At 44.2% G+C, this 57,671-nt stretch carries 51 protein-coding genes and 1 tRNA gene (1 of these 52 running past the window's edge); 28 read left to right on the forward strand and 24 right to left on the reverse strand.

Annotated features, from left to right (window positions below; translation table 11 throughout):
• Nucleotides 1-707: 707 nt before the first annotated feature.
• The 3 genes from QT984_RS23095 to QT984_RS23105 all read right to left on the reverse strand — a co-directional run bounded on the left by QT984_RS23095 (nt 708) and on the right by QT984_RS23105 (nt 1,996).
• The gene (locus QT984_RS23095) at nt 708-905 is read right to left on the reverse strand and encodes a hypothetical protein (RefSeq protein WP_006632682.1); all 198 of its coding nucleotides are present in this window, start codon (nt 903-905) and stop codon (nt 708-710) included.
• A 195-nt stretch (nt 906-1,100) separates the two neighbouring features.
• The gene (locus QT984_RS23100) at nt 1,101-1,517 is read right to left on the reverse strand and encodes a tetratricopeptide repeat protein (protein ID WP_333055586.1); all 417 of its coding nucleotides are present in this window, start codon (nt 1,515-1,517) and stop codon (nt 1,101-1,103) included.
• Nucleotides 1,518-1,642: 125 nt separating this feature from the next.
• A complete protein-coding gene (locus QT984_RS23105; protein WP_006632680.1) occupies nt 1,643-1,996 on the reverse strand; it encodes a HesB/IscA family protein in 354 nt (117 codons plus the stop codon).
• Between the two features lie 245 nt (nt 1,997-2,241).
• Here QT984_RS23105 and QT984_RS23110 point away from each other — a divergent pair, with 245 nt between their 5' ends.
• The 10 genes from QT984_RS23110 (at nt 2,242) to QT984_RS23155 (ending at nt 18,024) form a co-directional block, all read left to right on the forward strand.
• The gene (locus tag QT984_RS23110; RefSeq protein WP_333055585.1) at nt 2,242-3,888 is read left to right on the forward strand and encodes a DUF6930 domain-containing protein; all 1,647 of its coding nucleotides are present in this window, start codon (nt 2,242-2,244) and stop codon (nt 3,886-3,888) included.
• A gap of 115 nt (nt 3,889-4,003) precedes the next feature.
• The gene (locus QT984_RS23115; protein WP_333055584.1) at nt 4,004-4,258 is read left to right on the forward strand and encodes a hypothetical protein; all 255 of its coding nucleotides are present in this window, start codon (nt 4,004-4,006) and stop codon (nt 4,256-4,258) included.
• Nucleotides 4,259-4,262: 4 nt separating this feature from the next.
• Complete coding sequence (locus QT984_RS23120) at nt 4,263-4,619, forward strand: type II toxin-antitoxin system PemK/MazF family toxin (RefSeq protein WP_333055583.1); 357 nt, start codon at nt 4,263-4,265, stop codon at nt 4,617-4,619.
• A gap of 62 nt (nt 4,620-4,681) precedes the next feature.
• A complete protein-coding gene (gene zds / locus QT984_RS23125; protein WP_333055582.1) occupies nt 4,682-6,118 on the forward strand; it encodes a 9,9'-di-cis-zeta-carotene desaturase in 1,437 nt (478 codons plus the stop codon).
• 193 nt (nt 6,119-6,311) lie between these two features.
• Entirely contained in the window at nt 6,312-6,758 is a 447-nt protein-coding gene (locus QT984_RS23130) for an SRPBCC family protein (protein ID WP_015175311.1), read from the forward strand.
• Nucleotides 6,759-6,864: 106 nt separating this feature from the next.
• Nucleotides 6,865-8,967, forward strand: a complete 2,103-nt coding sequence (locus tag QT984_RS23135; RefSeq protein ID WP_333375039.1) for a serine/threonine-protein kinase — start codon at nt 6,865-6,867, stop codon at nt 8,965-8,967.
• 86 nt (nt 8,968-9,053) lie between these two features.
• A tRNA-Val gene (locus QT984_RS23140) sits at nt 9,054-9,127 on the forward strand.
• A gap of 266 nt (nt 9,128-9,393) precedes the next feature.
• Nucleotides 9,394-12,738: a helicase-related protein gene (locus QT984_RS23145; protein WP_333312944.1), complete on the forward strand. Its 3,345-nt coding sequence runs from the start codon at nt 9,394-9,396 to the stop codon at nt 12,736-12,738.
• The gene (locus tag QT984_RS23150; RefSeq protein WP_333375041.1) at nt 12,731-16,546 is read left to right on the forward strand and encodes an Eco57I restriction-modification methylase domain-containing protein; all 3,816 of its coding nucleotides are present in this window, start codon (nt 12,731-12,733) and stop codon (nt 16,544-16,546) included. Before QT984_RS23145 ends, QT984_RS23150 begins: the two co-directional genes overlap by 8 nt.
• The gene (locus QT984_RS23155) at nt 16,543-18,024 is read left to right on the forward strand and encodes an AAA family ATPase (protein WP_333055578.1); all 1,482 of its coding nucleotides are present in this window, start codon (nt 16,543-16,545) and stop codon (nt 18,022-18,024) included. Before QT984_RS23150 ends, QT984_RS23155 begins: the two co-directional genes overlap by 4 nt.
• 134 nt (nt 18,025-18,158) lie before the next feature.
• Here QT984_RS23155 and QT984_RS23160 read toward each other — a convergent pair whose 3' ends face one another.
• From QT984_RS23160 to QT984_RS23170, 3 genes are read right to left on the reverse strand one after another with little or no spacing between them, the layout of a single operon-like run.
• Complete coding sequence (locus QT984_RS23160; RefSeq protein WP_333274465.1) at nt 18,159-18,323, reverse strand: hypothetical protein; 165 nt, start codon at nt 18,321-18,323, stop codon at nt 18,159-18,161.
• A gap of 29 nt (nt 18,324-18,352) precedes the next feature.
• Nucleotides 18,353-18,514, reverse strand: coding sequence for a hypothetical protein (locus tag QT984_RS23165; RefSeq protein WP_333055576.1), 162 nt, complete (start codon nt 18,512-18,514; stop codon nt 18,353-18,355).
• A gap of 7 nt (nt 18,515-18,521) precedes the next feature.
• A complete protein-coding gene (locus tag QT984_RS23170; RefSeq protein WP_333375044.1) occupies nt 18,522-19,520 on the reverse strand; it encodes a hypothetical protein in 999 nt (332 codons plus the stop codon).
• A gap of 276 nt (nt 19,521-19,796) precedes the next feature.
• Here QT984_RS23170 and QT984_RS23175 point away from each other — a divergent pair, with 276 nt between their 5' ends.
• The 4 genes from QT984_RS23175 (at nt 19,797) to QT984_RS23190 (ending at nt 22,686) form a co-directional block, all read left to right on the forward strand.
• Entirely contained in the window at nt 19,797-20,039 is a 243-nt protein-coding gene (locus QT984_RS23175; protein WP_293176868.1) for a helix-turn-helix domain-containing protein, read from the forward strand.
• Nucleotides 20,040-20,453: 414 nt separating this feature from the next.
• Nucleotides 20,454-21,770, forward strand: coding sequence for a transposase (locus tag QT984_RS23180; protein WP_333208030.1), 1,317 nt, complete (start codon nt 20,454-20,456; stop codon nt 21,768-21,770).
• Nucleotides 21,771-21,900: 130 nt separating this feature from the next.
• Nucleotides 21,901-22,182 (forward strand): helix-turn-helix transcriptional regulator, encoded by a 282-nt coding sequence (locus QT984_RS23185; RefSeq protein ID WP_333055574.1) that lies wholly within the window; start codon nt 21,901-21,903, stop codon nt 22,180-22,182.
• A gap of 234 nt (nt 22,183-22,416) precedes the next feature.
• Nucleotides 22,417-22,686, forward strand: coding sequence for a helix-turn-helix transcriptional regulator (locus tag QT984_RS23190; RefSeq protein ID WP_333038826.1), 270 nt, complete (start codon nt 22,417-22,419; stop codon nt 22,684-22,686).
• A 123-nt stretch (nt 22,687-22,809) separates the two neighbouring features.
• On the opposite strand, the gene QT984_RS23195 is transcribed toward QT984_RS23190, so the two are convergent.
• The 3 genes from QT984_RS23195 to QT984_RS23205 form a co-directional block, all read right to left on the reverse strand.
• A complete protein-coding gene (locus QT984_RS23195) occupies nt 22,810-23,049 on the reverse strand; it encodes a hypothetical protein (RefSeq protein WP_333208032.1) in 240 nt (79 codons plus the stop codon).
• A gap of 71 nt (nt 23,050-23,120) precedes the next feature.
• Nucleotides 23,121-23,534, reverse strand: a complete 414-nt coding sequence (arfB, locus tag QT984_RS23200; RefSeq protein WP_333208034.1) for an alternative ribosome rescue aminoacyl-tRNA hydrolase ArfB — start codon at nt 23,532-23,534, stop codon at nt 23,121-23,123.
• A 3-nt stretch (nt 23,535-23,537) separates the two neighbouring features.
• Nucleotides 23,538-24,008: a restriction endonuclease gene (locus QT984_RS23205; RefSeq protein ID WP_333055571.1), complete on the reverse strand. Its 471-nt coding sequence runs from the start codon at nt 24,006-24,008 to the stop codon at nt 23,538-23,540.
• A 77-nt stretch (nt 24,009-24,085) separates the two neighbouring features.
• On the opposite strand from QT984_RS23205, the gene QT984_RS23210 reads away from it, so the two are divergent.
• A complete protein-coding gene (locus QT984_RS23210; protein ID WP_333055570.1) occupies nt 24,086-24,283 on the forward strand; it encodes a hypothetical protein in 198 nt (65 codons plus the stop codon).
• Nucleotides 24,267-24,497: a hypothetical protein gene (locus QT984_RS23215; RefSeq protein WP_333055569.1), complete on the forward strand. Its 231-nt coding sequence runs from the start codon at nt 24,267-24,269 to the stop codon at nt 24,495-24,497. Before QT984_RS23210 ends, QT984_RS23215 begins: the two co-directional genes overlap by 17 nt.
• A 103-nt stretch (nt 24,498-24,600) precedes the next feature.
• Here QT984_RS23215 and gnd read toward each other — a convergent pair whose 3' ends face one another.
• A complete protein-coding gene (gene gnd / locus QT984_RS23220; protein WP_333055568.1) occupies nt 24,601-26,055 on the reverse strand; it encodes a decarboxylating NADP(+)-dependent phosphogluconate dehydrogenase in 1,455 nt (484 codons plus the stop codon).
• Nucleotides 26,056-26,348: 293 nt separating this feature from the next.
• Between gnd and QT984_RS23225 the strand changes: the two genes are divergently transcribed.
• Complete coding sequence (locus QT984_RS23225) at nt 26,349-26,771, forward strand: hypothetical protein (protein ID WP_333055567.1); 423 nt, start codon at nt 26,349-26,351, stop codon at nt 26,769-26,771.
• 213 nt (nt 26,772-26,984) lie between these two features.
• On the opposite strand, the gene QT984_RS23230 is transcribed toward QT984_RS23225, so the two are convergent.
• The 7 genes from QT984_RS23230 to QT984_RS23260 form a co-directional block, all read right to left on the reverse strand.
• Nucleotides 26,985-27,581 (reverse strand): Uma2 family endonuclease, encoded by a 597-nt coding sequence (locus tag QT984_RS23230; protein ID WP_333055566.1) that lies wholly within the window; start codon nt 27,579-27,581, stop codon nt 26,985-26,987.
• Nucleotides 27,582-28,055: 474 nt separating this feature from the next.
• Nucleotides 28,056-29,921, reverse strand: coding sequence for an ABC transporter ATP-binding protein (locus tag QT984_RS23235; protein WP_333055565.1), 1,866 nt, complete (start codon nt 29,919-29,921; stop codon nt 28,056-28,058).
• Nucleotides 29,922-29,976: 55 nt separating this feature from the next.
• A complete protein-coding gene (locus QT984_RS23240; RefSeq protein WP_333375047.1) occupies nt 29,977-32,802 on the reverse strand; it encodes a BPTD_3080 family restriction endonuclease in 2,826 nt (941 codons plus the stop codon).
• 171 nt (nt 32,803-32,973) lie between these two features.
• The gene (locus tag QT984_RS23245) at nt 32,974-33,582 is read right to left on the reverse strand and encodes a Uma2 family endonuclease (protein ID WP_333375049.1); all 609 of its coding nucleotides are present in this window, start codon (nt 33,580-33,582) and stop codon (nt 32,974-32,976) included.
• Nucleotides 33,582-33,956, reverse strand: coding sequence for a DUF5615 family PIN-like protein (locus tag QT984_RS23250; protein WP_333375051.1), 375 nt, complete (start codon nt 33,954-33,956; stop codon nt 33,582-33,584). Before QT984_RS23250 ends, QT984_RS23245 begins: the two co-directional genes overlap by 1 nt.
• A complete protein-coding gene (locus tag QT984_RS23255; RefSeq protein ID WP_333055562.1) occupies nt 33,931-34,275 on the reverse strand; it encodes a DUF433 domain-containing protein in 345 nt (114 codons plus the stop codon). The genes QT984_RS23250 and QT984_RS23255 overlap by 26 nt, the downstream gene beginning before the upstream one ends.
• Before the next feature lie 53 nt (nt 34,276-34,328).
• Nucleotides 34,329-36,950 carry a DNA methyltransferase gene (locus tag QT984_RS23260; protein ID WP_333375053.1) on the reverse strand — a complete coding sequence of 874 codons (2,622 nt, stop codon included), beginning with the start codon at nt 36,948-36,950 and terminating at the stop codon, nt 34,329-34,331.
• Nucleotides 36,951-37,224: 274 nt separating this feature from the next.
• On the opposite strand from QT984_RS23260, the gene QT984_RS23265 reads away from it, so the two are divergent.
• Nucleotides 37,225-37,443 carry a hypothetical protein gene (locus tag QT984_RS23265; RefSeq protein WP_333231097.1) on the forward strand — a complete coding sequence of 73 codons (219 nt, stop codon included), beginning with the start codon at nt 37,225-37,227 and terminating at the stop codon, nt 37,441-37,443.
• Between the two features lie 145 nt (nt 37,444-37,588).
• Here QT984_RS23265 and QT984_RS23270 read toward each other — a convergent pair whose 3' ends face one another.
• On the reverse strand, nt 37,589-40,078 hold the full coding sequence (locus QT984_RS23270; protein WP_333375055.1) for a glycoside hydrolase family 31 protein: 2,490 nt from the start codon (nt 40,076-40,078) through the stop codon (nt 37,589-37,591).
• A gap of 158 nt (nt 40,079-40,236) precedes the next feature.
• Between QT984_RS23270 and QT984_RS23275 the strand changes: the two genes are divergently transcribed.
• Together QT984_RS23275 and QT984_RS23280 are read left to right on the forward strand one after the other, a co-directional pair.
• Nucleotides 40,237-40,650, forward strand: a complete 414-nt coding sequence (locus tag QT984_RS23275) for an element excision factor XisH family protein (RefSeq protein ID WP_333102649.1) — start codon at nt 40,237-40,239, stop codon at nt 40,648-40,650.
• Nucleotides 40,638-40,973 carry a XisI protein gene (locus tag QT984_RS23280; RefSeq protein WP_333102648.1) on the forward strand — a complete coding sequence of 112 codons (336 nt, stop codon included), beginning with the start codon at nt 40,638-40,640 and terminating at the stop codon, nt 40,971-40,973. Before QT984_RS23275 ends, QT984_RS23280 begins: the two co-directional genes overlap by 13 nt.
• A gap of 329 nt (nt 40,974-41,302) precedes the next feature.
• Here the strand turns inward: QT984_RS23280 and QT984_RS23285 are convergent, their stop codons facing one another.
• Nucleotides 41,303-41,662 (reverse strand): group 1 truncated hemoglobin, encoded by a 360-nt coding sequence (locus QT984_RS23285; protein WP_333055558.1) that lies wholly within the window; start codon nt 41,660-41,662, stop codon nt 41,303-41,305.
• A 183-nt stretch (nt 41,663-41,845) separates the two neighbouring features.
• Nucleotides 41,846-42,067 (reverse strand): hypothetical protein, encoded by a 222-nt coding sequence (locus QT984_RS23290; RefSeq protein WP_333055557.1) that lies wholly within the window; start codon nt 42,065-42,067, stop codon nt 41,846-41,848.
• 245 nt (nt 42,068-42,312) lie between these two features.
• Between QT984_RS23290 and QT984_RS23295 the strand changes: the two genes are divergently transcribed.
• The 8 genes from QT984_RS23295 to QT984_RS23330 all read left to right on the forward strand — a co-directional run bounded on the left by QT984_RS23295 (nt 42,313) and on the right by QT984_RS23330 (nt 54,398).
• On the forward strand, nt 42,313-42,915 hold the full coding sequence (locus QT984_RS23295) for a 2OG-Fe(II) oxygenase (protein ID WP_333311174.1): 603 nt from the start codon (nt 42,313-42,315) through the stop codon (nt 42,913-42,915).
• A gap of 250 nt (nt 42,916-43,165) precedes the next feature.
• Nucleotides 43,166-44,455, forward strand: a complete 1,290-nt coding sequence (locus QT984_RS23300; RefSeq protein WP_333375057.1) for an AAA family ATPase — start codon at nt 43,166-43,168, stop codon at nt 44,453-44,455.
• Between the two features lie 4 nt (nt 44,456-44,459).
• Nucleotides 44,460-45,116, forward strand: coding sequence for a DUF4276 family protein (locus tag QT984_RS23305; RefSeq protein WP_333055554.1), 657 nt, complete (start codon nt 44,460-44,462; stop codon nt 45,114-45,116).
• 632 nt (nt 45,117-45,748) lie between these two features.
• On the forward strand, nt 45,749-47,023 hold the full coding sequence (locus QT984_RS23310) for an alpha/beta hydrolase (RefSeq protein WP_333055553.1): 1,275 nt from the start codon (nt 45,749-45,751) through the stop codon (nt 47,021-47,023).
• Nucleotides 47,024-47,231: 208 nt separating this feature from the next.
• On the forward strand, nt 47,232-47,363 hold the full coding sequence (locus QT984_RS23315; protein WP_333375059.1) for a hypothetical protein: 132 nt from the start codon (nt 47,232-47,234) through the stop codon (nt 47,361-47,363).
• A 663-nt stretch (nt 47,364-48,026) separates the two neighbouring features.
• Nucleotides 48,027-50,201 (forward strand): glutamine synthetase III, encoded by a 2,175-nt coding sequence (locus QT984_RS23320; protein ID WP_333055552.1) that lies wholly within the window; start codon nt 48,027-48,029, stop codon nt 50,199-50,201.
• Nucleotides 50,202-50,453: 252 nt separating this feature from the next.
• Nucleotides 50,454-51,524, forward strand: a complete 1,071-nt coding sequence (locus tag QT984_RS23325) for a BMP family protein (protein ID WP_333055551.1) — start codon at nt 50,454-50,456, stop codon at nt 51,522-51,524.
• A gap of 42 nt (nt 51,525-51,566) precedes the next feature.
• Nucleotides 51,567-54,398 (forward strand): PAS domain S-box protein, encoded by a 2,832-nt coding sequence (locus QT984_RS23330; RefSeq protein WP_333055550.1) that lies wholly within the window; start codon nt 51,567-51,569, stop codon nt 54,396-54,398.
• A 144-nt stretch (nt 54,399-54,542) separates the two neighbouring features.
• Here the strand turns inward: QT984_RS23330 and QT984_RS23335 are convergent, their stop codons facing one another.
• The 4 genes from QT984_RS23335 to QT984_RS23350 all read right to left on the reverse strand — a co-directional run.
• The gene (locus tag QT984_RS23335; RefSeq protein WP_333208054.1) at nt 54,543-55,952 is read right to left on the reverse strand and encodes a cation:proton antiporter; all 1,410 of its coding nucleotides are present in this window, start codon (nt 55,950-55,952) and stop codon (nt 54,543-54,545) included.
• Between the two features lie 105 nt (nt 55,953-56,057).
• A complete protein-coding gene (gene hisA, locus QT984_RS23340; RefSeq protein WP_333055548.1) occupies nt 56,058-56,831 on the reverse strand; it encodes a 1-(5-phosphoribosyl)-5-[(5-phosphoribosylamino)methylideneamino]imidazole-4-carboxamide isomerase in 774 nt (257 codons plus the stop codon).
• A gap of 131 nt (nt 56,832-56,962) precedes the next feature.
• The gene (locus tag QT984_RS23345) at nt 56,963-57,640 is read right to left on the reverse strand and encodes a TIGR02117 family protein (RefSeq protein ID WP_333055547.1); all 678 of its coding nucleotides are present in this window, start codon (nt 57,638-57,640) and stop codon (nt 56,963-56,965) included.
• Between the two features lie 14 nt (nt 57,641-57,654).
• Nucleotides 57,655-57,671, reverse strand: partial view of a glycoside hydrolase family 10 protein gene (locus tag QT984_RS23350; RefSeq protein WP_333055546.1) — the 3' end only. It continues 1,186 nt past the right edge of the window; only the last 17 of its 1,203 coding nucleotides appear in the window; the start codon falls outside the window, past its right edge; its stop codon occupies nt 57,655-57,657.

Here is a 57,671-nt window from a genome sequence, read left to right on the forward strand (position 1 = left end):
TGCTTTATATTATGCCATCAGCTTAGCCAGACAATTGTCTGAGTATTTATACTGACTGCAAAAGTGGGATGCTCCCAAATGAAACGCACTGCTATGGATAACGATTATATGATTCAAGTTCTCTTTTCTTGTTTTCTTGACCCTACATTAGATTCTTCTGAGTCCTTGTGTCAAGCCTAATTGAGATGCTCTTACCCTGCAATTTGTAATCGGTAATTTGTAATCGGTAATTCTTCCTTCTATCCTTCTAAGGATCGCGAATTAAATAACTTACAATTTTAATTGTTATTGTGGGATGGGCCTGAAAGCCCATCCCACAAACTTTTGGAAGTTATTTAATTCTCATTCCTAAGCTGTTGCGGCCTTAAATTGTGTGTCAAAAAAAAATCAAAGTCTTGTGGGGAGTAGGGGCCCTAGCGTCCCGCCCGCCCAAAAATACAATCTAGATTCGTAACAGCCTATCCCTTAAATCCCGATTCATATCATGTCCGGTGAATCGATCGTGATTGTTGTAGGGGCGGGTTCACCGTGATATTCAACACAAATCCCAAATCCAATAAACCCGCCCCGACCGGATATTATGGTTGAGCGACCTGACATGAGCTCACTGCGCGTTGCCGGACTTTTTTCTTACTAAAAAAGATGCTGCCCTCCATGGAGGGCAGCTACTCAAATAAAGCATCTTAAAGTCTCTCACAACTTCAGAATTAACCTTCAGACATTCCTGATTTATTGGGCAATTGCAAATCATCCGGGTCTACGTAGTGACAAACTGCTTTGTCCATGCAAATCAAGGCCCAACCGGATTTATCGATGCTCATCAACTTGTAAGAAGCTGGCTGAATAAAGAAACCTTTGTGGTTGCGGGTTGCGGGTTTGATGTTAACGTGGCTGTCAGTGCTCATGTTTTTACAACTCCTAGTATTATCGTAGTAAAATCTGAAAACCGCTGAGCGGGTTTGTCAATCGTCTAAGTCTTCAAATACTAGCACTGACTTTCTGAGTTTTCCATAAAGTTATTTATTGATTTATTACGATGTCGTAATAAACCGCAAAGCCACTTTCGTCGATCCCCGCCCCAAATAGACTTGTTTGCGCGGTTACGGCTCCAGAAGCCACTGTTTAACGCGGGCGAGACTCTTCCAGTCGGGTTTTCTACTTAATCCTTCTTCAAAATTTTTTTTAACTTCGTCGAGTAACTCTTCGGAAGCCATCAGAAGTTGCTGAGCCACTTCTACGTGGGGACGCACTCCTTTCTCTTTGAGATCGAGGATCGCTACTGCTAGGTTGATGCGAGCTTGGGGGTCATGAGGGTTCAATTTAACGGCTGTTTTCGCTGCTTTTTGAGCCGAAGATGGTTTATTTTCCAACAGGTAGAGCCACGCGAGGCTAGCCCAAGCATTGCCATTTTTGGGAGCTTTTTCGCACACTTCTTTAAACACGGGGATCAGATTAGCCGGGGCTTCGCCAGCTTGGTAGCGATCGAAACCGTCTTTAAACAATTCTTCAGGGGTCATTCGATTTTAGATTTGGGATTTGAGATTTTAGATTGGAAAGAGCATTGGGTGCCGGACGCCGCAAGGCAGTCCGAGGCATTCTCAGCAATTAGCAATTACCAATCCCCAATGCCCTATTTTCCAATTTATGTAGAAAATGAACTGCCACAACCGCAAGTTTGAGTTGCGTTGGGGTTAGTAAACTGAAAACCGCCCCCGATCATAGCATCGCTGAAGTCGAGAACCAAACCGTAGAGATAAAGAATGCTCTTGCGATCGCAAACTACCTGAAAACCATCGTAGTCGAACACTTCATCGTCGGATTTCACAGTGCTCGGATCTGCGAAATCCATGACGTAAGACATACCAGAGCAGCCGCCCTGGCGCACCCCTACCCGCAAGCAGAGGTCTTTACCTTGTTTCTCTCTCAGAGCTAAAACTTGACGGACAGCAGAGTCCGTCATTTGAATGCCGCGCTTTTCAGAAATGGCTTGAGTCATAATTTGCCGAACTCCTGAGATTGTCTAATGCTAAGAGTGTAATCTTATCCCTCCATTGTACAGGCATTCGCCAGAAGGCATAAGGTTAGATGCTGAAGGCCGAATTTTTAGCTTCTAATTTTTAATTCCCGTGAGGCCTCGTTCCCCAGCTCGATGTCCTCTCCCCCTATAGGGTTTATGATTGATAAGCAGCGGTTGACCGGCTACCGGCACCGCAACAATGCTTCACCCAACGGGCTTACTCTATGGCAGCGCTGAATCGCACTACTCTTCGTCGGCTACAAAACTTACCTCAAATTCCCAGCGTGTGGGAGGGCGATCGCCGACCCTTATCTAATGCTGACTCACACATGATGCTAGATGACGATGACGTTCTAGAAGCTGGTGGCGAGTGCATTCTCTGGGTCGATGGCTCCGAAGGAGTCGTGAGGGCTATGGACATGGTAGGCCCAGATGCCGGCCCAGAGGCGCTCGTCCGGGCCCTGCTACGGGCAATGGAACATCCCCAAAGTCCGGCTCCCGCAGTCCGCCCCCAAAAAATAGTAGTCAAAAACCGAGAAATTCAATTTTATCTGCGGGGCGTACTTCAAGATTTAGGCATTTCTATTGACTACGTGCCGGAATTGCCCCTAATTGACGAAATATTTCGCGGCATGGAAGAGGTCGCCATCAACAGACCTCCTGAGTTGCCACCTCAGTATGCTGAAGTTTTAATGGAAAAAGCTGCTCAAATTTGGCAAGACGCTCCGTGGCGGACTTTGAGGGAACACCAAATTATATCTATTGAAATCAATCAGTGGGATGTCGCCAGCCTCTACGTGTCCGTATTGGGGCAAGGCAGAATGGATTACGGAGTTTTACTGTACCGTTCTCTAGAATCCTTGAAGCGGTTTCGAGAACGAGTCGTCAACGATGAATCTTTTGAAGATTTAGAACAGGCTTTTTTAGGGCAAGACTGTTTGTTTGTTACCTTTGAAAGTGCAGCAGATATTGATGAGGACGACGAGGACGAAATTGATTTAGCCGATTTGCCTCCCTCGGAAATTGAACCAAATTTCGGCAACCTACATCCTTTAGAAGGATTGCGATCGATCCTTTACGAAGAAGAAGCCCTCACGATGTTAGTTGCTCTCGAAGCATTTCATCGCTTTTTCCGCAACGGCCGCCGGAAATTGGGCTCAGACACTTTTCCCACTCTTAGCAGCCGCTACCGCATCCCTGTTCCGCAGCCTGACGGAGAAATTCAACAGGTATCCGTTAAAGTTTCCACGATGCCCGATGTGTCAGACGAATTATTACAGATGCTCGGTGATGACGATGATGACGATGATGACGATGATGAATTTGACAAGCCACTGCTGCGGGACGATTTAGTACCGCAAAATTCATTTTTGAGTCTCGGTGCCGTACCTTGGGAAACGGTAGATTTCCTGCGCCAAAGTGTCCAGTTTCACCAAGGTGCAGAAGTTGATATTAATACCGCCGGAGATGGTTTGCCGGTGGTGATGATCCAAACTTCTCATCCGAAGGCAAAAACTATGATTCAGGATTTGAAAGAAGCTGGAGGTGTGAAGGGGATTGGTTTTAATCCGGGCGAAAATCCTTTTCAGGATGAGCAATTCGACTTGGGTATTTTGCAAACTAAAAATGGGGAGCTGTATTTGTTTGGGGAGTTTAATGAAGACGATCCGGTGCATCAGGAAGCTCGCAAGAAATGGGACCGTCGCTGTAAATTAACCAACGGTTGGTGCGGTTTGATTATTGCTAAAGGGTTGATGGGTGCTTCTCGCGGTCAGCCTCAGTTTAAGGATATGATCGCTTTGCTTGAGGTTCGCTGGGTGTCTGCTAAAGAGTTGGGAATTGGGCCACTTCAGTTAATGCCGATGTTTTGAAGGAATAAAGAAGCAGGAAGAAGGAAGAAGGAAGAAGGAAGAAAGAATATGTAAAAGTAATTTGTAAGGTGCGCCCCAGCGCACCCTAGTTTTTAAATTATAAAGGAAAATGATTATGTCAAATTCTACTCAAAAGCGAGAAGTGTTAGTCGCCCTTGATGCTGAATTCGCGGAGAAAATAGACCAACTTACTGATGATTGGACGGAGGCGATCGAACAAGCTCTCCGTCTCTGGTACGCTAAGCAAATAGAAGATAAGTTGCGGAAGTTTTATCAAAACTGCAGCCAAGAAGATATTGAGTTTGAGGAAGAATGGGCAACATTTGCTCAGGAACAAATGGAAGAAATTTTAATAGAGGAAGGTCTTTGATACAATGACAGAAGCTTATCCGCGACAAGGCGAAGTTTATCTTGTTAGAGCTTTGCGAACGATCGGAGATACCAAAAAGCGTCCTGTTGCTGTCGTTTCCATAGATAGCCGGAATGAATTGAGCCGTACTGTACTGATTGTCCCTTTTACTAGCGATTTGAGAGGGGGCGAAACTCCGAGTCGGGTTTTGATTCCGCCTGGTGAAGGAGGGTTAGAATCTGACTCGCTGGCTGTCTGCGAGCAAATTATAACTGTCCAAAAGACTTATCTGGAACAAGGCGCTTACGGTCAACTTAGTGCCGATGTCCTAGCCAGAATTCAGAGGGCTATACAAGTGTCGATCGGCATTTACGAACTTTAATAATATTTCTAATATTCTAAATTTTGTTACAATTTGTAAAAATACTGTAAAGGATAGGTAAAATGCGGGTTGCGATCGCAGGTGCGGGACTGGCTGGAATGACCACAGCAGTCGATTTAGTGGAGGCCGGCCACGAAGTAGAAATTTTTGAATCCCGCCCCTTTGTTGGCGGCAAAGTCGGCAGTTGGGTAGATCCCGACGGCAATCACGTTGAAATGGGTTTGCACGTCTTCTTCGGTTGCTATTATAACTTATTTGCCCTGATGAAAAAAGTGGGAGCTTTTGACGACTTGCTCGTCAAAGAACACGTCCACACTTTTATCAATCGAGGCGGCGAAACTGGTTCTTTGGATTTTCGCTTTCCGGTGGGTGCTCCTTTGCACGGATTGAAGGCATTTTTTACTACATCTCAGCTATCGGTACAGGACAAAATCCAAAATTCGATCGCCCTGGGAACTAGCCCGATCGTCCGAGGTTTGATCGACTTTGACGGAGCGATGAAAACCATCCGCGATTTGGATAAAGTTAGCTTTGCTGACTGGTTCCGCAGTCATGGCGGCAACCAAAACTCGCTCAAAAGAATGTGGAATCCGATCGCCTACGCACTGGGTTTTATCGACACCGAAAATATTTCTGCTCGGTGTATGCTGACAATATTTCAATTCTTTGCTACCAAAACAGAAGCATCAAGGATGCGAATGCTGGCCGGTTCTCCCAGCGAATATTTGCACAAGCCAATTGTGGAATATTTGGAAAAGAAAGGAGCAAAAATTTACACGCGGCGCAGAGTCCGAGAAATTCAGTTTGAAGAAGGTGCAGAAACCCGCGTCACAGGCTTGGCAGTAGCTAGCGGCGAAACTGAAGAAACTATTACCGCTGATGCTTATCTTTTTGCATTAGACGTACCAGGAATTCAGAAAATATTGCCCCCAGCTTGGCGCAAATGGTCAGAATTTGACAACATTTATAAATTAGATGCGGTGCCAGTTGCTACAGTGCAATTGCGGTTCGACGGTTGGGTAACGGAATTGGAAGACGAAGCCAAGCGCAAACAGTTGAGCCACGCTGTCGGCATCGATAATTTGCTATATTCAGCAGATGCAGATTTTTCCTGTTTTGCTGATTTGGCGCTGACAAGTCCCAAGGATTATTATAAGGAAGGACAAGGTTCTCTGTTGCAGTTGGTGTTGACTCCGGGAGATCCGTTTATTAAACAAAGCAATGAGGCGATCGCCCAACACGTACTTAAGCAAGTTCAGGATTTATTCCCGTCAGCGCGGGAATTAAACATGACTTGGTACAGTGTAGTGAAGCTAGCTCAATCTTTGTATCGCGAAGCACCGGGAATGGATGTTTTCCGCCCTGCTCAAAAAACTCCGATCGCCAATTTCTTTTTAGCAGGAAGTTACACTCAGCAAGACTACATTGATAGTATGGAAGGAGCGACACTTTCAGGCCATCAAGCCGCTAAGGCAATTCTCGAAGCTTACAGTCATTAGTCCTTAGTCTTCTATCGTTTTCTCTCGTTCCCAGGCTCTGCCTGGGAAGGGCGATCGGGAGGCTCTGCCTCCAGTATTCGAGAGGAAAAGTGAGGCGGAGCCTCTGGATCTGCGTTACCAGGCTCTTCCTGGTAACAAGAAAAAAAGAAACAATTCTTCAATCTAAAATCTAAAATCTAAAATCTAAAATCCCATGACTGATTGGTTAGAACACAGTGTCCAAGTAGAAGTGGCAATTCCCATCGAATTAGCGTGGCAACTCTGGTCAGATTTAGAGCAAATGCCGCGCTGGATGAAGTGGATAGAATCTGTTCATGTTCTCGAAGAAGATCCAGAGTTGTCTCGCTGGAAACTCGCAACTGGCGGGTTAGAATTTAGCTGGCTTTCTCGGATTCTCAAATTAGTGCCGAATCAGATAATTCAGTGGGAATCGGTAGACGGCTTACCAAATCGAGGTGCCGTAAGATTTTACGATCGCAAAGACAGCAGTATCGTCAAGCTGACAGTGGCTTACGGAATTCCCGGCTGGCTGGGAAAATTGATGGATAACCTATTTCTGGGCCGCGTGGTTGAATCGACAATTCAGGCTGACTTGGAAAGGTTTAAAGAGTATGCTCTGAAAGTAAAAGCCACATCTTAAATTCTGACGACTCAAGTCCTTTGGTTTTTAATTGTAACGCGAGAGTCGATCGCGCTTGGGCGTCAGTATCATAGAGATGTGCTGCTGATTCCTTCTCGGTTTAGTTATGAGTTATTGCCTAAACCCCGCCTGTCAAAACCCGCAAAATGCCGATCGTACCCAATTCTGCCTGAATTGCGGCTCCAAACTGTTGCTCAGAGAGCGTTACCGCGCCATCAAACCCCTTGGGCGCGGCGGTTTTGGCCGCACTTTTTTAGCAATAGACCAAGACAAACCCTCAAAACCGCGCTGTGCAATTAAACAGTTTTTTCCCCTATCCCAAGGTACCAGCAGCAGCGAGAAAGCAGCAGAATTATTCAACCGAGAAGCGGTGCGGCTAGATGAGTTAGGGAAACACCCGCAAATTCCCGAACTGCTGGCGCACTTTCAGCAAGAACGCTATCAGTATTTGGTACAGGAATTTATAGAAGGTCAAAATTTACAGGAAGAGTTGGCGCGGACTGGGCCTTTCAGCGAAAGTCAGATTCTTAGTCTGCTGAAGGATTTATTGCCAGTATTGCAGTTCGTGCACGATCGCAGTGTAATTCACCGAGATATTAAACCCCCCAATATTATCCGCCGCCGCCTTTCTCAAACTCCCACCATTTATACTTACCCAACATTAACCGGGGAATTAGTTTTAGTTGATTTTGGCGCTGCAAAACTTGTGGAGGGTTTGAGAGAAACCGGTACAGTCATCGGTTCTCCCGAATTCGTCGCGCCGGAACAAATTAGAGGTCAAGCGGTTTATGCCAGTGATTTGTATAGTTTGGGAGTAACTTGCATTTATTTGCTGACTCAAATATCTCCTTTTGATTTGTTCGATATCAATCAAGATGCTTGGGTTTGGCGAGACTTTTTGAAGGTTCAAATTGATCCGAAATTAAGTCGCATCCTCGACAAAATGATCGAATCGAGTCTCAGTCGGCGCTACAAATCTGTAGCTGAGGTATTGAAAGATTTGCAGCCGCAGCAGTCGGCGGGGGCGGGCACGGGGGCGGGCACGGGGGCGGGCACGGGGGCACCGCCCCTACCAGCGCCTAAAATTTCCGTGCCGCAGAGGACGCCTGTGGTGCAGAATGCAGTGCCGCCAACGGTTGCAGGCACCATTTTACCTGTGCCGCCGATGCAGCGGGTTGTGCCCGCACGCGCGCCTACTTGGAGGTGTGTTCATACTCTGGTAGGGCATTCTAATGCTGTTACGTCGGTAGCTTTCAGTCCTGATGGCGCGACTTTAGCTAGCGGCAGTGAGGACAAGACGATTGAGATGTGGAAGTTGGAGACTGGTAGGCGGTGGTACACTCTTACGGGTCATTCTGACTGGGTGACTTGTGTGGCGTTTAGTCCTGATGGCGCGACTTTGGCTAGTGGCGGCCGGGACAAAATGATTCATATTTGGGATTTGAATAAGGGTAAGTGGTGGTACGCTTTGGCTGGTCATTCTGACAGGGTTGCTGCTGTGGCGTTTAGTCGGGATGGTCAGGTTTTGGCTAGCGGCAGTCGGGACAAAACTGTGCAGTTGTGGAATTTGAATAAGGGAAGGCCGATGTCGGCTTTGACTGGTCACGCTGGCGGGGTGGAGGCGGTGGCTTTTAGTCCTGGCGGGGAGTTTTTGGCTAGCGGCAGCCGGGACAAGACTGTGCAGTTGTGGGATTGGCAAAAGGGTCGATCGATTTGTACTTTAGCAGAGCACGGGGATTGGGTGCGGGCGATCGTTTTTGCGACCCCCCCCAGCCCCCCCTTGGTAAGGGGGGGAGTAGGAGAAGGATTGACTTCCTCTGTGTCCCCTGCCGGTCAGACCCCCCCCAGCCCCCCCTTGGTAAGGGGGGGAGATGCAGAAGGATCATCGATTTTGGCGACGGGGAGTCGGGATGGTACGGCGAAGCTGTGGCGGGTGGATGCACAGGGGCGAGGGACGCTGCTGCGGAGTATGAGGGACAATTCTGGGGATGTTTTGTGTGTGGCGTTGAGTCCCGATGGTAGGGTTTTGGCGACGGGGAGTCGGGATGGGACGATTTATTTGTGGGATGCGGGTACGGGGGGTTTGCTGGAAATTCTGACGGGCCACGGGGAGGAGGTTTTGTCGGTGGCGTTTAGTGCTGATGGGGGGAGTTTGGCTAGCGGTGCGGGCGATCGAACTGTGAAGATTTGGCGGGGGATGGGGCATTAGGGGCGATGTCAAGAGTGCCTGCTTAAAAAATTTCATATTTATGCTTGACAGGCGATCGAATGTTCTGCTACATTAGGAATTCGTGAGGACGCATAGCTCAGTTGGTTAGAGCACTACGTTGACATCGTAGGGGTCACTGGTTCGAGTCCAGTTGTGTCCATGAATTTAAATCATTTATAAATCAAGGGTTATAGGTTTTCGATCCTACCGAGAGTTCTGTTTTCCGCTGATATTTCGCTCACTCTTCCCTTAATGTAGCCTCTCCGTAGGGTGTCCCGGAGCCGAAAAATCTGTTGAAATCGAAATAATCAATGTCCGGGGCATCCTACAAGTTGATTTAACTGTGACACTTGCGTAAGTCCTACAAGATTTTAACATTCTTAAAAAAAAATATGTTTAACAATAAACCTTGAACAGGTAAAAAATATGCCCCGTTCGATTTTTTCCTTATCATATTCAGGCATTAAAGATAACCACACACGGGGGTGTGTTGGTGATTTTTTAAGATTTAAAATCAAAGAAGGTTCCCGCTTATCAATTGTTTCAGCTTATTTTACAATTTATGCTTTTGAAGAGCTGAAAGAACAGCTATTGAAAATTGAAAAATTACAATTCCTGTTTGGCGAACCAACTTTTGTTCTCGATCCTCACAGAAATGAAACCAAAGCCTTCTTAATCGATCGAGAAGGGTTAACCCTCCTAAAGCAGCTTCAACAAAAACGTTTAGCCAAAGATTGTGCTGACTGGATTAGAGAAAAAGTAGAGATAAAATCGATCGCAAAGTCTAACTTCTTGCACGGAAAACTCTATCATATTGACAATGAAGTACAGGACATCAGACCCGATGGATCGACTACCATTTATCGAGTTCCCTCCGCGATTATGGGAAGTTCTAATTTTACCATAAAAGGCTTAGGATTGTCTGACAATATCAACAATATTGAATTAAATTTAATCGTCAGTAGCATAGAAGACACTTATGATTTCAAAGTTTGGTTTGACCAAATTTGGAACAATGAAGAACTGGTCAAAGATATCAAAGCAGATGTGTTGTTTTATTTAGAACAATTATATACTAACTCCACCCCAGAACTGGTTTACTACAAAACCCTATTTCATATCTTTGAAAAATTTTTAGCAGACCAACAATACGCTGGATTGTTCAGTGAAAGCAACCAGCTAGTTGATACTACCATATGGAATACTTTATTGGAATTTCAAAAACATGGCGTAATAGGAGCAATTAATAAAATTCGCACCCATAATGGTTGTATTATTGCCGATAGTGTGGGTTTAGGAAAAACCTATGAAGCCTTAGCAGTTATTAAATATTTTGAAATCCTGAACTATAGAGTTTTAGTGTTATGTCCAAAAAAATTACGCGAAAACTGGACAATCTATCACGCACAGAATAATAGTGAAGTAAATCCATTTGTTAGCGATCGCTTTAATTATACAGTCTTATCTCACACAGATTTAAGTCGTGAGTCTGGCAAATCCGGTGATACCGATTTAGGGACTCTTAACTGGGGAAATTATGACCTAGTAGTAATTGATGAATCCCATAATTTCCGCAACAACACTAAGGGTAAGCGAGATGAAGATGGGAATATAATTCGTAAAAGTCGTTATGAGCGACTGATGGATGACATTATTAAAGCGGGCATTAAAACCAAGGTTCTATTACTCTCTGCTACTCCTGTTAATAATAACCTGACTGATTTAAGACATCAGCTTGAATTTATCACTGAAGGCAAGGATGATGCTTTTCAAGCAGCAATTGGTGTAGTTAGCCTGAAAGATACTCTAGCTAGCGCTCAACGAGCTTTTACCACTTGGTCAAAAAAGAGTAGTCGCATAACTAGCGAACTCTTAAATTCCCTTGATTCTGGGTTTTTTAAACTGCTTGACGAATTAACCATAGCTCGTTCTCGCAAACATATTCAAAAATATTATAAAGATGTTGTAGAGCAATTAGGCGGCTTCCCAATTAGGATAAAACCCTTGTCTATCTTTCCAACAATTGATTTGAAAGGTAAGTTTATGTCCTACGACAAACTCAATGATGAAATTTCTAATTATAAATTGTCATTATTTAACCCTTCTAAATATGTTTTGCCGCAGTACAGAGAAGAATACGAACATAAATCAGGACAAAGATTTAAGCAGAGTGTACGCGAATATTTTCTCATCGGGATGATGAAAGTTAACTTTCTTAAACGGCTGGAAAGTTCGGTGACATCCTTTGCAATTACGATGGCAAGGACTATCGCTAAAATTGCAGATTTACAGGAACGAATTAAAACCTTTAAGCAGTTTCGAGATCAAAACCAGAATATTGAGTTTAATCAGTTAAATCTTGAAGATATTGATGATGAAGAACTACAAGCAGCTATCGAGGTTGGTTCCAGGTTTACTTTTAAGATGGCACATCTTGATACTGATGAATGGTTAAAAGATTTAGCAGAGGATAAGCAACAACTCAAGATTCTTTATAATTCCGCTTTGCAGGTTGATGAAACGCGGGATGCCAAGTTAGCCGAATTGAAAAAATTGATTCAAAACAAAGTAAAACAGCCAACAATTAATAAACAAAATCAACCTAACCGTAAAGTTTTGGTATTTACTGCTTTTGCCGATACAGCAGAGTATCTTTATCAGGCTTTGCACGAATGGAGCGCAACTTCTAAGCTCAATATTAACATAGCTTTAGTAGTTGGGGGAACTGGCCGAAATAAAACTACATTTGGCAAGAATGAGTTCAATCAAATTCTGACTAATTTCTCTCCCATTTCCAAAAAGCGCGACAAGATGCCATCTATGCCCCAAGATGGAGAGATTGATTTATTGATTGCGACAGATTGTATTTCTGAAGGGCAAAATTTACAGGATTGCGATTATCTAGTTAATTACGATATTCATTGGAATCCAGTCAGAATCATTCAGCGTTTTGGACGGATTGACCGTATCGGTAGTGTTAACCATACAGTACAGTTAGTGAATTTCTGGCCTACTGATGACTTAAATAAATACATCAATCTCAAAAATCGAGTAGAAGCAAGGATGGCGTTGGTAGATATTGCCGCTACCTTTGAAGACAACTTGCTGGAACCGGATGAAATTGAAGAGTTAATTCAAACGGATTTAAAATATAGAGATAAACAGTTATTACGATTGCAGAATGAGGTATTAGATTTAGAGGATTTCAACGAAAGCGTTGCCCTCAATGAGTTTACCTTAGATGACTTTCGCATTGAACTAAGTAATTACTTGCAAACGAACCAGAAACAGCTAGAAGATGCACCTTTGGGTATTTATGCAGTCGTTCCACCAGCGTCGGAAAATCCGATAATTGCACCAGGAGTAATTTTTTGTTTAAAACAGAAAGGTGATACTTCGGGAAATGAGCAGGTTAATCCTCTGCAACCGTACTTTCTGGTGTATATTAGAGAGGATCAGGTAGTACGTTTCAGTTTTGCTCAACCTAAGCAGATTTTAGAGATGTTTCGGTTGTTATGTGCGAATCAGGCGCAAGCTTATGACTCGTTGTGTAATTTGTTTGACAACCAGACGAATAACGGGGAAGATATGAGTGTTTATAACGATTTGCTTGAGAGGGCGGTTGATTCGATTACTCGGACTTTTAAGAAGCGGTTAGGTAGTAATTTGTTTAAGTCTGGTAAAGGTGCGGTAATGCCAGAACACAAAAAACAGGTGACAAGCAAAACTGATTTCGATTTAATTACATGGTTGGTGATTAAAGATGAATGAACGAGAGATGAAAGATAAAATTGCGAAATCTATCCAAAGTTTAGCTGCGGGTAATGCAGCCGAGAAGCTAGAGCTATTATTCCAAACCCTAGGATATACGACGCAAAGAAAATTTGAGTTAGATAGCAATTCCCCTGAAGATTTTATCGATACTTTTGGATTTGGGGAAATCAACCAGCAACGGGCGAGTTTATCTCAATGGAAGTCGGTTGATTTTTTGTTTCAACTGACTGAAGATGAGATTAAATCCAATCGTAAATTAGGATTTTCTAGTAACATAGATCAAAATTATCTGCAATCTTATATTTTCTTGGCGGTTGAGTTGCGGGAGAATGATTACACACGCAGTCAGCTATCGGACATTACTCGCGAAGTTAACCGTCAATCTGATATTCCGATTATGGTTTTATTCCGACATGGTGAGTGTTTTACTTTGTCGATAATTAACCGCCGTCCTAATAAACGAGCAACTTCTAAGGATGTTTTAGAAAAAATCACTTTAATTAAAGATATTAATATTTTTCAGCCCCATCGCGCTCATATTGAAATACTTTTTGACCTTTCATTACCTCAGTTGTTTAAACAGTATCAATTTACTAACTTTGACCAATTGCATGATGCTTGGCAGAAAACTCTTGATACTTCTGAACTAAATAAACGGTTTTTTAAAGAAGTAGCTAACTGGTATTTTTGGGCGGTACAAAATGTTACTTTTCCCGAAGGTGCGGGGGGAAATGTCGAGATTCGTAATGCTACTAGCGTTATTCGTTTAATTACGAGATTAATTTTTGTTTGGTTTCTCAAGGAAAAAGGGTTGGTACCAGATGATTTGTTTAACTATCAAAGGGTACAGCAATTAATCAAGTCCTATGAACCGACAGAAAGCACTTATTATAAAGCGATTCTGCAAAATTTATTCTTTGCAACCCTGAATCAGGAGATGAATACTCCTAGTAAACCTGATAATCGTAAGTTTAGAAATAAGGCGAAGCAAGCAGGGGGACGTGACCAAAATTACATGGTGCATAATGTCTATCGCTATGAGGATTATTTTCACGATTCCCCAGCCATACTCAGATTGTTTGATAATATTCCATTTCTGAATGGTGGTTTATTTGAATGTTTGGATAAACCCGATCAATATCAGCCTAAACAAATTGTCCGCATTGATGGTTTTTCGGAACGTCAGGATAATCGGCTAAATATTCCTAATTGTCTATTTTTTAGTGAATCTGATCAACAAATTGATCTGAATGATGTTTACGGGACAAAAAACAAGCGTTATACGGTGCGAGGTTTAATTAATATTTTTCATAGTTATAAGTTTACTGTTACTGAAAATACCCCGATTGAGGAAGAAATTGCCCTTGATCCTGAGTTGTTAGGGAAGGTGTTTGAAAATTTACTCGCTGCTTATAACCCGGAAACGAATACAACTGCTAGGAAGCAAACCGGATCTTTTTATACGCCGCGTGAAATTGTTGATTACATGGTAGATGAGGCATTAATTGCTTGTTTGGAAGGTAAATTGACTTCACTCAGTGGAGAAAAAGAAGTGAATCAAAGGTTGCGCCATCTGTTTGCTTATAATAATCAGCAGCATCAGTTTACAGATACAGAAGTATCAGGATTGATTGAGGCGATTGATAATTTGAAAATTCTCGACCCGGCTTGCGGTTCGGGTGCTTTTCCGATGGGTATTTTGCATAAGTTGGTGTATATTTTGAGTAAGCTTGACCCGCAAAATGGCAGATGGAAGGAAAAGCAAATATCTAAGGCTAGTGAGATTCCTGATGGCACGATTCGAGAAAAGGTAATTGAGGATATTGAGCAAGCTTTTGAGCATAATGAGTTGGATTATGGACGGAAGTTATATTTAATTGAAAACTGCATTTATGGGGTAGATATTCAGCCGGTGGCTATCCAGATTTCTAAGTTAAGGTTTTTCATTTCGCTGATTGTTCACCAAAATATTCATGATTCTCAGGAAAATCGGGGTGTACGTCCTTTACCGAATTTGGAAACTAAGTTTGTGGCGGCTAATGCTTTGATTGGAATTAAAGGGGCTGCTGATTTTACTTTACGTGATCCTCGCATTGAACAAAAGGAAAAGGAATTAGCAGAGGTTCGCAGAAGTTATTTTATGGCTCGTACTCCTAAAACTAAGGCTAAGTATCGAGAATTGGATGATCAAGTTCGTCATCAGATTAGTGAGATTCTTAAAAGTGGTGGCTTTCCGAGTGAAAGTGCGGAAAAGTTGGCTAATTGGAAGCCTTACGAGCAAAATGCTGTGGCTGATTTCTTTGATTCAGAATGGATGTTTGGGCTAGGTGAGGGTTTTGATGTTTGTATTGGCAATCCGCCCTATGTGCGCCAAGAACAAATTAAAGAGTTTAAACCCATCTTTAAAAGTCAGTATGATTGTTATACAGGTGTAGCTGATTTGTATGTTTATTTTTATGAGCAAGGGTTAAAGCTCCTGAAAAATCAAGGTATTCTCTGCTACATCTCATCAAATAAATATTTTCGCTCTGGTTACGGGGAAAAGCTGCGTAAGTTTTTAGCTAATGAATCGACTATTCAGCAATTAATTGATTTTGGTGATGCACCGATTTTTACGGCTATTGCTTACCCTAGCATCATTATTGCTAGTAAAGAACAGCCTAAAAATCATCAAACTCGCGTTTTAAATTGGGAATTAGGGCAAGCTGTCGATCAGTTTGCTTCAGTGTTTGAAAATCAGAGCTTTTTGATGGCACAAAAGGAGTTGACTGCTGATGGTTGGCGGCTAGAGTCGTCAACAGTTCTCAATTTGTTGGAAAAACTGCGAACAACTGGTACACCGCTAGGGGAATATGTGAATGGCAGATTTTATTACGGTATTAAAACAGGCTTTAACGAAGCATTTGTGGTGGATAGAGAAACGCGAGATAGGCTAATTGCTGAACATCCATCATCGGCGGAAGTTCTCAAACCTTTTTTGCGCGGAAGGGATGTTAAAAGATGGAGTGTTGAATATCAAAACTTATGGTTGATTTTTACAAGACGAGGAATTGATATCAAGAAGTATCCAGCAATTGAAAATTACCTAAGCCAGTACCAAGAAAAGCTCACACCAGGTACAGGTAGAAAAGTCGGTACTTATAAATGGTACGAAATTCAGGATAACGTCGCTTATTGGCAAGAGTTTGAGCAGCCTAAGATTGTTTACCCAGATATTGCTATTCGTTGTGAATTTGCTTTTGATACTAATAGTTTTTACCCTGACTGTACCTTGTTTTTGATTCCAGCAGAGTCAAAATATTTACTAGGCTTTCTTAACTCTGGAATGATACAATTTTTTATCAATCAAATTTGTCCTGCTGTGCGTGGTGACTTTAAGCGTTTCAAATCTATCTATGTCTCTCAAATTCCTATCCCTACGACCACTGAACCACAGCGCAATGTTATTGAAACCCTAGTTAATTACATAATCTACCTCACCGCCGAACTCAAAGACATTCCTAGTCATGGCGAAAAGATGGTAGAAACAGCAGAAGACAAACTGATGCTGAGTTATTTTGAGCAAGTTGTTGATGCGCTGGTGATGGAGTTATATTTACCGGAAGAATTGCACAGCAATGACAAATACTTCATGAGTCATGTGTTATCGGAAAATCTTCCCGCTTTCGATACCATCAAAGGTGATAAAATGCCAGCGCTGAGACAAATCTTTAAACGAATATTTGACTCTGAGCATCCGATTCGGGTTAATATTTATTTTTTGAATAGTTTAGAAGTCGTGCGGATTATTAGAGGTTTAGGATGAGAATTATTAAAGTTGAGATTAAAAATTTTCGTGCTTTCTACAATCATCATATTGTCGAATTAGCAAAAGTTGGAGAACGTGGGAAACCAAACTTACTGATTTATGGTGAAAATGGTAGCGGTAAATCCTCCCTTTTATTAGCACTTCAGTATCTGCTTGAATCTGGAATTAATAATCTAGACTTTGAGCAATATAAAAATATCTTTGCACCGGAAAATGAGGAAGGCTATATCAAATTCTTTTTGCGACAAAACCTGAATACACCCCAAATTGTTCACGAGTGGTCATCTACCACCCGCACTACCAACGATCCAGACATAATTGCCGCATCTCAAGCTAAAGGTATCCTAGACTATAAACGTTTACTTGAAGTTCATTTTATCCATCACAAAGAGCCCGAAGTCAATATTTTTGAGCTATTAGTTCATAGCCTGTTAGGACAGTGTATTAATGACCTTCATCCCCTGCAAAGAACCTTTCCTGATAACTGGAATGACTTACTAGCAATTGTTCCAAAACAAAAAAATCACAAGCGCAAAATTGCTATTTTTGAAGCCGAAAGCCAAATCTTTAATCAAGGACTACGCGCCAAGCTCAACGAGTTAGAGCAAAAAGCTACACAACTGATGGAATATTTTGGCTATAAAATTGTCATTTCTTTACATTTTCAAGGCATTACTTTTGATAACACAGCCAAATATAGAGACGACCAAAAAGAAAATTGTATTGACAATCGGAAGATTTTATTAAATATTAAGTTCCTAGAACGAGAAATATCTAGTCCACATCACTTCCTGAATGAAGCAAAACTCTCTGCTATTGCGATCGCGCTTTATTTTAGCTCTCTCCTCGTAGCACCGAAACCCCAACTCAAACTACTCGCCTTAGATGATATTTTTATTGGCTTAGATATGTCTAATCGCCTCCCCTTAATTGATATTATCAAAGATCAATTCAGCGAGTACCAAATATTTTTGATGACCTACGATCGGGAGTGGTATGAAATTCTTAAACAGAGATTTGATGGTAACAAATGGGTTTTTCAGGAACTTTATTGCGGAAAAATTACAGAGGATTTAGAAATTCCTGTCTGGAAGCAAGACACTGATTATTTAGACAAAGCACAACAATATCTTACCCCGGCTCCCCCTCAAGCTCCCGATCTCAAAGCATCCGCTGTATATTTGCGTACCGCCTTTGAAGTCATCCTCAAAAAATTCTGTGATAAGCATTACTTAAAGGTAAAATATCAAGAAGAGTCTAAAAAATTAACAACCGATGACTTTTGGCAACCACTTATCGCCTACAAAAAGGATGGAACTCTGTTTCTAAGTGCAACCTGTAAACAAAATATTGAATTATATCGTACATTAATTATGAATCCCCTAAATCATGCACAAATTAGCCAAACTTACGGTCGCGAAATTCAAGAAGCAATTGATGCAGTAAAAACTCTCAAACATGAGTTGGGCATATGATATTAAACTAATACTGAGTGATATCGAGAGAAAACGTCATGACCGAACTGTTAGATGAGGTGCGATAGATAGAAATCGCGACCCCGATCAAAAGCAAAGCTAAAACTTGCTTTGACAACGCTTGTAAGGCAGCCTTAGCTATTGAGGGGGCGCTCTACGTCCAAGGCTTTTTGGCCGTGCCCAAAGCGCCCTACAAGCCGATCGACAATCCGACTTTCAACCAGTATAAACGATCGCCCCCCTGCATCCCCAAATGATATGAAATCAGATCGATCGCCTACCAGCCCCTTCCGGGACACGGCTGTGATGCCGTGTCCTTACCCGTAACTTATCGGCGACAGCCTTCGGCGATCGCCCTTAACACCGCTAGCCGCACTTCTGGATGAAATTTCTCAAGCCCGTTAGCCCGAAAAATCCAGTGTCCGCCGCCCGCGTGCTCGATCGCAATTTTCTGACCGTCAGGCAAAACTATTTGCCACCAATTCAACACACTGGCTTTAATAAGGTGGCACTGAATTTCGTTCAGTTGAGCCTCCATTAATTTCAGTTGACGCATGATAGGATTTTGGGCAGATGACTTCATGATTTTTCTCATTAAATGAATTCGACTGTTTCTCGGCTTTGATTTCAGTTTGCCGATTTTTTAACTTAACTTCACCTTCCGAAGTTTTCGCCTTAACTTCCCTTTCCGAAGTTTTCGCCTTCACTTCCCTTTTACCACCTTTTGGCTCAACTTTGACTCCAAAACCTTTAGACTTAACTTTTCCTGGGGCAGAAGTTGAAGTCGTTTCCGTGGTCGGCTTCTTAAACTCCGCGTCTAATTGGTCTAAAATCTCCTCTTGTTCGGGAGTATGTTCCGCTGGCTGCTCTAAATTGCTGGGATTGTATTCGCCAACCAACCTGGCCAAAAATTCCGAAATTGACAGTCCGGCTGCGGCTGCTTTTTTCGTTAAAATGGCGTAGGTGTCGGTTTTAATCCGAATTTGTTTGAGCCGGAGGTTGGGATTGTTGTCAACGGTTTCAGCAATAGTTACTGCCGTAATCCTTTCTTTGGGTATGACATCGACAACTTCTTGCCACTTTTCCTGTAAACGACAGTCGCCGTATTGGTCGGTAATTGCGTGTTTGAACAAAGGGACAACTTGAGCAACGCAGCTAGGCAAAATCTCAAATCCGGCTTTAATTAAGCGCAGGCAAATGCTCGCAGCTTTGATAATTTGCGTGCAGTAAAAATACTGCCTGCCTAATGCTTGTTCGCAGTAACTTTTAAAAGTTTTGAATTTGTCTTTGTACAATCGCAGCTTTCGGATGGCGTCCAGCATGATTCCTTGACGCACGTAGTCTAGGAATCCCCTTTTAATTTCGCCTGTGAGGTAATCTAAATCGTGAAAGGGAGATTGATTCTGGATTTCTTCTTCAAAGTCTAGCAGCGGGCCTGCAAAGTGAAAGTTGGAGGCGACATCGCCTAGGTAGAAGTTGTCAATTGATGTGGACATGATCTGGAATGGTTCGAGAAAGGGCACGATAGCACGGAAGTTGTGCGATCGCAAAGTTGAAGTTTTGGTCTGGATCTTTGATACAATTTTGAGTTGGGCTGTCTTGTGAGGTCGATCGACCTTTTACATGGCATCACCTCAAGGCGGTTATTCAAAACTGTAGGTTTTGGCTGTTCGCCCTGACCGGCCAGCTTTTGTTCTGTCACTTGTATCTCATTATGAGATGTCGATTTAAATTTGTCAAGTATGACATCTCAATTTGAGATTTATGTTACAATGTCATCAAGAAAAGAACGAAGACAGGAGGGCAATTCACCATTGGAAGCCCTAAGAATCAACAAAACAGACTTATCACAAGATGAGTTTGCTTTTAGATGCGGGATTCCCCGGGCCACGTATCATAGATGGATATCTGGAGCCACAGAACCAAAATTTTCTCTCTTTCAGTTGAAAGCTATTTGCCGAGAACTAAAAATAGAAAAAATCGATGAACTTCCAGAGAGCTTTGGGCCGAATTAGCAATTAAATTAAACCAACAGTTAAAAAATTATTACTGCTGATACAATTTTGAGTTGGGCACTCCTGTGAGGTCGATCGACCTTTTACATGGCATCACCTCCTCGGCGTTGAGAAAAAAGGGGCTTGAGGTATGCGCCCAACCCCCGAAAATACGCTTGGCTATGCAGGCATAATTGATAGACACGAAAAATAAGGCGGTTCTTCAACTAAACCAAAAGGAGTCCCGCGCTCTACCTGTACCTAGGTGAGCGTCGGGAGGAATTTGCGTGAGCCAGGAGAGCCGTCCCGAACCAAACCGATGACTTTATGTGTCGGAAAGTTCGGGGCGGTCGATGAGCGAACAAATAATTTTTGCTACACCACTTGCTTTTTCCATGTTCACGAGATAGAATTTTCTCAGACTTCGTGAAAGTAATGCCTCAAATAATCACCGCCAAGCTAAAACTCAACCTGAATGCCGAGCACAAAGGTTTGGTGTCTCAGACTACCTTGGCTTATCGCGATGCCTTGAATCATACTTCGCGAGTTGCTTTTGATGCGAACAAAACCAGCAATGGCGCTAAGTTGCAAAAGGCTGTTTACAACGAATTGCGTGTTCGATTTGGGCTGGGCGCTCAGATGGCTTGCAATGTACCCAGACAAGTGTCGGCAACCTACAAAACACTCTGGACTAAGGTAAAACAATCTAACGATGCTATTGCCAAAGGATACACCAAGAAAAGGTACAAAGGACTAGACCAGCCCCCTAAGTATATTTCTCGAACCTGTACCTTGAATTATCAGCGCGACTACTCGTTCAAATCCGAGCAGAGGGTGAGTATTATTACCCTAGCTGGTAGAATAGTAGTTTCGTATGATGGCTACAACAAGCATCTGGATTTGATTGCCAAGGGTTCCAAGTTTGGAGCAGCTAAAATTGTCTATCAGCGTTCCTCTAAGGTTTACTATTTGATGGTAAGTATTGAGGTAGAAACCCCTGAACTCGACCCACTGAAAATAACTAGAGTTTCTGGCGTTGACGTGGGGATGCGCTACTTAGCCGTAGAAACAGACTTACAAAACAAGTCGAATTTCTACTCAGGTTCCGACGCTAGACATAAAGCCAACCGCTATCATAAAGCTAGACAAACTCTTCAGCGTAAAGACACTCGTTCGGCAAAGCGCAGACTAATTGCTTTGTCGGGAAGAGAAAGACGGTTTATCGCTGACGTGAACCACCAAATTAGCAAGGATATTGCAAAACCTAATACTTTGATTGGACTGGAAAACCTAACCGGAGTTCGGGAGAGAATTAAGTCCAAGTCTGGTAAAAAGGCTAGCAAGAAACAGCGAAGAGCTAATCGAAATAAAGTTAAATGGTCGTTTGCCGAATTGCACGGCTATATTGACTACAAAGCTAATTTGAACGGCTCTTTAGCTACTAAAGTCCCAGCTCATTATACTTCGCAAAGCTGTCCAAAGTGCGGACACACATCAGCAGGCAATAGACCAAAAAAAGGGCTATTGTTTCGCTGTGAATGTTGCGGACACGAGCTTCATGCTGATTTGGTGGGTGCGCGAAATATTGCCATGAGAACGTTGCTTGTCCGGCAGGACTGGACGAGTACGGGGAGCTTGTCAGCATCCCCTAATGTGTCGGGCCGTGAAACTAAAGCTGAGATTCTGCAAAGATTCTCGGAATTGCGGTGGAGCTCAGATACAAGCCCACATCTCCGGCGGTACTCCGCTTGATGCTGGGTAGTTGACACCTGCATTTTGACCTTGGAGGCTCGTTGAGCGGCCTTTGTTTTGCCTACTAACATGAAGTTTACGTCTTATTCAAGCCTTTGTTAAAACGTAAACTTCATGAATATTTCGTCCCATGATAGAAGAAGATTTACAAGAAAAGGAGAAGTCTCCATTGAGACTACTCAGAGAACAAGCTGGACTAACACGCCCTCAAGTCAAAGAAAAAATCGGAATTTCCGAGCGAAGACAAGCTGACTGGGAATTAGGCAAGGCCCTACCTAATGCTGAAAACATACTTGCTATGGCTAACCTGTACCAGGTTTCTCTAAAAACTATGTTTGAGGTTTTAGGATTAGACGTAACCAAAATTCCCGATGACTTACCAAGTCGTGAGTCCTCACCGAACGATAACTAACCCGCAGGGGTTTGTCCATGTCTAGGGAAAGGGGCTTGAGTCATGCACCCAAGCCCGGAAAATACTAAGGGTATGCAGGCATAATGGGTAGAAACTACAAATAAGGCAGCTCGCTAAACCAAAGCGTTTCCACCGTCCGGCTAAAGGAGCCGCCTTTCTGTTGTCTCTATCTTAAACAACCTTAGTTGTATTTTAGCAATTTGTCAACAACTTTGGTTGTGAATTTTCTATGATATGCCCCGAAAGAAACAAACTCAAGAGTCGAAAGATATACCAGCACTGCAAATCTTGCGGGAGGCTGTTGGTTTATCACAATCCGCGTTAGCAAAACAAATTCCCGACAAGACTCGCACAAAAACCTTAACTCAGCAAGCCATTAGCAAATGGGAACGAGGACTAGACGAACCCGAACTGACCATTGCTCAAATGAAAGCTCTTTGCAAAGCTTTGGGAAAAACGCTTAACGATTTACCTAACGACTTAGGCCCACCAAATCCCGACTGACAACATTTGTTGCTTGGTTCTAATTAGACCAACCTAAAAAAGCAGATTAGATGCCCGACTTCTTCAAGAAGTCGGGCATCTAACAAGCAAGTTATAAAGAGGATATTAAAGTAGGATTTGGTATTACTTACGAAAAACAGAAGTGATAATCACCGTGATAGTGGCGCTTGCAATCAAAGTGAAAGCAAGTTGCACAACCCATTGGGTAGCTTTCTGGTAGTTATCGAATTTGTCATTGAATCTGTCGGTTTTGTCATTAGTTTTCTCAACATCAGTTGATAATTTCTCAACTTCAGCCGATAGCTTGTCTAGCTTTTCAATAACATCGGCTAGCGTCGGCTCGTTACTTGCAGTAGTTGTCATTGCCGTTTCCTAAAACTAACCATCATCACCTACAATTATATCCTAATTTTAATAGGAATTGAGATTATCAATCACTCCGTGACTTTCCCTCTCATAGCTTTAATCTGCCCTCGCTTGGTTTTGCTGTCGAGACGCTTGCGCTGGGAACTACGAGTCGCTTTGCTGGGTTTGCGCCTTTTCGGTATGACGATCGCACTTTTAATCAGTTCTTGCAGCCGTCTCAAAGCCTCTTCCCGGTTTTGTTCCTGGCTGCGGTGTTCCTGAGCTTTGATGACAATCACACCTTCGGAGGTGATGCGCTGGTCGTTGATTTGCAACAAACGCTGCTTGTAGCGATCGGGCAATGAGGAAGCTGGGATATCAAAGCGCAAGTGAATCGCACTCGCCACCTTATTGACATTTTGCCCCCCCGCGCCTTGAGAGCGAATCGCACTAATCTCGATTTCGCCATCAGGAATGAACACAGTATTAGAAATTTGTAACATGATTTATTGATAATTCTTAGCTGTGAGTATAAACTCAATTAGTTTTTTTCGATCCCATAACTCTACATCGTTAGATTGAGCAAGTTTGCAAGCGTTTTCTGTAAATCTGTTGTTAGTGATTACTCTACCTTTATTTCCTTTGTAATGTCTGACGGCTCCTGCTACTTCTTGAACTGCTTTAATCCCAACTGGATTTTTGCTTCTTTTGGCTTGAACCACGGTTTTTGAGCCATTTTTGTATAAAATTAAATCAGCCCCATAATCTTGACTATCTTGAGTTAAAGTAACACTATAACCCAAGTTCCTAAAATGGATATTGAGAAATATTTCAAACTCTTTACCAGTCATTTCATCCACTTCCAGAATACCACTATCTAATAAACGTTTTCTTTGATCTTCTTCTGTTAATTTATCAAATACCAATGCTGCAATATCACTGAAAACGGCTGCTGCTCTCACTATAAAAGGTTTCATAAAATTACATTTATTTTAAAGGAGTAGTTATAATTGTACCAGATTTGCTCAGTACAGGCTCAACTACACATCAACCTATGCCATCATCAGGAGTTCAATACTTAATTATCAATGCCCTGGAAACTCTCGACTTGCTCATCTGGAGAATATATGATGAAGAAAAGGGCTTTTGGTACATCGAAACCCCTAGTCGAGTTTTACCAAGGGCTGCTATACTACAAAGTGGCGAGATTATTCGTATAGACGAGCTGGAAGACTATGACGAAACCGCATGATATTAGAAGAGAACAAGACCGCAGATTGGGAGAATTAATGGCGATCGCACGTCAGCGATTCCTCGATGCAGGCGGCGATCCTCGACACCCGCCATCAGGTATAAAAGGCGATGATTACATGACAGACGCAGAAAGACAAGAAGCACTGACGATCGCCCGATCGCTCTTTAACGACGAATATATTAAAACCTATCTCAAAAACAAACGTCAATGAATTTTAGATTTTAGATTTTAGATTTGAGAGGCGAGCCCACGGATGAAGCGGTTCAAAATCCGAAATTAGTAAGGTGCGCCGAAACGCACCCTACAAAAATTAATTAGTCCGTAGTACCGGTTTGCAGCGACTCTTTAGCAGTCTGCGTCCACTCAGAGTGGAAGAATTCACCGCGCGGTTTGTCGGTGCGTTCGTAGGTGTGAGCCCCAAAATAATCACGCTGAGCTTGCGTGAGGTTTTGTGGCAATCTTTCGCGTCGGTAGCTATCAAAATAGTCCAGCGAGGCGCTAAATGCTGGCACTGCAATCCCCAGTTGGCAAGCAGTAGCTAACACGTCTCGCCAAGCCGATTGGCGATCGAGAATGCTCTGTTTGAACTCCGGCGCTAACAGCAAATTCGGCAACGTAGGATCGTCCTTGAAAGCTGTTTTAATCTTGTCCAAAAAGCCAGCCCGAATGATACAGCCACCCTTCCAAATTCGGGAAATTTCGCTCAAACTCAAGTCGTAATTGTAGGACTTCGATGCCGCGCTCAACAGCGCCATGCCTTGAGCGTAGGAGCAAATCTTCGAGCAGTAAAGCGCATCCCGGACTTTATTCACAAACTCTTTAGTATCGCCTTCGTACTTGCCGCTAGGCCCGGTTAGTTCTTGGGAAGCTTTGATGCGCTCGTCTTTGTAAGAAGACATGATTCTGGCATTCACAGCAGCGATAATTGTGGGAATGCTCACGCCCAATTCCAAAGCACTCATTACAGTCCAGCGGCCCGTACCTTTCTGACCGGCTGCGTCCATAATTACCTCAACTAAGGGTTGCTTAGTTTCCGGGTCAATGTACTTGAAAATATTAGCCGTAATTTCAATCAAAAACGAGTTGAGCTCGTCTGTGGTATTCCATTCGGCAAAAACTTCCTGCAACTGCTGGCCGTTCAATCCACCAACGTTTTTGAGCAAATCGTAGGCTTCAGCAATGAGCTGCATATCACCGTACTCAATGCCGTTGTGAACCATCTTCACGTAGTGGCCAGCGCCACCAGGGCCGATGAATGTGACGCAGGGGCCGTCATCTACTTGAGCGGCAATTTTGGTGAGAATTGGCTCTAGTAGGCCGTAAGCAGTGCGGGTGCCACCGGGCATCAAACTAGCACCATTCAGCGCGCCTTCTTCGCCGCCGCTGATTCCCATGCCGACAAATCCCAGTCCGATCGATTCTAAATCTTTGGTGCGGCGTTCGGTGTCGTCGTAGAGCGAGTTGCCGCCGTCAATAATCATGTCGCCCGGTGACAGCATGGGTTTGAGCTGGTCGATGACTGCATCTACGGGTTTCCCAGCTTGCACCATGACTAAGATTCTGCGCGGGGTTTCTAGGATATCGACGAATTCTGTCAGAGTCTTGGCGGCTACAATGTTCTTGCCGGGGGCGCGCTTGGCCATGAAGTCGTCGGTTTTGGCTGCGGTGCGGTTGTATACAGCCACGGAGAAGCCTCTGCTTTCGACGTTGAGCGCTAGGTTTTCGCCCATCACTGCTAGACCGATTAAACCAAAATTTTGCTTTGTCATGCTAATAACCCGCTGGTTGTTCCCGCTTGATGATAGGTTTGCGAGAGAGGAAAGCGAGGCGGGGTGTAGCGCTTTCCGGTGGACTAAAAGTATTGGACAATAGACCTAGGAGGTTTAGGTTTATTTTTATATTCTCAGAATTGCTGTTTGGTAAATCAGTAGGGTTTTTTTAAGATTTAAGGGATATTAATGACGCCGACAGGTGATGATAAGGCAGGTATTATGTCGATCGCGGTAACGGTAGATACAAACAAGCGGACATTTTGAGGAAAATTGAGGAGACTGTTGTAACTATGGAAGATTTGCAGTATCTCGCGGCCTGGGTGAAGGAGCAACACGCTCGCGAGTATATTTTGACTTGGCTGCTGAGTCAACAGGGGCTGTGGTGGTCTGATGGGGATATTTATCAGGCCGTTTTGCAAAAGTCGGGAAAGCTTTTGAAAGCTTATGTTCAAAAAAGGCAAGCGGGAGAGTTATTTGAGGGAATTTCTGAGAAGTTGGGAGGAGATGAGAATTGGGATGATTTGGCGGCGAGTTTGGCGCGAATTCTTGCGGTTTATCAAGAGGAATTATCGCATTTGCAAGAGCGCGATCGCAAGGGGGATGGGGTAAAAAAAAATTTGATTAGCCAACCGTTGACTGGAGATCCTTTGCCGCTTTTGGAGGTGCAGCAAGCTTTGCCCGATCCTTATGCGGATACGTTGACGGGGAGATAATTTGCGATCGACTTTTTGGAGGCACAAGAATCTCAGAAACCGGGTTTCTTCCTATATCTCTCGTACTCAACCAAAAATTGTCGCAGAAACCCGGTTTCTCGCCACGCAGTTAATCCCAAAAACCGGGTTTCTTCCTATATCTCTCGTACTCAACCAAAAATTGTCGCAGAAACCCGGTTTTTCGCAACTTGGGCGACAGTTCTCGATCTAGATTCAAGGATTGAGAATAGGTGTAATATCTAGAAGAAATCCGGGAAGTACATCTTCACCCGAAAGTGTAGGCGGTTGGTCAAAAGAGAAATTAATCACTTCTGCTACATCTTCAGACAAGCGATAGATTTCTACTAAAGGCGTTTGGGGGTCAATTAGCCAACCTAAGCGACAGCCGTTAGTTCGATAATACCGCATTTTAGCCCGCAATGTTTCTAGGGAATCACTTTGCGAACGCAATTCTATTACAAAGTCCGGGCACAGGGGAGGAAATTTGCGCTTATCTTCTGCGGATAATGCTTCCCAACGTTCTAGGAGTACCCAAGCAGCATCAGGGGAACGCTTCGCACCGTTGGGTAATTGAAAGATAGTGGAAGAGTCAAAGACTTTTCCCAATCGAGTCTGACGATTCCACAAACCGAGTCCCAGGTTGAGATCCGAATTTCTGATGCCGCTTTCGCCGCCTGTTGGAGGCATAATAATTAGTTCTCCTTCGGGGGTTTGTTCTAATCGCCACTCTTCATTAGCGATGGACAATTGATAAAATTGTTCGTCGGTTAAAGCGACGGATGCAGGTAGGTTGAGAGTTATAGTTTCCATCGTTGATATTATCGCCAACTAGCTTGGTTTTATTATAACTCGCACTTTCTGACAATTTTCTCAAAAAGATCGCACGCTCAGAAACCGGGTTTCTTTCGATATTTCTCGTGCGAGGCGGAAAATTGTCGCAGAAACCCGGTTTCTCGCCACGCAGCTAATCCCAGGAACCGGGTTTCTTCCGATATTTCTCGTACTCAACTGAAACTTGTCGCAGAAACTCGGTTTCTCGCCACCTAACGAGAGAAATTAGAGCGCAAATCCGCGATAATCGATCGCAATCACCCGCGCTTAATTCCCCACGCTAACCCACAAGTCCGCCGGGGGTTGAAAACCCCCGTCTCATAGCAAAAGTCCTCTCAAAGAGGACTGAAAGACACATTTTTGAACAAGCATTGCAATATCTCCTCAGTCGGTTTCAACCGACTTTTGCTATGAGACAGGGGTTAAAACCCCTGGCGGACTGTTTGTTTAATTCTAAATATAGCTGCTAGCTTGACGGGTGAACATTGAGCAGTAAATTCCGTTTGATGCTATCAATTCGTCGTGAGTTCCTATTTCTGCTATTTTACCGTTTTCCATGACGGCGATGCGATCGGCAATTTTTGCTAATCCCAATCTGTGACTGATGACTATGGTTGTTTTCCCGGCGGCTATTTGGCGGAAGATGCTGTAAATTTCGTGTTCTGTCTTGGGGTCGAGGGCGGCGGTTGGTTCGTCAAAAATGAGCACTTCGGCTGTAGAAAGCCGCATTAAGGCGCGGGCGATCGCAATTCTTTGCCACTGTCCCCCCGATAAGTCTATGCCGTCTTCTAATTGTTTCCCCAACGGAGTCTCTAAACCTGCGGAAAGACTATTTACTTTGGCGCTAATTCCTGCTTCGGAAATAGCTTCATTAATTGCGGTGTCATCTGACAGTGAAAGCAAGTCGCCGAAACCGACGTTTTCGCGGACTGTCGAGGGGAAACGGGCGTAATCTTGCATGACGACGGCGATGCGCGATCGCACGTATGCTAGAGAGTACGATCGCAAATCTTTGCCGTTCCAGTCGATCGTACCGCTTGTCGGATCGTACAGTCTGCCGAGCAGTTTGCCAAGGGTGGTTTTACCCGCGCCATTTTCACCAACAAGCACTAGCATTTCACCCGGATTAATGGTTAAGTCGATATTTGCGATCGTGCTTTTATTGCTACCGGGATAACAGAAAGATAAATGCTTAATCTCGATGCCAATTTTATCTTTTGTGGGGCAGGCATCTAGCCCGTCTTCTGGTAAACTAGGCAGGCGAGATGCTACATCTCCAAGCGGAGACTGCAATTCTGGTTTGAGTTCCAAAAGTTGAAAAATCGGAGTAACACCGAGGGAAATATCGTACAAATTAGCATAATTGCCTATAAGTAACTGCAAACTTTGCTCCACCTGAACAATCAAACCCGAATACAGCGCCAAATCTCCCAAAGTATAGCGCCCTCCCAAAGCTCCCATTACCACATAAACAAAGGGCAAAGCTACTCCGATTCTACTAAACACTGACCACAAAAGTAAAACAATTGCTCCTTTTTTTCGGATTTGCTGCATCTCGCTAAAAAATTGCAAAAACTGCTCCTGCCAGCGTTTGAGCCAAAGTTCCTGCAAGCCAAACAAACGCAATTCTTTAGCATATTCTTCGCCCGTCAGGACTCTAGCGGACAAGTTCATCTCGCGGCTGATTTTAGCTTGCTTTCTTTGAACTCTCCAGATGATTTTGCTATATTTTCTTTGGATGTAAATTGAGGGACAGGATGAAATCAACATCACCACTGGCACCCACCAAGCTATTGCAGCAGCAAGGCCTATCGATGGAATAAATATAAAAATTCCCGTGATGGTCATGCTGATGGTAAATGCTAGTTGCTGTATTTTGAATACTCCGGTTTTTGCGAGTTCTACTATATTTAATAGTTCCGGGTTTTCAAACAGGGCAATATCGTCGAAATTGGCGACTTTTTCGAGGACTTTTCCTTCGACAAAGCCTTGAACGCGATCGCGCAAAGATGTCGCTGCAAAAGAACTCATTGTGTCTAGGGCATCGCCGACTAACCTAAGACTTAAGACTCCGCCAATACTCCACAGCAATATTGGTCGGGAAAGCATCAAAGCAAGGGGCTGTGCTGTTTGGGTTTGCGACAGCAACCGAGATACTTCATCAATGATTAATTTATCTAAAAAAAGCACGACCGATGGGGCAGCACCGCTGATAATGTTGAGTATTATTAAATTGCGGAGTTCAATTGGTGCGGCTTTGATTATCATGCCCAAGCTGCGCCACAGAGCTTGGAATGTGGTAATTTGGATGGGTTGCATTATTTGTGGGTAGGTGTCGGGTCTACTCATCCCCGGATGATATATTATAGTAACTTTATCTCAACTGAAATGCCGCTTTTTCCAAGATTAATCGAACATCAGCCGGATTTGTGGATACATCATACTGCCAATAACCAAAACCACCATGCTGGTTAACAGCTTTAATCCACTGATCGAGAAATACCCATTTAGCCTCATCTTGACGAGTTTGTTGCCCTTTAGTTTCTAGAATCAAAAAATTGCCATTTTTCAGACGAACTATAAAGTCGGGGCGATATTTCCGAACAACTCCGCCAAAAATATAGAGAATCTCAAATCCCAGGCGATCGTTTTTCACCCAAGCATCTACAATATTATCGTTTCTTTCTCGATCGAGTTCGTAGGCTTCGCTGGCTTCCCATGTACTGTCAAAGACGCAGCAGTTGATGTGAGATTTACGAGTGTAATCACAAGGTTTACCTGTGTACCAGGAACGCATATCACCTGTAGATCGGATTGGATGAACTGGATCGAAAACTGGTTCAATTCTTTCTGTATTTTCTAAATAAATAGCGTTCCAGATGTGTTCAACGACTTTTCTCAGATTAAGAGTGATCAGGATACGTCGTCGGATTTCGTCTCGATTGAACAATGGCGGAGTAATTTGGATAAAATCTGAGTGGATGAATTGTTCGACTAATTGAATCAGTTTTGCCAGTAAGTATTCTCGATTACCTTTCCAGCCGGGTTTCATCTGATCGAAAATATCTCTAGCAACCTCAAAAGTGATTTTTTGCATCCGCTGTTTTCGACCTAAATCTTCTAGATCGATCGCCTTTATTTTCGTGACATCGGGTTTGCCATCGACACTGGGAGCGAGGTCTGCTAGGGTAATATTGTCAGAGGCATTTAACTTCAAAGGCTTAACCTGACTCAAATCGAGTTTGAGTTCGGGTTTATAAATGTAATCAATGCGGACGATATTGGGAAAGCTTATTTCAAACTGCTGCTTTTGGGGATCTGGTTTAATTTCAGTTTTAGGAGTAGGGGGCGGAGGCGGAGTTCCTTCATCGGATTCGTGGGGAAGAAAGGTAAAAGGAACACCAAAAATATTAACATATTCGGCTTCAAGTAGGTTTGTTTCTGGGTTGATGTCGTAAGTAGTTCTCCGTAAACCTCTACCTACGACTTGTTCGCAGAGAAGTTGGCTGGTGAATGCGCGAATCCCCATAATATGCGTTACAGTTTTAGCGTCCCAGCCTTCAGACAGCATCCCAACTGAGATGACATTTTGAATCTGTTCCCCAGGCTTCCCAACTTGACCAACCGTATCCACCATTTGCCGTAAAAGTTCTGCCTGTTCTTTCTTAGAAAGTTTGCGAATAGGCTCATCATCAGAGTTATCATCTTCGGCAGTCTCTGGGTTTGTGTCTTGTATCTCAGTGCTTTCCTCTTGGGATTCTGCCATTTTCAGAACGTTAGAATCTATGTGTAAGGTGTATTCTGGAATGCAGAGTTCTTCGACCTGAATTTTGTTATGGTCAAAGGCATATTTGATTCGGGCAGCAGTTTCGGTACGGTTGGCGATCGAAATCATTGCTGGTGGAACTTTATGCCCAGATTCTTTCCATGCTTTCGCAGTTTCCAGCCAATCTTTTCCGAGTAAGAGGTAGCCGTTGTTGAGCAAATCAGGAAGCGATTCATTGGGCTTGGCTTTACGATTTACATCATCGTAAACTTCTGGATCTCGATAAAGATGGTAAAGACGGGATTTGAAATCTTGCACGTTGAGTCTTGCATCGTCGCGAATCACAACACGGGGAGTTTTGACTAAGCCAGATTCGATCGCATCATTTAAGCCAAAATCACTGACAATCCAGCCAAATAAAGCTTCTTCTGAACTCTTTTTACCAGACGGGGCGAACGGTGTGGCGGAGAAGTCAAAGCAGGTGAGGATTTTTCTAGCTTGGTGGATGCGATCGCACCCACCAACCCACTTAGTTGCCTCATCTAAGTCTTCTTTGCTGACACCTTTAACTTTGGATTCAGCAGGAATGCGCCATGCGTGGTGTGCTTCGTCGTTGATGACAACTATGTTGCTGGAGTTGCCAAGTTCTCCTAAAACCTCTCTTGCGTAGGCTTCATTACTTTTTGCACCACGTTTATCAACTCCTTTTTTCTTTTTAATTTGCTCCTCCGTTTCCCAATTTAGGGTGTGCCAGTTACGGATTAAAACTTTGCCTTGACGAAGTTGATCGAATAAGCCGAGAGGAACAATATTGAAAATTTCGTAGTAGCTATTTTCAGCAGAGGGAAGCAGAACTTGCAGGCGATTTTTAACTGTAAGTCCGGGGGCTATGACAAAAATAGCTTTGGAAAAGCGGGAGTCTTGGAGATAGGTAACTTTATTCAGAATTTGCCATGCAATTAACATCGCCATGACGATTGTTTTGCCGGAACCTGTTGCCATTTTGGAACACAGGCGTTTGAAGTTTCCCCCATCGGAAGGAATGTCGATGCCAACTTTTTCAGACGCGGGGGATTCTGTTAGCCAGATTAGGGTTTCTATGGCTTCTAACTGACAGAAAAAGAATGGAAAGTCGCGTTCTTCAGAGTTGTGCCAGTGTTCTAGCAGACGTTTGGTAACGCCTGTAACTCCGGGGTGTCCTTCATCGCACCAAGCTTTGACGCGGGGGCGGATTTGGTTAACTAGAGGAATTTCGACAAATTTGCCTGGATCGTCGAAGGTTTTGGAGCTTTCGGAAGCAATGATATAGCCTGCGGGTCTTCTCCCTTCTGCAAGATTAAACAGGCGAGACGTGCGATCGTAGTGCCAATATTGTTTGGGTTCTTCGTAGGGAGAATTAATGATAAGTTGATTAATTGTAGTTTGTGATGACATAAGTTTTGCTAGGTTAATTTTTTTTATTCAATTTGAGTTGATGGTATAGTAAAAAATCAAAGAAACCGGGTTTCTTGACTAAAACCTAGCTTTCAGCGTCATCCTCTGACAAGAAACCCGGTTTCTCACACCCTGTGTGCAAGTCCTAAATAAGATTTATAGTCTGAATAATTACCCACAATTAAAAATTTTCTCTGCGGTCAAATTCAACTCTGGGAATACCGCTGATTCAACCCTTTTATCTCCCCGAAACAGCTTAATTTGATATTCACCATCTACTAACTGATATACCGATAAAGTAGGCTGTTTCGGAGAACCAATATAACGGCTACCACCTAAACCCAAATAATCTACAATCCAATATTCAGGAATGCCTAATGCTTCATAATCAATCATTTTGTGGGCATAATCATCACGCCAATTTGTGCTGACCACTTCAACCACTAATTTTACGGAATCTCCCTGAGTAATAACTGATTCTCTTTCCCATCGAGACTCATTGGCTGCTACGGCTTGTTTATCTAATACAATTACATCGGGATCGTAGCCAGAGTTATCGCTAAATTTAATTGTACATTCCTTGGGAATAAAGTAAGGAAGTTGCAATCGCCTGATTTCTAAACCCAACTCGAACGCCTGAAAACCGGCGCTAGCTGAGTGTTTACCAGTTGGATTTGGCATTTCAACAATAACTTCGTTATGTAGTTCGTAGCGTCCGTTTTCTGGTTTCCATGCCAGAAATTCATCAAAAGTCATTAACTTGGATATCGCTTGAGTCATCAGGAAACCTCTTTAGTGATAGGTAGATGAATAATTTGATATTGATATTCATTGAGAAAAGAACATTCAGCAATCAAAATTAATTCATCTATATTTTGCCCAACGCTTAAGTTCGCATTTAAAATAAATATCCCAGGAATATGATGATTTGCTTGTAAATGATCGTTTAAGTGAACAGGCATAGATTTACGGTTATTCGTGACTAGGATAAAGTCATATTTTTCACACCATTCTAAAATCTCTGGGTCTTTAGTTCCTTTGGCTGGGATAAAAGGTTCGCCAATGACCCGAATAATTAATTCTACTTGTTTGCTCCGAATTTGAGTAGGATAAATCGGGTCAATATTTTCATCCATGAGATACTTGAGCGCCATTGTTTTTATTTCTTTCTTCCTTGATTTTTTGGAGCCTGACCGAAGCTGGGTGAGGGTTTAATTCTTGGGCTTTTCGTTGTTGGTGCGACCATTCTAGCCAGTCTTCGATATATTTATCTAAGAGTGCTTTATTGTTTAAATAATACAGGATTGTCGCATAAATTTGATCGAGGGTCAAAGTGTAAAAATGTTTTAAAATTTCCTCCGGTGAACGTTGCTGATAAATATATTCATAGAGGATGCTTTCTATTCCCACTCTTGTCCCTTTTACTCGAATGTCATCCTCGGCTAAAAACTCAAAATATTCTTCTATTAGCATGGTTTATTCCTCCATTTGTTGCTTAAGGTTTGAATTGTGATAAATAATGAAAATCATGGCGTTAACCGGATAATCTTCAAACTCTCAATGCCTCTATCGTCCACAATTTTAACAGCAACACGCTGATATTCTCCTATGTCAAAAGGCAAGGATACAGTGCCTTGATAAGACTCAATTAAATCTTCATCAATTTCGGCTTTGAGATTGCGGGCTAGACGCGACCAAGCATCTTTTTCTCCTGCCATCGGGAAGAAAACCTGACGCGGGAAAACGCTTCTGCCATCATAATCGGTATCTAACATCCATACGGCAATTTTTTCAACGCTGCCAGACTCGATATTTCCACTCTTGGTGTTGTAGTAATCGAAGCCAAAAACTTCTACTTCCCACTTATCTTTATTTTCGCCTTTATCAATGCGGCGGAGGGCGACATCTGGTTGACCCATCAGCCAGAAGCTATCGTTACTAGCGCGTTTTTTCTTAAGGTCTTCTGTCTGCATATCCATGTTCATTTGTGCTTTCAGAAGCGTGACACCGGGCCAGTTGGTTTCGTCGATGTCTTTGGCCGCTTCAGGGTCAAATTGGAAGGCGGCAAAGATAATTAATTTAGGTTTGGGTACTAAAGTTTGTGCTTCTTCAATAGCTTGAGTGACTTGGCGTTGTTCTAGGGGTGCGTGTTCTGGGCCGAAAGAAATCACAACTCGCATTGGTTTATCATAAGTGCCGCCAGATTCTTTGACAGTATTTGCTCCCAAATCGTTAGGTTTAGTTTCGGCATCGGAATGAAGCCAACGAGTACCGGGTAAAGCTTCCACTCGCGAAAACAGGATGTATTGCCCGTTTTTACCGCGAATTCCTGTTTTTAGCATTTCATCACGCCATTCTGATTGCCGCAGAGTTTGGCCAGAACGGGCAATTGATTGGTCAGCAACGGGTGGATTGATAACATCATCAATTGGTTTGACTATGGGGGCGGGGACTGCTTCGACTGTAAATGGGCCTGTAACTCTGGCTCTGGATTTATCTATTAAGGGTTGGTCGTAGAGGGTTTCTTGGTCGGCGTATTTATTAATAGCTTGCTCGATTTCTATGCGGTTCATGCCTTCCCGAATGTCTGGGTTATTGGCAATAGATTTGAGGGTGATGTGAGGGACGGTTTTGTATTTAAAACCACTGCCTACGCCTTCCTGGGAATTTGCAAGTTGGTAATAGTCAAATGTTGCAGTCATCAAGCGTTGTTTTGCCAGGGTTACTGCTACTCTTGAGGTATCACAGGTAATCCATCTCCGCCCCCATTGTTCCGCAACATAGGCAGTTGTACCGGAACCACAGGTTATGTCGAGAACTAAGTCACCTGGATCGGTGGTCAGTAGAAGACAGCGTTCAATAACTTTAGTATTTGTCTGAACTGCATAAATTTTTTCATCAGTAAAACTTCCAGTTTGTGTATCAGTCCATATATTACCAATTTCTTGATAAGGAAAATCATCAGCAAATCGTCGATATTGAATACTATTTTTGGCAACGTGAATACGTCCTGCTAATGCGAGTTTTTCCATCCCTTCTGGATAATTTGCTTTCCAGTGAGCATTACCTCCTGGTAAATATTTTTTTTCCTGAAATTTAAATGGTTGACTCTCCTTTGCTGCTCCTTGCGATGCTAGATCACCTGGTTTATAAAGTCTTGCTCCATTTGGTATTGGCTCATTTCCCCGCTTTTCCACAGCAGAAATCCCTCGATAGCTACCATCTGAGAGCAGTATCCATCGAGCATTTCCTTCACCCGGTACTATTTTCTGTTCTTGAAAAGTCTTCTTAACTTTAATCTGTTTCTTATCCTTCGCATACCAGATCAGGAAATCACCAAGGGTTGCTATTGTATTTGTTGCAAATCCAGAAGTTGTTTGAAAACTAATAATAGCTATAAAGTTTTCTGCTTTAAATATTTCATCCATTAACTCTCTAACATGATGCAAATTTTTATCCGAAATCTGGACAAAAACACTACCACTTTCCGATAATAAATCCCTCGCCAACAACAACCTATCTCTTAAATAAGTCAAATAAGAATGAATCCCTAACTCCCAAGTATCCCGAAATGCCTTAATCGTTTCCGGTTCTTGAGTCAAATCCTCATCTTTCCCATCTTTCACATCCCGCGTATTCACAAACGGCTGAAAATTTGAACCATATTTAATTCCATAGGGCGGATCGAAATAAATCATCTGCACTTGTCCCGCCATTCCCTCTTTTTCTAATAAGGAATTCATCACTAAAAGCGAGTCTCCAGCAACTAAGCGGTTACTCCAATTATGCTTGTGCTTGTAAAATTCGATCGCCTGTCGAATCGGTGGATTTTCTTCTGGTGTTTCAAATAGAGATAACTGTACACCCTGACTTTGATTTTGCTTCCGCACTGCTTCAATGATGCTGCGCGGATCGATGCGTTCGTGAACGTGTAGCGAGACTGTAGGGACTTCAAAGCTAGTATGTTCTGCTTTTCCAGCCCAAACTAACTGAGGGTCAAGGTGAGGATCGTAGGCATATTGTTTGCTATCCCCATCTGGATCGGTGTCTGGCGTAACCAGTCCGACGGGTGGGTTATTTACCCTTTGTTGGTTTTCGTGGTTGTATTGCCCGATCGCTCTTTGGTCAGGTTTCTTTTGCCTCGCCATACGATTTCCCTATACCCTCAAAACCTTTACCTTACACTTTATCCCACACCTTTGCCAAATTTGTTAGATGTTTTTTGGGATTGCTCTAGTCTGCTAATATCTTGGCTATTCTTGAAATGAATTTTATCTAGCCACAATGGAATCATATCGTTTCCGGTTGTATCGTCGGGCGTAGGGGCGGGGCGGGTTTATAGAATTTGTCAATATTTATCAAATATCTCGGCGAACCCGCCCCTACAGAATCTGATTAGATACAATTCCGAATTAAACGGAAATGATATCGCAGGCTGAGTTCGATCGACTGACATCTTGCAGCAATATCAATAAGAGGATTTTTCGTGGGGTCGGGCGGGTTTATAGAACCTATTTGCAAGCTTTAAGGCTGTTGGCGAACCCGCCCCTACGGCTAATTGAGAATGGTGCAAGATATCAGATCGAGGGATACGATCGCCCTTTCCATCTCAAACTCTGCCAGATCGAGCGATCGCCCTGAATGAATCCCACCATAGCATAAACCGCTTGATATCGTTTCCGGTTGCATCGGAATGATTTAACCGCAGAGGGCGCAGAGAACGCAGAGGGAGAGAATACAGAGATGAATACAGGACGATGCTACCGGATTTGATATGATGCCAAAGTTATCCAAATGTCAAACGCCGCACCGTACCATCATCTGTAAATCGCTGTTCGCCAACGCCAACAACTTCCACAATAACTTCGCGTTCTGATATCAAAAATTGACCCTCGCGCGCGGCAATTTCAACGATGATTTTTTCCCCTTCCAAATACACCTTGTAATTAGTCGTAGCCCAGACACCTTTTTCATGTTCAAAACTGTGTCCATCGTCCTCATAAAGCGTCCATTCACCGCTTCCGGGCCAAATTCGCATTTTCAATGACTCAAGGGGTTCTTCGCTGACAAATTGCTTCACAGGTGCGATCGCAATTATGCCCCCGCCCCGCACGTAAAGCGGCATTCTCTCCAAAGGTGCATAAGCCAAAATGTGCATCGGGCCCTGATAGCATTCACCCGTCCACCAATCGTACCAAGTCCCCTCCGGCAAATACACGGCGCGATGCTCAACTCCCGGCCGGTAAACAGGTGCAGCCATCAGCGACGGGCCGAGTAATACTTGATCGTAAAGGTGATAAGTTGTGCGATCGCGCGGAAAGTGATAAAGTAGCGGTCGCAAAATCGGCGTTCCCGTCGTCGCTGCTTCCCAAAACAACGTGTAAATGTAAGGCAACAACTGATAGCGCAAATTGATGTATTCGCGGCAAATCTTCTCAGTGCGAGATCCAAAAACCCACGGTTCGTGCTGCGCCGTACTCATGGCCGAATGACCGCGCATCAAGGGATACAGCATCCCCACCTGCATCCACCGCGCGAACAATTCAGCCGTTGCATTCCCCGCAAAACCGCCGATGTCGCAACCGACAAACGCCACGCCGGAAAGCCCCATGTTGCAAAGCATTGGTAGCGACATTTCTAAGTGTTCCCACTGCGATTGATTGTCGCCCATCCACACCGACGAGTAACGCTGAACGCCCGCAAAACCCGATCGCGTCAGCACAAAAGATCGATCGCCAGATCGCACTTTTTGCAACCCCTCAGCACAAGCTTTCGCCATCATTAAACCATACAAATTGTGCGTTTCCGCGTGGGTAGCGCGATCGGATTCCGGGCCTTGCGGTGCATCCAGGGGAAAGCTGATGTGTTCGCCGCCGTCACCAAAAGGCCGTTCGGCGATCGCAGGTTCGTTCATGTCGTTCCAAATCCCCGCAATCCCAATATCTGTCAGGGTTTTGTGCAATTCGCCCCACCACTGGCGCACCTCCGGCCGCAGGAAGTCGGGAAACACCGCTTTATCCGGCCAAACGTAACCGTGGAATAGCTTTCCCTCTGCGGTGCGGACGAAATAGTCATTTTCTACACCGCGATCGAATATTTCATAATCTGCTTCCGGTTCGTACTTGACACCGGGATCGACAATCGTGACAACCTTAAAACCCGCTGCTTTCAAGTCTGCGATCAGTTTCGCGGGATCGGGGAAACGTTTCGGGCTCCAGGTAAAAACGCGGTAGCCGCGCATATAGTCGATGTCGAGGTGGATGACATCGCAGGGAATCGCCCGATCGCGAAATTCCTTCGCCAACTCGCGCACAATGTCCTCGGATTCGTAGCTCCAGCGGCATTGGTGGTATCCCAGCGCCCATTTTGGCGGAAGCGGCATCCGGCCGGTTAACTGCGTGTAGGTGGCGATAATTTGGGCGGGTTCCGGGCCGTAAATGATGTAGTAGTCGAGTTCCGGGCCTCTGGTTTCCATCCGCAAAACCCCCGGTTGTTCGGCGCCGATGTCGAATTGACTCCAAAATGTAGTGTTGAAGAAAATGCCGTAAGCGCGATCGGGATTCAAGGCGATGTAAAATGCGATCGCCTGGTACATTTCATCGGTGAGGGAATTGTAGTCAAGGGAGTCGGTTGTCCAGTTTGTCTTGACTTCCGAGAGTTTGTCGAGAAAGCCGGTGCGTTGGCCGAAACCGTAGAAGTGTTCGTCTGCTTCGATGCGTTTCCAGCCTGCGGTTGCGCCGGTGCGCCATCCCATACTGGGATCGCAGTCGCTAGCAAAGGGTTTTCCCGATTTGTCGAAGCATTCGATGGAAGTGCGATCGCGCTTTACGGAAATCAATATTTGTGATGTTTCAATTTCTATTTTTTCGTCTGTTTCTCGCACTTCAAATGGTATAATTTCCCACTCTTCGTCAGGGACTGTTATTGAGTGCGATCGGCTTTCTACCCCCCCTAGCCCCCCCTTATTAAGGGGGGGTTGGTCTATAATTTCTTGCCCCCCCTTACTAAGGGGGGGTTGGTCTATAATTTCTTCCTCCCCCTTGTAGGGGCGGTGCCCCCGTGCCCGCCCTAGGTGGGGGGGGTTTGGGGACATTCGCACTCGGATTAAATTCGGTGCGAGGATGCTGATGTTTAGGGAGGAATTGGTACAGTTGAAGTGAATTGTGCGTGAAGCGCAGCTATCCCGTAGGGAATCGGTTTTATCGATCGATTGTACAGAGCCAATAATTGACCAAGGCTGTTCGGTTGTTTGGAGTTTTCCGAAGTATTGCGGCATACACTCTGACTCGAAATATTATCGATTTTGCTATGAGCAGTTAAGGGTTGTCATCTGGCAAAAGGCTGAACTATAGCCAAACTGAGTATTCCCCACCCGTAGCCAGGGTATAATGGGCGACAAGGAGCCGACATTAAGTTGGATGAGGTACTCTGAAGATGGCTAAAGACATTTACCACAATACGGTGAGAACGGCTCTAGAAAATGATGGTTGGACGATTACTAACGATCCCTTAACCTTGAAGATAGGAGGACGCTCGGCTTATATAGATTTGGGTGCACAGAAGTTATTGGCAGCAGAGAAAGAAGGTCAGCGGATTGCAGTGGAGGTGAAAAGCTTTATCGGCCCATCACCCGTACATGATTTGGAGCAGGCGCTAGGTCAATACATCATGTATTCACAAGTTTTGGAGCGGCAGAATTCGGCGCGTTTGTTGTACTTAGCCATTCCAGAAAGCGTGTTTTTAGATTTTTTTTCAGAGGAGCTGCCACAATTAATGGTTGAAATTAATCACTTAAAATTGCTAATTTTTGATGCGAACACAGCGGAGGTTAGAAGATGGATAACTTAGAGTTTTATCGGCAAACGATCGAGACCATTTTAAGAAAGTATGCAGAAATTCCCTATTCTTTTGGAGAAATCGATCAGCACTTAATTGTCGATCGCGATCGCAATCACTTTATGCTGTTTGATGTGGGTTGGCAGCAAAAACGGCGAGTGCATGGATGTATAACTCACGTCCAAATTATTGATGACAAAATTTGGATTCAACGCGATGGCATTGAGGATGGGATTACAAATGAGCTAGTCGAAGCCGGGATTGGGAAAGATCAGATTGTCTTGGGGTTTCAACCGCCCAACGCCCGCCCTCATACGGGATATGCGGTGGCATGAGGTTGCCGGCGATAGAGTTAAAAACCTGTACTTCACCGAAGAAACAATCAGCGTCGCTCTCATGGATGGCCGAACAATTACTGTACTTTACTAAATCTACTTAAGCTGTTACGCATTTAAAATAGTATTGTATGGTGCCACGGGCCGCAGCGTTTTTCTTGCCTAATAAGTGAGCGAGCTGACGAACCCTACAGGCTACTTCCTTCGCCTCGAAAGCGGTTCATTATATCCGGCAAAAAACAAAGTGGAGCTTTCGCTTCACAATTACGAAATCTCCACTTTTATCACTATTCTAGTGGCTGCAAAAACCCAGTTGCATTCACTCGATCTTACTTGTACAAAACAGCCTCTTTCAAAGTCGCGATCTTACCTAGCGCTTCATCGAGATCCTCTTGGGATGCGCCGTGGGCAACTATTGCATCGGTCAAATGCTTCACAATTGCATCAAAGTGTTCAGGCTGTAAATTCAAACCTGCGTGTGCTTTCTCCATTGAACGGCCTGAGTATTGCTTGGTGCCGCCAAGGGCATAGGAGATAAAAGCAGTTTGATGGCGGCGCTGCTTTTCCATGTCTGTATGATCGAAGAAGTGGCTCACTATCTCGTCAGCCAAAACATCGCGGTAAAAATCATCGACTATCTCTTTAATGGCTGGCTCTCCACCCATTTTTTCGTACAATGTTGTTGCCATATCGTTATCGTTTCAGCGAGTTATTTTTTTTCCCTTACTCTTTAATTATAGCTGGCAGCTTGGCTTTTTTCCACTGTGAAATGTTAATTTAATCTGAAATAATTACTGAGTAACTGTTGCGACTGCTGGTATTTCTTAGACCACATTCTCTAATTGTAAACTTTATTAACGTTCTCTCGCCAGTTAGATATTGTCGATCGCCCTCCCAGCAGTTTTACCTAATGCACGGATTGCTGGTTTTAGCAAGATGTTTCCTATACACCAGCAACACGCATCTGTTTTCCAGCTAGCAAACTCAAGAAATCGGTGATAAAACAGAGGCCGGATGCGATCGCGGAAATTGCGATCGCCCCTGCAATTGGACAAGTTAAAATAAATGGGCGATCGGCTTCCCAGCAGCATCATGTATAATTAAACTGCAAATATAATCGAATCACCACAACGATCGCCTGTATACTGATATTCTGCCGTTGCTAGTCGGTTGCGAGACTTCCGGGCGATCGCCCGCAGTTAAGAAAAACCTTTGACTTAAGTACGCGGACACAAATAAACATTATTATCTCATTGCGAGAAACGAAGCAATCCCAAGTCTGAGCGATTGCTACATTTCTATCTGCTGTTTCCTTGAACTTTGATGATTTTTGAGTGCCTTGAAATACTATAGCCAACATCCTAACGCTTTCTCGATCGACTACCTCAACGACTTGCGAGGAGCAATTCTAGCCTCCCCTTATCTAGCAATCAACAACCTCAATCGCGATTTCATTGGCACAAAAGGGTTTTCCGTAGTGTTTCAACGTTCGGAAATCGCCGAAGTAGAACGGCGGTTTCCCTTGTTCAAACCCTATCTAGACCAAGCATTACAGCCTGAATGCAATGCTTTTTACCTCAACCCTTTGTTGCTGGGTGAAGGTTCCCGCGTCGATCCGCATATCGATCGATCTTTGCGATCGTACTGCAAAACAGTTGAACCTCCCGCAGCCGTCAGCGTTTTATACGTGCAAGTACCGCCGAACTTGCAAGGAGGAGAATTGATACTGCGGCGCAACAAACAGCAAGTCGGCCAGATTAAGCCACAAGCCAACTCGCTAATCTATTTTCAAGGAGATTTGACTCACTCTGTCAACGCCGTTAAAAGTACCGGCACTCGTTTGAGTTTGGTTTGCGAACAGTACAGTTTGAGCGAAACTGAACTGCAAGATATTCCAGGATTCACAGTGGAATCTAGGGCCGCAAAAGCAAAAATTAAGTAATGTTTATTCGATCGATCCTGGGAGGGTGATAAATTCAGGACACGCTTAACCAGCCGCTTGCATCAACGGTTCAATCACCGCCAACTTATGTGCTAGGAGATTATCCAGAACAACTACTGCGATCCGAGTGGGTTAAGACCGAGCATTATGGGCGATCGGCTTAAGTAAAATCAAGTATAATGTTAGAGTTACTGAATTGTTATATGGTTAGAGTAACTTATAACATTCCTAATGAAGCAGAGGAACTTAAGTGGCAAAAATAGAAGGATTTAGGGTAATAAATTACCGCTCGCTGCGTGATATTACTATGGGCAAGCTGTGGAATACGCAAAATGCCGAGGAACTAACGCCAATGACAGCCGTTATCGGTAAAAATGGTGTTGGGAAAAGCACGCTTTTTGACACTTTTGGCTTTCTTGCAGACTGCTTAAAAGGGGGAGTCGAAGAAGCCTGTGATGCCCGTGGGCGGGGAGGTTTCGAGAGAATTCGATCGCAAGGACAAAAGGGAAGTGTTGAGTTTCAGATTTACTATAAAGAGGATCGTAACGCTCGACCAATCACCTATGATTTGGCAATAGACCTTGACTCTTCTGAAAGACCGTATGTAAAAAAAGAAAGACTTAGACAACGGAGAAAAAACGAAAAAAAAGGACAACCTTATTCTTTTTTGATTCTGAATGAAGGTAAGGGCTTAGCATGGAAAGGTGAAGAAGGAGGTCAGCTACTTGATGAAGAGCGAGGAGAATTTGATGTAAACAATTTAATAGAAGAAATCCAAATAGGTGAGAGATCAGAAGAAAGTAAAGAAAAGGAAATAGTTGAACTTGACGACAAGCGAAAACTGGGAATTGCTACTTTGGGAGCGCTCAAACAACACCCAAGAATTTCCGCATTTCGTAGATTTATCGAAGGATGGTATCTCAGCTATTTCACACCAGACGCTGCCCGTAGCTTACCTCTGGCTGGGCCACAAAAACATTTGAATATTCATGGAGATAATCTAGGAAATGTGGTTCAATTTATGGAGAGAGAGCATCCTAAGAAATTCCAATCAATTCTGCAAAAAATATCTAGTAAGATTCCAGGCGTGGCAAAGATTAGCACCGCTAAAAGTCCAGACGGTAGACTTCTGCTGCAGTTCAACGATCGAGGTTTTCAAGAACCATTTTATGCTCAACAAATGTCAGACGGAACACTGAAGGTATTTGCCTATCTCCTTCTTTTAGAAGACCCCTCACCACCGCCATTTTTGTGCATAGAAGAACCCGAAAACGGACTTTACCATAAGCTTTTAGAAACTCTAGTCCGAGAATTTCGAGAACACGCTACAGCTCGAAAAAGATCGCAAGTATTTGTTACAACACATCAACCCTATTTTGTAGATGCTCTTAACCCTGAAGAGGTTTGGGTACTTGAAAAGGGCGAGGATGGTTTTTCTACAATCAGACGAGCTAGCCAAGACCCTCTCATTAATAACCTTGTTTCTGAAGGATTGCCCCTTGGCGGACTTTGGTACAGCGATTATCTAGATAAAAGGTGAATAAATGCACTTTGAGATACTTGTCGAGGATATTTCTGGAAAAACGGCTCTTGAAATTCTTATCCCAAAGATTATTAGCACCGAACACACATTTAAGATCAGTTCTTACAAAGGACTTGGGCATAAGGTTCCTAAAGATATAAACTCTACTTCTGATGCAAAAAAACGAATTTTGCTCGACCTACTTCCGAAAATTGTTCAAGGATGGGGTAAAACATTATCTGACTGTCCTGATTACTCTTTTGTCCTCATTGTAATTTGCGATCTAGATAACCGATGCCTCAGTACGTTTCGCAAAGAACTACTAGATATTGTAGATAAGTGTAATCCTCCGCCAAAGACGCAATTTTGCATAGCAATTGAAGAAGGAGAAGCATGGTATCTAGGCGATTTAGCAGCAGTTAAGGCAGCTTATCCGAGAGCAAAAGAAGCAGTCCTAAATTCTTACACCAATGATAGTATCTGTGGTACATGGGAGAAGTTAGCTGAGGCGGTGTTTTCCGGTGGTGTACAAAACTTATCTCAACAAGGTGGGCAAGCAATTGGTTTAGAGAAGACAAACTGGGCTAACAATATTCCTCCCCACATGGACGTAGATAAGAATTTGTCACCAAGCTTCTGTTATTTTCGAGATAAACTTCGAGGCTTAACGAGTCAGTAAAGAAACCGGGTTTTTTTATTGGGAATCGCCTAGCGCCACGAAGAAGTAGACTCGTAAAAAAACCCGGTTTCTCGACACCCGTGCCTAAGTCCTGTCTAAATACCAAAATTGGAATAATAGCCAAACTTTTGATGAGTAATATCATGTCCGGTCGATTCCCTCCGCTTCGCTTCGCCCGAAATCAGGTAGGGGCGGGTTCACCAACAATATCTGCTAATAATTGACAATCTCAAAAACCCGCCCGGCCGGGATATTATGGTCAATCGATCGGACATGATATAACAGCCCATAAAGCTAGTTTAGCGGGACAACCTCAGCTTAACATTCCCAGAAACAGCGAACAACCCCAAAGAAGAAAATAGAACGATGCAAAGCATTTTCGCTCGCCGCAGGATGTCGGAGTCAATGAAGCTGCTGGTTTGGTAATGCCAGAGGCGATCGACTTATATCATGTCCGATCAATTAACTCTAATATCCCGGTCGGGGCGGGTTTTTGAGATGGTCAATTATTGGCCGGTATTGTTGGTGAACCCGCCCCTACAAAAATCGCGGTCGCTCGACCGGACATGATATTACCAATAAAAACCGCCAGATTAATTTAAACTGATTAAAAGTTAGGCTGCAAAAATCCGATGATCCACAAGAATAACCGCAAAAAGTTACCCTTATTAGCAGCATTCTTAGTCACGCCATTTATTTCTTGGTTCCTGAGTACGATCGCCCTATTTCTCAGTCTCTGGATCATCGTACCAGCACCCACGATGTTCCTGTACCCTTTGGCGGTGGGAGCACCAGAAATCAGTCCTTGGTTGGTTGGTATCAATACGATCGCCCTTCTGCTGAACCTGCTCAGACGGCATCAAGGCAAAGTCTACATTATTTTACTCATTTGTAACCTGTTCGCCCTCATCCTGGGCCTGCTTCCCCTGATGCAGTTCCCAGCAGCCAATACAGCGATAGCTACCCAAATGCAAGCAGTTTTAGGGGAAAACTATTTAGCAGCCCTTCCTCAAGCCCATCGCGCGCAGCTACGCCCTCAACCGTTTATCCTCGCAGATGCCTTCCGAGGAATTCCCATCAGAGAGGTTAGGATCGATCGGGCTATTGGATTTGCCAAACCTGACGGAGTTTCACTACAATTAAACCTTTACCGGCCGATGCAAATTGGCAAATATCCGGCGATTATCACACTCTACGGGGGAGCTTGGCAAAGAGGCAATCCCGATTCCAATGAGGAATTCAGCCGTTATATGGCCGCCCAAGGCTATTGTGTGGTTGCAATTGCTTACCGCCACGCTCCCAAGTATCGATTTCCTGCTCAGCTTGAGGACGTACAAGCCGCTCTTTCCTATATCAAAACTCATGCTGCTGATTGGGACATCGATCTCGATCGCATTGCTCTGATGGGAAGGTCTGCAGGTGCCCATTTAGCAATGCTAACTGCTTATAATTCTAGTGTGCTTCCAGTTCGAGCCGTGGTCAACTATTACGGGCCAAATGACCTGATCCGGGGATACAATGACCCACCTTTTCCTGATGCCATAAATGTTCGAGCCGTCTTGCGTGCCTTTCTGGGAGGAACGCCAGACGAACTCAACGAGCTTTACCGTCGGGCTTCTCCCATCAATTATATTAAACCGAATCTTCCCCCTTCTCTACTGGTTTATGCAGGTCGCGACCATATCGTTCAGCCCAAGTTTGGTCGATCGCTCTACCAACGATTGCGAGCCACGGGCGATTCCCTACGGGATAGCTTCGCTTCACCGGCTATTTTGCTCGAAATTCCTTGGGCTGAACACGCTTTTGATGCAGTTTTTAATGGCCCGAGCAATCAATTAGCTTTGTACTACACAGAACGCTTTTTGGCTCATACTCTGAAGTCTTCTGATTACCAACCAGTTAAATAAAAACTATCAACTTACTCATTTATGCTCAATAAACTGCGGCTATAACAGTTTAATAAGTTCCCAAATCTCGTAAAGATTTCTACGGCAAATTGTCGCACCAACTTTTAGAAGAGTTGCCAGACTTTATTTATCATATAGCAGTTCTTAAGAAAGTGAGGTATGCCCTATGCCCTATGCCCTATGCCCTATGCCCTATGCCCTATGTCCTATGCCCTATGCCCTATGCCCTATGCCCTATGCGAGTACGATCGCCCTTAGTTTGAGCGCCCCGCGTCCTGTTACACTGAAACCCTGCGGTTGTGTGCGCTTGGTGCGATCGACCTTTCTGAAAAAAACCTAAAATTCTGTAGCCTACAATACATTTATTTGGTTAATGATTGTTTAAACTCTCCAAGTGTAGATTGTGTACTCTCCATAATTCTCCAAAACTCCTAAACGAGTGCGTTGTTTGCTGGACTGCGATTTATCGATCGTCGAACCGTTAAAAACCATAAGTAGTTTTGACCTGAATTCATCGGAATTGATTCGCACAAAATTTTTGAGCTGACCAGGGTAAAGATTAATTACTAAATTTGTGCAGTGCAGACATCTATAATGTTGACTCAAGTTTGTACAGGCTCTTGCCATCTATCTTCTTGCTAATAACCGAAATCCAACCGCATCTCACACTGGATTCTCACGCCCGGTGGACGGCGAAGTGATTGCGCCTCGCTCATCCAATCTTGTAGAGCCTGCCAAAAAAGGCATTCTCGCAAAAGTTAGCTTTGACAAAAAATGTTGGGTAAATCTCATATGTTGCACCATTCTCAATTAGCCTTTTATGAACAGGCTGGACGGCCTGTGAAGCGAGAAAATTGATCTCTTGTGGAACGGGCATCTTGCCCGTTATTGAGAATGGTGCAAAATCTTAGGTAAATCCAACAACATATTCGTCAATCGTTAGACTTTTGCTAACATCTATTTTTTCTCAACTACTCGTCCCGCAATACCAATAAAAATAACCATGAGTGGAAACGAATCGCGCGTTCAAGCAATTTCTCAAATCGTCAACCGCAAACTGATGCCTAGTCGGCCTCCCAAGCGGCTAGAAGATATGTGGGCAACAGACGTTTTTACTCTGAGCAAGATGCAAGAAAGTCTGCCCAAAAGCATTTTCAAATCAGTAAAAAACACCGTTCAAACCGGCCAAAAACTCGATGCTTCCGTAGCTGATGTAGTTGCAGTAGCAATGAAAGATTGGGCTATTTCCAAAGGCGCCCTCTACTACGCCCACGTATTCTACCCGCTAACCAACGGCACCGCCGAAAAACACGACGGTTTCATCTCAGTGCAAGGCGACGGTTCCGTCATCTCAGAATTTGCAGGGAAAGTTCTCGTACAAGGCGAACCCGATGGTTCCTCATTCCCCAACGGCGGCATTCGCTCGACTGCGGCCGCTCGCGGATATACAGCCTGGGATGTCACCAGCCCTGCTTATGTCATGGAAACAGACAACGGCATGACATTGTGCATTCCTACTGTTTTCATCTCCTGGACAGGTGAAGCCTTAGACAAGAAAACGCCGCTTTTGCGTTCCATTGCCGCCATGAACAAAGCAGCAACTCGAGTGTTAAAGCTATTAGGCAATACCGAAGTTGCTCCGGTAAATTCCAGTTGCGGTTCCGAACAAGAATACTTCCTGGTAGATGCCAATTTCACCAACAACCGCCCCGATTTACTGCTAGCAGGTCGCACCCTGTTTGGCAAACCTCCTGCCAAAGGTCAGCAATTTGACGACCACTATTTTGGAGCGATTCCAGAGCGCGTTCAAGTCTTCATGCAGGAAGTAGAAGAAAGAATGTACCGGCTGGGAATTCCTGCCAAAACCCGCCACAACGAAGTAGCTCCCGGTCAGTTTGAAATTGCACCAGTTTTTGAAGCTGCAAACGTCGCCAGCGACCACCAACAATTAACCATGACAATTCTCCGCAACACTGCGAAGAAACACGGTTTTATGTGTTTGCTGCACGAGAAGCCTTTCGCCGGCATTAACGGTTCCGGCAAACACGTCAACTGGTCGGTAGGGAATGCCACCCAAGGCAACTTATTAGACCCAGGCGATACACCGCACTCGAACATACAATTTTTAGTGTTCTGCGGCGCTGTGATTCGCGGAGTTCACAAATACGGGCCGCTATTGCGCGCGGTAGTTGCTACTGCCAGCAACGACCACCGATTGGGTGCAAATGAGGCTCCACCAGCAATTATCTCTGTCTATTTGGGTTCGCAATTAGAAGATATCTTCGGGCAAATTAGCCGGGGAGAAGTTAAGGACTCTAAAGGTCGGGGAATTATGAACTTAGGTGTAGAAACATTGCCTACTTTCATGAAGGATGCTGGAGACAGAAACCGGACTTCGCCCTTTGCTTTTACTGGAAACCGGTTTGAATTCCGGGCCGTAGGTTCCGGTCAGTCTGTTTCCGGGCCGCTGGTGGCGATGAATACAATTCTTGCAGATTCTTTGGACTGGATTGCTAACAAATTAGAAAGCGATTTGGCTAAGGGAACTGAACTGAATGCTGCCATCCAAACCATTCTCAAAGAAGTGATGGACGAGCACGGTGCGGTTGTATTTGGTGGCGACGGCTATTCCGAAGAATGGCACAAAATGGCCGTTGAGGAACGGGGTTTAGCTAACTTGCGGACTACGGCAGATGCTTTACCCGTGTTGAAGGAAGGATACATTGAAGACTTGTTTGAAAAGACAGGTGTTCTGACTCCCGTTGAATTGGAAAGCCGTTACGATGTTTATGCTGAGCAGTATTTGCTGGCAATTGAAGTCGAAGCAAAACTGGTAATCAGCATGGCAAAAACCATTGTTTACCCCGCAGCTTTGAGGTATTTAGCTGAACTTTCCGGCACGATTTCTAAATTGAAAGAGATTGGAATTGAAATGGAAAAGGAAAGTGCCGAAAAAGTAGCGGTGCTAGTTAAGTCCATGATGGATACTACGAGCAAATTGAGCGCGGCTTTGAGCAAGCACGATTTTGCTTCGACAGAAGACCATATGCAATATGCTTCGCAAACAATTCGTCCTTTGATGGATGAGGTTCGCCAGTATGCGGATGCCCTGGAAGGTGAAGTGGCTGATGATTTGTGGCCTCTGCCTACTTATCAAGAAATGCTGTTTGTTAAGTAAGAGCAAACAAATTCGGTTAATTGCAGGTTAGAGTTGTAAGGACACGGCAGTGCCGTGTCCTTACTTGTTTTTGAGCTTAAATGAGTGTTAAACTGTTGCAGCATTTAAATTGTATGTCAAAAAAAAATAAAGTCTTGTGGGGAGTAGGGGCCCTAGCGTCCTGCCCGCCCTGAATATACAATTTAAAGGCGGGACAGCTTACGCTGAATCTGTCAGAGTCATTAAATCCCAGCTACAGTAAGAGTTTTGAAGATGGTTGAGATAGCCTTCAACAAATTTATCGGCGTAGAAAAAGTAACCTTGCTGCGAAAAGCTATTATGCTGATTCAATCTCTCTTGAAACACATGACTCTGGCGGCTCTAGCTCTGGTTTTTGCGATCAGTTGCAGTCGATCGACTCCGAACCTAGACTCTGCCCCTGAAGCCAGCACCTCTAGCAGCTTTAGAGTGGCCATGCTCACCACAGGCGCCAAAGACAACCAAAGTTGGGATCAAGCTTGCTTTGAAGGATTGAATCTAATCAAAAATAAATTTAATGCTGAGGTAGACATTACTGACAGTATTGACGGTGAAAATAGTGAACCTATCATTCGCAAATATGCCCAGTCCGGCTATGACCTGATAATTGCCGCCAGTGGTGCCTATTCCACAACTGCCGAAAAGCTCGCTAAAGAATTTCCACGCACGAAATTTGCCCTGATTACAACGCATCCAGGGAATAACAGAAATTTAGGGGCTGTTGCTTTTCGATCGGGTGAGGTGGGATACCTCACAGGCGCTTTGGCTGCGATGAAGACCAAAAGCAATAAAGTTGGCTATATTGTGGGTGAACCTTATCCCGTTTACCAAGAAGAAGAAGCATTGTTTAGGCGGGGAGTGAAAGCCACGAATCCCTCTGTTCAAGCCTCGACTGCTTTTCTCGATTCTTGGGTTGATACGGAAAAAGCCACCAAAATTGCCACGGATATGGTTGCCTCTGGAGTAGATGTTTTGACTTTCAACGCGGGTGAGGCAGGGTTAGCCGCCCTAATAGCCGTTTCGCAAAAGCCAGGAGTCTTTGTGATTGGTAGGACAAAGGATCAGTATGAAGTGGCTCCCGGCAAAGTCCTCACTAGCGTTCTGCAGGACATTCCCAATCTGGTGCTAAATGTGGCAGTGTTAACCCAGCAAGGTCGCTGGGAAGGAAAACTTTACAAGTTTGGGCTCAAGGAAAAGATCTACGACTTTGCCCCTTTCCGTGGTAGTCTCACGTCTCAGGAAGAGGACACTTTCAAGACCATCCGAGAAGCTGTGACGACTGGCCAAATTGATGTGTCTCCTTAGTGCGCGCATTAATTGATTTACCAATATTGATCCTTAAGTCCGATGCAAAATCAACGCAACGATCGCGCTCTGCCGATTGCCAAAAGCTCCCCTTCACATCTCTGGCAACGCTTCTTTTCTATTGCACATCAGCTCCGCTATGGTTTGATATTTTTGGTTCTCCTGAGCTTACTGCCCACAGGTGGCTTGCTGATCTACCTCAGCTTTCAGGCCCAGATCCAGCAATCGCGATCGCTCCAACAAGCGCGTAGCCAGACAGCAGGAGGGCAGATTGATAATTATCTAGATGACTTGAAACGAAAACTGAGCTATTTAGCTAGGGTCAAAGGACTCACCAACTTTCAATCTCAAGTGCAGCAGAGCCTGTTGGAAGGGTTGATTCGTCATAATGATGCTTATGAAGCCGTTGCCATTTTGAATAGGAAGGGACAATTTGTTGCGTCAGTTTCACCCTATAAACCGCTTCAATTAGAAAATCCAGCCAATTCGCCACTGTTTATTCGTGCCTTCAAACAGCAGGAAGATTATGTCAGTCCTGTAGAAATTAATCCTCAAACCAACCAACTAACAACAATTATGGCGGTTCCGATTCGGAATGATCGAGATGAGGTGGATGGGGTGCTATTAGCAGAGATAAATCTCAACTTTCTCTGGTTTATTGTTTCCCAAACGGAGGTTGGCAAGACGGGTTATGTCTATGTAGTTGATGAGCGTAATTTTCTCATTGCTCAAAAGGGTAGTAAGCCAGAAACGTTTCAGCTTCAAGATATTTCTAAGCGTCCCTTTTTTCAATTTTTGAAAGCATCGGAAGATACTAAGCACCTTAATGTTTATCTGGGTCTAAAGCAGGTAGAAGTATTGGGAGCCAGTACCTTAGTTCGGAGCGTGAATTGGACGGTGGTTGTAGAACTGCCAACGGCTGAGGCCTATGCTCCCGTTTACCAAATGCTCTCAATTATGGGAGGCTCATTGACGCTGGTGACGATCGTCGCTGTTGGCATTGGGTATCTATTTATTCGGCAAATTGTGGTGCCGCTACAGCGCTTAACCACGGCAGCTACTGAACTCAGTGCGGGGGAATTAGAGACGCGGGTCAACATCGACAGCCAAAACGAATTGGGGACATTGGCGATCGCCTTTAACAATATGGCAACTCAGTTAGAGGAACTGATTACAGCAGTTGAAGTGGAACGCAATTTTGTTTCAGCCATTCTTGAAATTGCAGGTGCCCTGGTAGTTGTGCTCGACCCGCAGGGACAAATCGTTCGCTTTAACCGAGCTTGCGAACAAATGACTCATTACTCGTTTAGTGAAGTGAAGGGGCGCTACTTTTGGGACTTGTTCCCGAACTCAGACTTAGCTAGACAAGCCAAAACTACTTTTGAGTCTTTAAAAGCTGGTAATTTTCCGCTGCAGTATGAAGGCAGTTGGGTGAGTAAAGATCAACAACTTAGACTTATTGCCTGGTCAGATACTGCTTTAGTCGATGATCGAGGTGAAATTGAGTACATCATCAAAACAGGGATTGACATTACTCAACGGAAACAGGCAGAAGAAGAACTCAAAGCGTCGGAGCAGCGGCTATCTTTTTTATTCTGCCAAACTTCACTGGCAGTTGTGGAATGGGATTTAAACTTAAAAATCACTGCCTGGAATCCAGCGGCCGAGAAGATTTTTGGTTACACGGCGAAAGAGGCGATCGGACACCATCCCCCAGAATTAATTGTGCCTGCGCCGACCAGAAAGACTGTCGATCGAGTTATGAACGAGCTGTTGATTGAGACCGGAGGACGCTACAGCGTCAACGAAAATCTTACGAAAGACGGCAAAACCATTATTTGCGAATGGTTCAATACGCCTTTAGTAGGGGATGGTGGAGAGATTCTTGGAGTTGCATCCTTGGCACTGGATGTTACTGAGCGCAAGCAAGCCGAAGCTGCGTTAAGGCAAGCAAAAGAGGAAGCTGAGGTTGCACTCAAAACCTTACAGCAAACTCAGGCACAGCTTATTCAGGCAGAGAAAATGTCTGGTTTGGGGCAACTTGTTGCTGGTGTTGCTCACGAAATTAATAATCCAGTCAACTTTATCTATGGCAACCTGAGCCATACTGCGGACTATACGCAAAATTTACTAAAGTTGATTCAGCTTTACCAGCAAACCTATCCAACTAATACCGAAATTCAGGAAAAAATTGAAGAGTTCGAGCTGGACTTCATTAGTGAAGATTTACCCAAAATCCTGACTTCAATGAAGGTAGGAGCCGATCGCATTCGTGAAATTGTCCTGTCGCTACGAAACTTCTCGCGGCTGGATGAGGCAGAAATGAAGCCAGTTGATATCCACGAGGGAATTGACAGCACATTGATGATTTTGCAAAATCGACTGAAGGCGAAACCGGATCATCCTGCTATTGAAATTGTTAAAGATTACGGCGACTTACCTCTGGTAGAGTGCTATGCCGGACAGTTGAACCAGGTCTTTATGAATCTTCTGGCAAATGCGATCGATGCTTTAGAAAACTACGACAATCAGCGTTCTCGAAAAGACATCCAAACAAATCCCAGTCGCATCACTATTCGGACGAAGCTAGTCACAAAGGAAACTGGGCCCAATTGTTCTAAAAACGTGGTGATTCAAGTTCAAGACAATGGGCCAGGGATGACGGAAACTGTTAGACAACAGGTGTTCAATCCCTTTTTTACCACCCAACCAATTGGTAAAGGAACTGGATTAGGACTATCCATCAGCTATCAAATTGTAGTTGATAAGCATGGTGGCTTACTCCAGTGTTTCTCTCAACCCCATCAAGGAGCAGAGTTCCGCATTGAAATTCCTGTGTTACAAAGCGGTGCTGTAGCATTCGTGGGTAAATAACTGCGATCGCATTCTCTGAAGTGGTTGTCACCCCGTTTGAACCAGGAGGCGAATGAGTAGCAAGGGAGACGATCGCCGCCAAGTGATTCAATACCAGCAGATCGCCCCCAACCACCTCAAAACCGACTTAATATCACCCGGTAATCAAACGATTTTCTCGCTAGAAAGTTCGCCACTAGCAGGAGGCTCTACTGTATCGCCAAAGGCAACCCGCAGAAAAGGCGGCGCTAAAAATGTCGTCAGAATCACCATGATAATAATCGAGACTTCTAACGGTTTATCCAAAATCCCACTCGCGGAACCGATGCCAGCAAAAACTAACCCGACTTCGCCCCGAGGAATCATCCCCACTCCGATCGCCAATCGATTGATTCCCGGCAGACCAAACACCACCCAACCAGTAATCAGCTTGCCCAAAATCGCAACCACAATCAAAAATACGGCAATCAAAAGGCCAGCCCGATTATCCGGCACTGTTGGGTTCAAAACCCCCAAATCCGCGCGAGCTCCCACGGTTACAAAAAAGATGGGAACCAGCAAATCCGCGATCGGCTTCACCAGTTCATCCAACTCGTTGCGGGCATCGCTTTCATCCAACACCAAACCAGCCGCAAACGCACCCAAAATCGCTTCGAGATGAATTGCGTTGCCCAGAAAAGCCATGAAGAAAGCAAAGACAAATGCCGGGATGACTATATTGCCGCGAGTTTTGAGTTTCTCCACCACCGCAGTGAAGCTTTTGTTGAAGATGCCGCCCAACAGAATAGAACCCAACAGAAACGCAGTTGCACTGACAATCAAATAGATGACATTAACAACATCAATTTCACCGGTTTTCGCTAAACTGGCGACAACAGCCAGGACAATAATTCCTAGCACATCATCAATCACCGCTGCACCAACAATGATTTGACCTTCTTTAGATTTGAGTTGTCCTAATTCCGACAAAACTTTGGAGGTAATTCCGATGCTGGTTGCCGTCAAAGCAGCCCCCGCAAAAATCGCCGGAATCGCCGCCGTGTGGAAAATTATCATCAAGCCCGCAGTACCAGCGGCAAAGGGAACTGCCACGCCGGCACAGGCGACAACGACGGCTTGAACCCCCACTTCTTTGAGTTGTCTGATATCCGACTCTAAGCCAATTTCAAACAGCAGAATAATCACGCCTATTTCAGCCAGCACTGAAATGACTTCACTCTGCGATTCAAACACACTGGTGAGGGCGGCAGGAGACAGATGATTAATCGATTGCACAACTGTCATAATCCCTGAGTCTGAGGCTGACAGCCCTGCTTCGGGAAAAATGACCAGGTGTAAAGCAGATACGCCAACAATTACCCCTGCTACAAGTTCACCCAAAACCGGTGGCAAATCGAACTTTTTAGCCGCTTCCGCGCCTAATTTACTGGCGAGATAAATCACTACCAAACTGAGCAAAACTCCGCTCAGAACGATCGGCGAATTTTCGGCTTCGACTGTTGCTAACAAAGGTATGGGAGCAACTAGGGATGCCATACCAGAACTTAAAGCTGTAATTGTATGGTTCAAAAACATGGTTACGATGATGGTAAGAAATACGATTCTACGCTGACTGTTGACTGTGAGTCGGAAAATTGATAACTGTTACATATTGGGTAGCCAGTTAACTCGACATGATTATCAAGCAAAGCTTGAAGAACCCAAATCTGGGGGTACATCCTGCCACCGCCCTTGTCCGACTGCTTGAATTGCTTCTTTTAGCAAGATATCGCCGGTATAAATTGCCCTACCGACGATCGCACTTTTGACACCAATTGGTTCCAAAGCCAGCAAACTCAATAAATCGGCGATCGAACTAACGCCACCGGAAGCAATCACCGGAATCGAAATAGCGTTAGCAATTTCGCGTAAAGAGTCCAAATTCGGCCCTTCCATAGTACCGTCACGGTGAATGTCGGTGTAAATAATTTCAGCCGCCCCTAACTCGGCCATTTTTTGCGCCAATTCTGTCGCTAAAACTTCCGAAGTTTCTAGCCAGCCTCTAGTAGCAACTTTACCATTTCTGGCGTCGATGCCAACCAGAATTCGATCGGGAAATTCGGCGGACAATTCGCCGACTAATTGGGGTTGTTCGACGGCGACAGTGCCGAGAATGACGCGGCGGACGCCTAAATTGAGGATACCAGCAACCGAGGCGCGATCGCGCATTCCGCCACCTACTTGACAAGGAACGTCTACTGATCGGACGATCGCTTCAATGGCTGCTTGGTTGACTGGATGACCGGCTTTAGCGCCGTCGAGGTCTACTAAATGCAGCATTGTCGCGCCTTCACTTACCCACTGTCTCGCGACTTCGACGGGGTTGTCGTTAAAAGTTTGAGACTTCGCGTAGTCTCCCTGATACAATCTGACGCATTTTCCATCCAATAAGTCGATCGCTGGAATTACATTCATGATTTTTGCTCAAATTGCTAATTATACCAGTTAAAAAACACAATGCAACTTTAACATCCCACCCATACATAATCATTCATTATAAACTTTATAAGCTAAAGTAAAACATTATTACCATTCGTTAATACCATTTATCTTTGACATTCGCAGCCGCTATTTAAATGAAACATAATCGCCGAAGAAAGCGTTGACCATAAAGGAGTATTGACATCGGCTTTTTCCAAAGCTTCTGCCGTCCAGTCATTGCAAGTTTTACAAATAGAGTAACTGCCTTTTGCTTCATAAAAACTATCGCTGTTGTCGTAGCCGTAGCTAATTTTAATTTTATTACCGGCTGCGTCTAATTGGAATGAATTTTTAATAACTTTTACCAGTTTAAGATAACTTTTGCCGCTAATTTTCACACATTTGGTTTCTATACTTTGGGGGAAAACCCGATAAGTTTGAACGTGTAGGGTAGACGGAGTAGGGAGAAATAGAGCTTTGAAAGCTGTAACTGGGTTGATACTTGCTGATGTGGGAGTTTCCAACATAAAAGCTCGATCTCCCCAGCCAAAAGACAAATATTTATAATCAGAATTCGCCTCCCGCCCTATTTCTATTAGCGGTAAAAATTGATTCCAGTCAAAATATTTATTTTTAACTGGAACAATGATTTCGGTGTGAATGCCTTGGCTGGAAACGTATAGAGACATGGTGCAATCTGCTTGCGAGTAATTTCCCCACTTTGTGGGAGTGAGATAGCCAATTGTTAGGAAAGCGCTTAAAGATAAGATGACAATTCCTAAGCGCTGTATGCTTTTTCTCATTTTAACCGTGGGTTTCAAATTCTGGCTTCTG

This window comes from Microcoleus sp. Z1_B2 (genome assembly GCF_036700325.1).
GTDB lineage: Bacteria > Cyanobacteriota > Cyanobacteriia > Cyanobacteriales > Microcoleaceae > Microcoleus.

Coding starts and splice junctions, on each gene's coding strand:
- QT984_RS23095 (WP_006632682.1), bottom strand. CDS start 905: ATGAGCACTGACAGCCACGTTAACATCAAACCCGCAACCCGCAACCAC.
- QT984_RS23100 (WP_333055586.1), bottom strand. CDS start 1,517: ATGACCCCTGAAGAATTGTTTAAAGACGGTTTCGATCGCTACCAAGCT.
- QT984_RS23105 (WP_006632680.1), bottom strand. CDS start 1,996: ATGACTCAAGCCATTTCTGAAAAGCGCGGCATTCAAATGACGGACTCT.
- QT984_RS23110 (WP_333055585.1), top strand. CDS start 2,242: ATGGCAGCGCTGAATCGCACTACTCTTCGTCGGCTACAAAACTTACCT.
- QT984_RS23115 (WP_333055584.1), top strand. CDS start 4,004: ATGTCAAATTCTACTCAAAAGCGAGAAGTGTTAGTCGCCCTTGATGCT.
- QT984_RS23120 (WP_333055583.1), top strand. CDS start 4,263: ATGACAGAAGCTTATCCGCGACAAGGCGAAGTTTATCTTGTTAGAGCT.
- zds (WP_333055582.1), top strand. CDS start 4,682: ATGCGGGTTGCGATCGCAGGTGCGGGACTGGCTGGAATGACCACAGCA.
- QT984_RS23130 (WP_015175311.1), top strand. CDS start 6,312: ATGACTGATTGGTTAGAACACAGTGTCCAAGTAGAAGTGGCAATTCCC.
- QT984_RS23135 (WP_333375039.1), top strand. CDS start 6,865: ATGAGTTATTGCCTAAACCCCGCCTGTCAAAACCCGCAAAATGCCGAT.
- QT984_RS23145 (WP_333312944.1), top strand. CDS start 9,394: ATGCCCCGTTCGATTTTTTCCTTATCATATTCAGGCATTAAAGATAAC.
- QT984_RS23150 (WP_333375041.1), top strand. CDS start 12,731: ATGAATGAACGAGAGATGAAAGATAAAATTGCGAAATCTATCCAAAGT.
- QT984_RS23155 (WP_333055578.1), top strand. CDS start 16,543: ATGAGAATTATTAAAGTTGAGATTAAAAATTTTCGTGCTTTCTACAAT.
- QT984_RS23170 (WP_333375044.1), bottom strand. CDS start 19,520: ATGTCCACATCAATTGACAACTTCTACCTAGGCGATGTCGCCTCCAAC.
- QT984_RS23175 (WP_293176868.1), top strand. CDS start 19,797: ATGTCATCAAGAAAAGAACGAAGACAGGAGGGCAATTCACCATTGGAA.
- QT984_RS23180 (WP_333208030.1), top strand. CDS start 20,454: ATGCCTCAAATAATCACCGCCAAGCTAAAACTCAACCTGAATGCCGAG.
- QT984_RS23185 (WP_333055574.1), top strand. CDS start 21,901: ATGATAGAAGAAGATTTACAAGAAAAGGAGAAGTCTCCATTGAGACTA.
- QT984_RS23190 (WP_333038826.1), top strand. CDS start 22,417: ATGCCCCGAAAGAAACAAACTCAAGAGTCGAAAGATATACCAGCACTG.
- QT984_RS23195 (WP_333208032.1), bottom strand. CDS start 23,049: ATGACAACTACTGCAAGTAACGAGCCGACGCTAGCCGATGTTATTGAA.
- arfB (WP_333208034.1), bottom strand. CDS start 23,534: ATGTTACAAATTTCTAATACTGTGTTCATTCCTGATGGCGAAATCGAG.
- QT984_RS23205 (WP_333055571.1), bottom strand. CDS start 24,008: ATGAAACCTTTTATAGTGAGAGCAGCAGCCGTTTTCAGTGATATTGCA.
- QT984_RS23210 (WP_333055570.1), top strand. CDS start 24,086: ATGCCATCATCAGGAGTTCAATACTTAATTATCAATGCCCTGGAAACT.
- QT984_RS23215 (WP_333055569.1), top strand. CDS start 24,267: ATGACGAAACCGCATGATATTAGAAGAGAACAAGACCGCAGATTGGGA.
- gnd (WP_333055568.1), bottom strand. CDS start 26,055: ATGACAAAGCAAAATTTTGGTTTAATCGGTCTAGCAGTGATGGGCGAA.
- QT984_RS23225 (WP_333055567.1), top strand. CDS start 26,349: ATGGAAGATTTGCAGTATCTCGCGGCCTGGGTGAAGGAGCAACACGCT.
- QT984_RS23230 (WP_333055566.1), bottom strand. CDS start 27,581: ATGGAAACTATAACTCTCAACCTACCTGCATCCGTCGCTTTAACCGAC.
- QT984_RS23235 (WP_333055565.1), bottom strand. CDS start 29,921: ATGCAACCCATCCAAATTACCACATTCCAAGCTCTGTGGCGCAGCTTG.
- QT984_RS23240 (WP_333375047.1), bottom strand. CDS start 32,802: ATGTCATCACAAACTACAATTAATCAACTTATCATTAATTCTCCCTAC.
- QT984_RS23245 (WP_333375049.1), bottom strand. CDS start 33,582: ATGACTCAAGCGATATCCAAGTTAATGACTTTTGATGAATTTCTGGCA.
- QT984_RS23250 (WP_333375051.1), bottom strand. CDS start 33,956: ATGGCGCTCAAGTATCTCATGGATGAAAATATTGACCCGATTTATCCT.
- QT984_RS23255 (WP_333055562.1), bottom strand. CDS start 34,275: ATGCTAATAGAAGAATATTTTGAGTTTTTAGCCGAGGATGACATTCGA.
- QT984_RS23260 (WP_333375053.1), bottom strand. CDS start 36,950: ATGGCGAGGCAAAAGAAACCTGACCAAAGAGCGATCGGGCAATACAAC.
- QT984_RS23265 (WP_333231097.1), top strand. CDS start 37,225: ATGATATCGCAGGCTGAGTTCGATCGACTGACATCTTGCAGCAATATC.
- QT984_RS23270 (WP_333375055.1), bottom strand. CDS start 40,078: ATGCCGCAATACTTCGGAAAACTCCAAACAACCGAACAGCCTTGGTCA.
- QT984_RS23275 (WP_333102649.1), top strand. CDS start 40,237: ATGGCTAAAGACATTTACCACAATACGGTGAGAACGGCTCTAGAAAAT.
- QT984_RS23280 (WP_333102648.1), top strand. CDS start 40,638: ATGGATAACTTAGAGTTTTATCGGCAAACGATCGAGACCATTTTAAGA.
- QT984_RS23285 (WP_333055558.1), bottom strand. CDS start 41,662: ATGGCAACAACATTGTACGAAAAAATGGGTGGAGAGCCAGCCATTAAA.
- QT984_RS23290 (WP_333055557.1), bottom strand. CDS start 42,067: ATGATGCTGCTGGGAAGCCGATCGCCCATTTATTTTAACTTGTCCAAT.
- QT984_RS23305 (WP_333055554.1), top strand. CDS start 44,460: ATGCACTTTGAGATACTTGTCGAGGATATTTCTGGAAAAACGGCTCTT.
- QT984_RS23310 (WP_333055553.1), top strand. CDS start 45,749: ATGATCCACAAGAATAACCGCAAAAAGTTACCCTTATTAGCAGCATTC.
- QT984_RS23315 (WP_333375059.1), top strand. CDS start 47,232: ATGCCCTATGCCCTATGCCCTATGCCCTATGCGAGTACGATCGCCCTT.
- QT984_RS23320 (WP_333055552.1), top strand. CDS start 48,027: ATGAGTGGAAACGAATCGCGCGTTCAAGCAATTTCTCAAATCGTCAAC.
- QT984_RS23325 (WP_333055551.1), top strand. CDS start 50,454: ATGGTTGAGATAGCCTTCAACAAATTTATCGGCGTAGAAAAAGTAACC.
- QT984_RS23330 (WP_333055550.1), top strand. CDS start 51,567: ATGCAAAATCAACGCAACGATCGCGCTCTGCCGATTGCCAAAAGCTCC.
- QT984_RS23335 (WP_333208054.1), bottom strand. CDS start 55,952: ATGTTTTTGAACCATACAATTACAGCTTTAAGTTCTGGTATGGCATCC.
- hisA (WP_333055548.1), bottom strand. CDS start 56,831: ATGAATGTAATTCCAGCGATCGACTTATTGGATGGAAAATGCGTCAGA.
- QT984_RS23345 (WP_333055547.1), bottom strand. CDS start 57,640: ATGAGAAAAAGCATACAGCGCTTAGGAATTGTCATCTTATCTTTAAGC.